The organism is Chryseobacterium sp. WX (assembly GCF_029542485.1).
In the GTDB taxonomy this organism is placed as follows: Bacteria; Bacteroidota; Bacteroidia; order Flavobacteriales; family Weeksellaceae; genus Chryseobacterium; species Chryseobacterium cucumeris.
In genome coordinates, this window is the sequence record NZ_CP120710.1 from 1,038,088 (window position 1) to 1,095,758 (window position 57,671).

Genomic DNA, 57,671 nt, shown 5'->3' on the forward strand with positions numbered 1-57,671 from the left:
CGGCTACGAAGAAGCCATTTAGTAAAACAAGAAATAAGGCCAGCAAAAGCCTGACTATGTCCGAGTCCATTTAGAGGTTGTATAAATTTTATTAGCTACAAAGATATGTAAAATAAAAATAACCTGCCTGAATCTGGGATTGATTATTTCGATGAAGGAATTTTCTTAAGAAAATATGGCTTGATATAATATAGCTATTTTTAAATAAAAAAAATAATTGGAACAGCTACTCATTTTCTGATAAAAATGGGATTTTTGAATAGTCAATGACTGTTTCAGCCCTTTATAAACACAAAAGCACCGAAATGATCGGTGCTTTTAATTGTATGATAAAATAATTCTTTATGAATTTTTCAAAGCTTCTGCTCCGGAAACAATTTCCAGGATTTCGTTGGTAATTGCAGCCTGTCTTGCTTTGTTGTAGAAGATCACTAGATCATTCTTTAAAGCCTGAGCGTTGTCTGTTGCTTTGTGCATTGCCGTCATTCTCGCTCCGTGCTCAGATGCTACTGAATCTAAGATGGCTTTGAAAACCTGAGTTTTGATAGACTTTGGAATCAAATTGTCCAGGATTTCAGCTCTGTTAGGTTCAAAGATATAATCTGTTTCAACCTGTGGCTCAGTGTTTTCCGGCATTGAGATTGGAAGAAGCTGTTCTGTAGTTACTTCCTGAGTAGCTGCATTCACGAATTTGTTATAGATAACATAAACTTCGTCAAATTTACCTTCTTTGAAGCTTGTCATTACTCCTTCAGTGATATGAGCAACAGCATCAAAGTTCAGATTATCATATACAGTACTTCCGTTAGTATATACCGTACGGCTTTTTCTTACAGCATCATATACTTTTTTACCTACAGGAAGAACTTCAACCTCGTACTGGGCGTTGTTCTGAAACTGAAGGTTAAGCTCTTTTACGATAGAAGAGTTAAAAGCTCCCGCAAGACCTCTGTTTGAAGTAACAGCGATGAATAATACTCTTTTAACCTCTCTTTTCTGAGCATATACAGAAATCTGATCAGGATCAGAGCTAGAATTTACATTCTGGATAAGCTCCTGTAATTTTTCAGAATAAGGTCTTAACATTACGATTGCGTCCTGTGCTTTTTTAAGTTTCGCTGCGGAAACCATCTTCATAGCACGTGTAATCTGCATCGTAGATGAAATTGACGTAATTCTGCCTCGTATTTCTTTTAAGTTTGCCATTAATTTGGGTTCAAAGTTTAAGGTCTAAAGTTTAAGGTTTAAAACACTATATTTCAAACCTTAAACATTGAATTTTTTAGTTGTATTTAGAAGCTAAATCGTTAGCCGCCTGCTTAAGAACACCTGTAATATCGTTATCGATTTTTCCAGCCTTAAGCGCAGCCATCGTATCTGGGTGCTTAGACTTAAGGAACTCGATATATTCGTGTTGGAATTCTTTAATCTTGTTCAATGGAACGTTTCTCATTAAGTTTTCTGTTCCGGCGTATACGATCGCTACCTGACTTTCTACAGGAAGTGGTGCGTTTACCGGTTGCTTAAGGATTTCTACGTTTCTTTCTCCTTTAGAGATTACTGCTAAAGTAGAAGCATCAAGGTCAGAACCGAATTTAGCAAACGCTTCTAGTTCTTTATATTGAGCCTGGTCAAGCTTCAATGTACCAGATACTTTCTTCATTGATTTAATCTGAGCATTACCTCCTACCCTTGATACAGAGATACCTACGTTGATTGCAGGACGAACCCCTGAGTTGAATAGATCAGACTCCAAGAAGATCTGTCCGTCAGTAATAGAGATTACGTTTGTAGGGATATATGCAGAAACGTCACCAGCCTGAGTTTCGATAATTGGAAGGGCTGTTAATGAACCACCACCTTTTACAATTGGCTTAAGAGATTCTGGCAAATCGTTCATTTGCTTAGCAATTTCGTCATCAGCGATTACTTTTGCAGCTCTTTCCAATAGTCTTGAGTGAAGGTAGAAAACGTCTCCAGGGTAAGCTTCACGGCCCGGTGGTCTTCTCAATAGTAGAGAAAGCTCACGGTAAGCAACAGCTTGTTTAGATAAATCATCATAAACGATAAGTGCCGGTCTACCAGTGTCTCTGAAGAACTCACCGATAGAAGCTCCTGCCATTGCAGAGTATACCTGCATTGGAACCGGATCTGATGCGTTAGCTGCAACGATTACCGTATAAGCTAAAGCTCCTTTATCAGAAAGTGTTTTAACGATTTGTGCTACAGTAGAAGCTTTCTGACCGATAGCAACATATATACAATATACTGGTTTACCAGCATCAAAGAATTCTTTTTGGTTGATGATCGTATCGATAGCAACAGTAGTTTTACCTGTTTGTCTGTCACCAATGATAAGCTCTCTCTGACCTCTTCCTACAGGGATCATCGCATCAATTGCCACGATACCAGACTGTAAAGGCTCAGTTACCGGCTGTCTGAAGATAACTCCAGGAGCCTTTCTTTCCAATGGCATTTCGTATAAATCCCCAGTAATAGGACCTTTACCATCGATTGGGTTACCAAGAGTATCTACTACTCTTCCTAACATACCTTCTCCTACTTTGATAGAAGAGATTCTGTTTGTTCTTCTTACTGTATCACCTTCTTTTACTAATTTACTTTCACCAAGTAGAGCAACTCCCACGTTGTCTTCTTCAAGGTTAAGTACAATACCTTCTACATCACTAGAAAATTTCACCAACTCTCCGTATTGTACGTTTTCTAACCCGTATACACGAGCAATACCATCACCGATGGTTAAAACTGTACCTACTTCCTCAACGTTGGATTGAGTATCGAAGTTGGCCAATTGCTGTTTTAAGATCGCAGATACTTCTGCCGGATTTATTTCTGCCATTGTATGGTTGTTTTTCTTAATTTAATTGGAAATCTTTTTTAACTTGGTTCAATTTTGTCTTCACAGATGCATCTATCTGCTGGTCACCTACTCTCAGAACATATCCTCCAAGAATTTCAGGCTTCACATTTACTTTCAGATCAAAGTTTGAATCAGCATTTACAAGATTGGTAGATCTTAAAATCTGGTCAAGGTTTTCTTTTGAAAGCGGAGTTGCTGTTGTAAGTGTCACTCTCTGTATACCACTAAGGTCTTCAACTTTGTTGATGAATTCCTGAGCGATATTTTTCAATTGGTTTTCACGTCCGTGCTTAATAACCAACCTGATCAGGTTCTGAGAAGAAACAGATAAACCTTTGAAAATTTCGTTTGCTACTTCTATTTTCTTTTTAGAATCGATATAAGGAGTCATGAAAAATTTATTTAAGTCCGCAGACTCTTTCATGATCTTTACTACATCTTTCATTTCAGAAAATACAGTAGCCGTTTGACCTGATTCGTTGGTGAAGTCAAGTAAACCTTGTGCGTATCTTTTAGCTACTTTAGATGTAAGCATTCTTAGTTAAGGTTTGATTTGTTTAAATAATTTTGAACTAATTCGTTTTGAGCTTCGCTATTGTCCAGCTTTTGCTTCAAGATAGACTCAGCAATGTTTACAGATAAAGTACCGATTTGAGTTTTGATGTCTGCCATTGCAGCATTTTTCTCAGCGTTGATAGTCTGTTTAGCAGCTTCGATCATTTTGTCTCCTTCAGCTTTAGCAACATCTTTAGCTTCCCCTACGATTCTGTCTTTAATCTCTCTGGCTTCTTTAAGGATCGCATCTCTTTCGATTTTAGCTTCACGAATGATTCTTTCGTTATCCTCTTTTAAAGTTTCCATTTCTTTTCTAGCTAATTTAGCTTGATTAAGAGCGTCAACAATAGATGTTTCTCTGTCATTGATAGACTTTAAAATAGGTTTCCAAGCGAATTTACCTAACAAAAATAATAATGCTAGAAAAATAACAGACTGGATAATAAATAATCCTGATGAAAACTGATGAATTAATTCCATTATATAAATGTATAAATAATTATTACTTTTTTTAAAGAACCATTACCTGTAACCAACCGTCACAGATAATGGTCTGATTTTAATTAGTTTACTGCAAATAGAGCAGCAAACGCAACACCTTCTACAAGTGCAGCTGCGATAAGCATAGCTGTTTGGATTTTTCCAGATTGCTCAGGTTGTCTAGCGATAGCTTCAAGAGCAGCAGCTCCGATTTTACCAAGACCGATACCTACACCTAGTACTACGATACCAGCACCTACAATTTTAGGGATTTCCATAATATATAATTTTAAAAAATTTGTTTTACTTTAATTTATAATTTCAATTAGTGAGCTGCATGATGTTCGTGCTCGTGCTCTTCTACTGCCATTCCAATGAACAGCGCAGATAACATAGTAAAGATATAAGCCTGCAGGAATGCTACCAGTACTTCCAGTAAATAAATTACTAATGTTAAGAATGGGAATGCAACACCTGCGATAAAATTCTTGAATACGTAAATCAATCCGATCAAACTCATTACTACGATGTGTCCTGCTGTCATGTTAGCGAAAAGTCGGATCATCAATGCGAATGGCTTAGTGATTGTTCCTAATAATTCGATTGGAAGCATGATCAACTTCATCGGAACCGGTACTCCTGGCATCCAGAAGATATGTTTCCAGTAATCTTTGTTCGCTGAGAATGTCGTAATCAAATACGTAAGAATAGCCAGGAAGAATGTCATTGTAATATTACCTGTAACATTAATTCCGAAAGGCATTAATCCAAGAACGTTAAGGAAAAGAATAAAGAAAAACACTGTTAATAAATACCCCATGAATCTCTTATACTTATGTCCGATATTAGGAATAGCAACTTCGTCTCTTACAAAGATAATTAATGGTTCTAAGAATCTTGCTGCTCCTGTAGGAACTGCTGACTTCTTATAAGATTTAGCCATTCCAACAAATAACACAAACATAAAGATTGACACTAATAAAATAATCAATACACTTTTTGTAATAGAAAGATCTAAAGGTTTCACGTTAGTTGGATGACCGTCTTCACCAAGTGTTAAAGTTCCAGCTGCATCAGTCTTATAGATTTTCTCATGGTGCAACACATAAAAAGAACCATCCACTTCAGTAGGCTCACCATGCATAAACCCTTCTTTGTTACTCATGAAAGAGTGAAAACCGTTATCATAGATAATAACAGGAAGAGGGAAACCGATGTGGTGACCATCTTTATCAACCATCAATGTGAAATCATGTGCATCTAATAAGTGATGATCGATGAACTCCTTGTTTTCTTTGCTTACTTTGTCTTTCTCTGAAAGCTCTTGAGCAGGAGCTGCCCCAGCAGTAGCTTCACCATGCTGTGCAGACACTAAGTTTAATACAAAAATACTGTAGAATAAAACTGCGAATTTCTTAAACATTGATAGGTTTTTTTCGTTGTGCAAAAATATGATATTTTTTCTAGTTTCAATAAATAATTTTACTGTTTTTTATCATGATTAATCAGCTTGATTGCATAGTACGTAAGCAGTGCTGTCAGGACAAAATAAGGCATGATAAAATGGAATTTGTAGCCAGGAATCACTTCAAAGTTCAGTTTTTTTCTGATTAAGTACATCAAACCGAATTTTAAAAGGATCAAACCAATAACAGACAATCCTAAAAATTCCGGTGCTACTCTATTGATTAAGATAATAAGGGTGATCATCATCATAAACATGACACTTAAAAAAAGGTAAAATTTAATGATCACTATCTCATCCAGGTGAAAAACAAATTTCCATAGGGAAAAATGCACCAGGAAGGTCAGAAAGAATAAAACGACAACAAGAATATTGGGATTAATTTTCATTCTATATTTTAATTGATCGCAAAAATAGACTTTTTCTATCGTATTATACTATGATTTGATATTTATCATTTTTTCTTCTTTGTAATAATATTACGTATATATATAATATTACGTGTTCAAACACTTTGGATATCCTAAAAATTCCTTATTTTTGCAAACCTATAATTTACAATAAATATGTTTAATAGTTTACAGGATAAATTAGACAAGGCATTACACAATATTTCCGGAAGAGGAAAAATTACTGAAATCAATGTGGCGGAAACCGTAAAGGAGATCCGTAGAGCATTGGTAGATGCCGACGTTAACTATAAAGTTGCGAAAGATCTTACAAAGAGAGTTCAGGATAAAGCATTAGGAGAAAACGTTCTTACTTCCCTTACTCCGGGACAGCTGATGACGAAAATTGTTCATGATGAACTGGTAGACCTAATGGGAGGTTCTCAGGAAGGAATCAATCTTTCAGGAAAACCTACTGTAATCCTTATTGCCGGTCTTCAGGGATCTGGTAAGACGACTTTCTCAGGAAAGCTTGCTAATTATTTACAGACAAAAAGAAATAAAAAACCATTATTGGTAGCATGTGACGTATATCGTCCTGCAGCAATTGACCAGCTGAAAGTATTGGGTGGACAGATCAAAGTTCCTGTTTATACCGAAGAAGGCGCTACCAATCCATCTACTATTGCTGAAAACGCTATCAATTTCGCAAAATCAAAAGGTCATGATGTTGTGATCGTGGATACAGCAGGTCGTTTAGCTATTGATGAGCAGATGATGAACGAGATCAAATCCGTACATTATTTCATCAAACCTCAGGAGACTCTTTTCGTAGTAGACTCCATGACAGGTCAGGATGCTGTGAATACAGCAAAGGCATTCAACGATGCTTTGAACTTTGACGGAGTTGTTTTAACGAAACTAGATGGTGATACTCGTGGTGGAGCGGCTTTAACGATCCGTTCTGTTGTTGAAAAACCAATCAAGTTTATCTCTACAGGAGAAAAAATGGAAGCTTTGGATCTTTTCTATCCGGAAAGAATGGCAGACAGAATCCTGGGAATGGGAGACGTTGTTTCCTTAGTAGAAAGAGCTCAGGAGCAGTTTGACGAAGAAGAAGCTAAAAAACTTCATAAAAAAATTGCTAAAAACGAGTTCGGTTTTGACGATTTCCTTAAGCAGATCAATCAAATCAAGAAAATGGGTAACATGAAGGATTTGATGGGAATGATTCCTGGAGTTGGAAAAGCGATTAAAGACGTAGAAATCAGTGATGATGCATTCAAGCATATTGAAGCCATCATCTACTCTATGACTCCTGAAGAAAGAAGAAGACCTTCTATCATCAATACACAGAGAAAAGGAAGAATTGCTAAAGGTTCCGGAAGAAAAATCGAAGATGTGAACCAATTGATGAAACAGTTCGATCAGATGGGTAAAATGATGAAGATGATGCAGGGACCTCAAGGAAAGCAAATGATGCAGATGATGAGCAAAATGCCGAATATGCCTGGAATGGGTGGAATGTTTGGAAAATAAGAAAATCAAAAATCATTCATAAAAAAACTCTCAGAATTTCTGAGAGTTTTTTGTTTTTATATTGGGATCTGTTTATTTAAACTTGTATCCTACGCCTAACTGGAAGAAATTCATTTTTAAAGTTTCACCATCCACTGGATTTTTGATCATATTGGTAAGACCGAAACTATAACGTGCATCCACAAATAATCCTTTATAAATTGCGTAATCTGCTCCTAAGAACAAACCAAAGTCTGTAGACTTCAACGTATCATTCAAATATCTTTCTACATAACGCTCTCCTTCTCTGATTCCTGAAGGATCTACCATACCTGCATTTGGGCCGCTCATTTCAAATTTCACCTTGTTACTGGTCTTAAAACTCACGTATGGACCTGCATAAATTCCTAATTCAGGGGTTGCATAATATCTTGCAGACACAGGAATTACAATTCTGTTAAGGTTCATTTTTTCAGTTACGGTAATACCCGGCATTGAAACCTCTGCTTTTCCTCCAAGGTTAGCATATTCTACCTCTCCCTGAATGGCAAATTTGTTGTTGAATTTATGCTCAACCAAACCTCCGATATAAAAGCCTGACTTGGATTTCAAACCTCCTTCTATTCCTCCCATTTCAAAATCATTTTCATTGGAATTCAGTTTTGATAAGGCATAACCAGCCTTTACCCCGAATGTCGTCTGCGCATTTAAGCCTGTAAATAAAGCAATCGCTGATGCTAATAAGATTTTTTTCATGATTATTATTAATTAGTTTTATAGTAAAGAAGCCCTAAGACATCTATCTCAGGGCTAATATATCTATTTTATTTATTATTTTGCAAATACATATTTAACTCCAAAAGTCACGGAAGTCAAACTGATTCCAAATTTGTAATCATCAGTTCTTTTTGCCCCGTCAATATCTCTTTTGTGAGTATTGTACCCGAATTCTCCTATTGTAGCTTCAATTGACCAGTTCTTAGTCAGGAAATAGTCCAGACCTGGTTTAATATTGACTCCAATATTGGTATAGTTATTTTCGCTGTTCAAGGCAGCTGTAAGTAAAGGGTCTGCATCGTTAATATTACTTTTTGCATTCATTTTTTCCTTACCAAACTCCAATGGAACCTGTAACTGTCCGAAGATGTATAATTTATCAGACAAAGTCCAGTATTTTCTCACGAATGGAGCTACCACAAAAGCATTATCTGTATATTTAACTTCAAATGCATTACTTATGGCAGGATTTCCCAATTTGTATTTTGTAACAGCACTTTTATAGCCTATACCAAGTCCCACGGCTAGATTATTAGTAACGAAATAGCCTGCTGTAGGAAGGATTCTTATCACATCATCCTTTCTATTCGTTTCAAATTCGTTTTTCTCATTGTGATAATATCCTACCTGACCTGAAAGATAAGAAGTTCCTTTTGCAATCTGTGCATTAGATAAACCGAAAAGCGCCACAGCACCCATCAATACGATTTTTTTCATGATTATTATATTAGTTTTGTATAGCAAAAAAGCCCTAAGAGTTTCTCAGGGCTTTCTTGCTATATGCTTTGTTTATTATTTTGCAAATACATATTTAACTCCGAAAGTTACAGAAGATAAATTCAATCCGAAGTTGTAGTTGTTTGTAGCATCACCATCTTTTGGCTTGTAGTTGCTATAACCGAACTCACCGATAGTAGCTTCGATAGACCAGTTTTTGTTTAAGAAATAATCTAAACCTGGTTTAACAGTTACACCGATTTGAGTGTATTTATCTTCATTAGAAGTAGAGTTAGAAATTGTAGTGTTTCCAGCTGTAGTTACAGAGCTTTTCTCAGTTTCAGTTTTTCCAAACTGCATTGGAACTGCTAATTGTCCGAAGATATACAACTTGTCAGACAAAGTCCAGTATTTTCTTACGAATGGAGCAACAACGAAAGCTGGTTGCTTAATTACATTTTCGCTTACAGTTGTAGCGTTTCCCATAGTTGTAGTCGTAGTAGCTGTAGTTTTTTCAGTTTGGTATCCTACACCTAATCCGATTGCTAAGTTAGTGTTAACGAAATATCCAACTGTAGGTAATACGTTGAAGTTTTCAGTTTTAAGGTTACCGTTGTTAGTTTCTACTTGAGAATAACCAACAGATCCTGATAAATATGTAGTTCCTTTAGCAATCTGAGCGTTTGACAAACCGAAAAGTGCAACAGCACCCGCTAATAATATTTTTTTCATTTTAAAAAATTTTAATACTTTCTGAGGGCAAATTTACAGTGGTCACCACTAATATTAAAATTTGTTAATGTGATTAATATCATTGTTAAAATTTAGGGTTTTGTAAAAATAAATCATAGTTAAGAGATGTTATTGAGTTTTTCACAATATTATGAATAAAAAAATTATTTTTTTTCAACAACACTCAAATATATTTACTTTTTTAAATTTTCTGATTTTTTCTAAAACCTCAGGAATCCTGGAAAAATGATAAAATTAATTAACCTAAATTACTAATTTTAAAGTTATTAACTCTTAAAATTTAAACAATTGTTTATTATTTAAGACTATTTTCACATATTTCTAATCGTTATACATCCACTCTATTAAAAATTTCTGATCAGAAATCCGTATAGTCTATATATAAGTAATCAAAAAACTCCGGCCAAAGGCCGGAGTTTTCATATGCAATTGCTTTTTCTTATTTCAAGAAGAAATTATAACCAATGTTAACAGCTCCTACATTCCAGCTATAGCTTCCCCATCCCGGTAGGTCACGCTTATTGCTGATAGATTGGTAACCGATGTACAACTCCCCTTTAGACATTTGATATCCAAATTTAGGCTGTGCATAGAAACCGCCATCTACTCCATCCTTTGTAGAAATACCATATCCAAGATCTAACCCTACAAAGATTGGAGCTCCTTTAAATCTATATTTCCCGGAAACAGCTACAGGAACAAATCCGAAATCATCAAAGTGATCTTTTCCGAAGAAATGAGAATATCCTGTGGTTACCCCAAGGTCAAGACCTTTAGCAATATTCCACATATAAGCTGCATCTACTCCTAATGTAAACGAAGATACATCACTTGCATCTGATACGGGAACACCAATATGTCCACCGATTTTAAAACCTTCCTGCGCCTGAGCAGCACCTCCTAAAAGTGCAAAAGCACCTAGTAATAATAGTTTTTTCATTTTTTTAGTAGCTTTGAATTACTGTGCAAAAGTACTAATTATTTTTATCATCAGAATAAACTGCCCTATAACAGGAAAAGCAGAACAAAATTTGTCCTGCTTTATATTATTAATTGGTTCTAAAATTTCAGAATTAGTTTCCTCCGAATTTGAAACCTACACCCACCTGAGCAAAGCTGTTTTTTACAGATCCTCCGCTGTTGTCATTGGATAGGTTGGATACTCCTAAACTGTATCTTGCATCAAAGAAAAGTCCGTTTTCCAGCATATATTCAACACCTAAGAACGGAGCAAGGTTCAATGATTTGATATCTTTTTTAATATCTACATCACCGCCTTCACCTTCCATTTCTACATCAAGGAAATCTGAACCGATGACAGTCTTTTGTTTAGCGGTAAGAATGATCCCTACGTTAACACCTGCAGCTACAGAGAAACCTTCTGTAATAAAGTATTTTGCAGAAACAGGAACTAAAAGAGTCCCGAAAGTTACTTTAGTAGACTCCCCAAAATACATTCCTCCAGCGTTTACTCCGTCAATCTTTTCTTTAGCTCCAAGCGGTGAATACAAAACCTCTCCCTGAACAGCAAAGTTATCATTGAATTTGTACTCAGCCATTCCACCGATATAGAAGGTATATTTAGGAGACATTTTTCTTCCGTCAAGATCATCTTGCTTATCGTCTAGTTTAATAGTAGACATTGCGAAACCGGCTTTTGGACCAAATCGAAATTCCTGTGCGTTGGCACAAATTCCCATAGCAGCGACCGCTGCAACAAGTAAAAGTTTTTTCATGTTTAGTTAGTTTTACATTTAAGGTGTGCAAAACTAACTATTTTTTTCAAATTAACAAATTTTAACCAACTTATTTAAGGTTAATAAAAGGTTAATGGAAACTTTTACTCATTTTTATTAGTCGTTTCTTAGTCTTTTCTCTTCGTCGTTATAAGCAAGGATAATCTTTCTTACTACAGGGTGTCTTACCACATCTTCTTCTGTAAGATGTACAAATCCGATTTCTTTTACCCCATTTAAAATTCTCATGGCCTCTTTCAATCCGGATTGTTGATTTTTCGGAAGGTCAATCTGGCTTGGATCTCCTGTGATAATGAACTTGGCATTCATTCCCATTCTGGTAAGGAACATTTTCATCTGAGCATGGGTGGTGTTCTGTGCTTCATCAAGAATCACAAAAGCATCATCCAGTGTACGCCCTCTCATGAAGGCCAATGGTGCCACTTCAATTACTTTCTTCTCCATGAAACCTTCCAGTTTCTCATGCGGAATCATATCACGAAGCGCATCATACAAAGGTTGTAAATATGGATCCAGCTTTTCTTTAAGATCACCTGGAAGAAATCCCAGACTCTCCCCTGCTTCTACAGCCGGTCTTGTCAGGATAATTCTTTTTACTTCTTTATCTCTCAAAGCTCTTGCTGCCAACGCAACGCTGGTATATGTTTTTCCTGTACCTGCAGGTCCAATGGCGAAAACCATGTCCTTTTTCTCCGTTTCCTTTACAAGCTTTTTAAGATTGGTCGTCTTAGCTTTAATAACTTTTCCGTTGACTCCTTTTACAATGATATCCTGATCGAATACCAGTTGCTTCTCATTTTCGTCTTTAATATTCAATATATTTTCAACATCTTTCAGCCCTATTGAATTGTTTTTGGAGATAAAACTGACAATATCATCCAGTTTTTGTTTCAGTATGTCTAAAGCTTCCTGATTTCCCATGGCAAAGATAAAATGATCTCTTCCTGTAATTTTAATGGTTGGAAAGCTTGATTTTATTAAGTTGAAATATTGGTTATTAACTCCATAGAAGATTTTCGCATCGATATCTTCCAAATCATATGTTAATTCAAACATGCAGTATTTTTATTTTTAGATTTTAAAATTAAAGCTTTTTTTCAAATTTATATCAAATTCTTTTCAACAATCTTTCGGGCTTTCTTTTTATTTTAAATAACTTTGCAATACTACACTATTCTATAAATTGCTCATGTCAATTATTACCCTTACTTCGGATTTCGGAAATTTAGATTACAGAGTTGCTGCTGTGAAAGGCAAAATTCTGTCTCTAAACCCTGAGGTTAATATTATTGATATCACCCACGAAATCCAGGCATTCAATCTTATACAGACTTCATATATTGTAAGAAATGCTTATAAATATTTTCCCAAAGGAAGCATTCACATTCTTTCTGTAGACAGTTTTTACAGCAAATCAAGAAAGAATATCCTCTATAAAGCGGACGGATCTTACTTCCTGGCGGCAGACAACGGCCTTTTGAGCCTTATATTTTTTGATATTAAACCGGAAGCCATCTACGAACTTACGCTGAACAATCGTTTTGATGACGTTATCAACTTTACTTCTACAGACATTTTTGTTCCTGCAGCAGTGCATCTTGCCAATGGCGGACTTCCTGAAGTCATAGGAAGGAAAATAAGCACCGCAAAACAACTTATGTTTCCACGAGCGGTTTATAATGAATCGGAAGGGATGATTATTGGTGAAGTGACTTATATTGATAATTTCGGAAATATAATATCAAATATCAATAAAGATTTTTTTGAGAACATCAGTAAAGGTTACAACAGTTTTACCATAAAATTCAGAAATTTAAGCCTTTCAAGAATATTTTCAAGCCATACAGAAGTTGTTTCAGACTGGAAAAGGGAGACCGAATTCCACGGACAGTCTGCGGCTATCTTCAATGATAGTCAGTTATTGGAGCTTACCATCTACAAAGGAAGCAAGAAAAACGGCGCTAAAAGCCTGTTTGGACTGAATGTGGGAGAAAATATTTATATTGAATTCAGCTAAGATTATATATTTCTTAAAAAAACCGATTTTTTTTATATATTTGTCAAAATCTAAAAATCAAAAATGGCAGAATACAAATTATTGCTTCCTTCCATGGGAGAAGGGGTTATGGAAGCGACAATTATCACTTGGTTATTCAATGAAGGTGATAACGTAAAGGAGGATGACTCCGTAGTAGAAATTGCAACAGATAAAGTAGATTCAGACGTACCGACACCAGTTTCGGGGAAAATTGTAAAAATTTTAAAGCAAAAAGATGAAGTTGCAAAAGTAGGTGAAGCCATTGCTATTTTAGAAATTGAAGGAGAAGGCGCAGCTTCAGAAGAAGTAAAAACTGAAACTCCGGCGGCTACTCCGGATGCTGAAACTTTAAAAACGATTGAAGAGCCTCTACAAACAGTAGCTGCTTCAAACGTAGAATTCTCAGGAGATCTTTATCTGTCTCCACTTGTAAAATCTATCGCACAACAGGAAAATATTTCTGAAACTGAACTGAAATCTATCAAAGGAAGCGGTTTAGAAGGAAGAATTACCAAAGAAGATATATTAGCATATGTTGCTAACAGAGGAAGCAAGCCAGCTCAGCAGGCTGCTCCGGTACAGATAGCTTCAGCTCCACAACCGGCAGTATCAGCTCCGGCAGCTACTATTCCGGTAAGTGCAGGTGATGAGATCATTCCAATGGACAGAATGAGAAAGATCATTGCTGAAAACATGGTGAAAGCAAAACAAATTGCTCCACACGTTACTTCTTTCATTGAAACAGACGTTACCAACGTTGTAAAATGGAGAAATAAAAACAAAGCTGTATTCGAAAAACGTGAAGGTGAAAAATTGACTTTCATGCCTATTTTCGTAAAAGCTGTAGTGAAGGCAATCCAGGATTTCCCAATGATCAATGTTTCTGTAAATGGTGAAAACATCATCAAAAAGAAAAACATCAACATCGGTATGGCTACTGCCCTTCCGGATGGAAACCTTATCGTTCCAGTTATCAAAAATGCAGATCAGTTATCACTTTCAGGACTTGCAAAAGCAATCAATGACTTAGCTTACAGAGCAAGAAACAAGAAATTGAGACCAGAGGATACTCAAGGGGCAACTTATACAATTTCTAACGTAGGAAGCTTCGGAAACCTTATGGGTACACCGATCATTCCTCAGCCTCAGGTAGCTATTTTAGCCATCGGAGCAATCGTTAAGAAGCCTGCAGTTCTTGAAACAGCTGACGGAGATGTAATTGCGATCAGAAACTTAATGTTCATGTCTCACTCTTATGACCACAGAGTGGTAGACGGTTCCCTAGGAGGAATGATGCTTAAGCATGTTCACGACTACCTTGAAAACTGGGATCTGAACACAGAAATATAAGTAATAAAATAATCAGTAATAAGTAATTTTACTTATTGTTGATCACATAAAATGAAAACCTTCGGTTAAATTCGAAGGTTTTTTGTTTTTTTACTACTTAAGCTTAACAACGTCCTAAACACTAAATATCTCATTGAATAAATACCAAATATTCAACAAAATTAATAATTACCTATCAAATCATCAATTGTTTAAATATTTATATACTGTACTAACTTTTTTGGAAATTAGATTGATTAGCATTATTTTTAAACAAAATATTATTGAGAAAAATGGATCCGGATTACAGGAAATATGATGTCACAAGGTTTTTTGATTTCACAGAACAGGATGAAAAACTCATTACTGAAATCTATGATCTGCTTTCTCTATCGTACGATACTACTGTCATTGATGTCAAAGAGTCCCCATATGAAAAGTTCAGCTCTTTTGATATGTATCCGTTATTTATTCCACGTATCTGTTACCTGGTGAAGGATATGAATAACAGCAATAACTCTTTCTATCTTTTTATCGTCAGTAAAGTGGGAATAAATTCCAAAGGCGGACGTTTAGATCGTAAATATGACACTATCCAGCTTTGGGGATTAAAAAAACTTGAAGAAGATTTTGGGTATATTTCCATTAATAAAAAGAAGCTAATGGATAAGATTGCAGGAATCTTCAACAGTTTCTCTATTAATTTTAAAGATCCTGACTTTAAAGATTTTTATGTCGTGGGAAGTGATTCGTTTAAAACCATGAGCTTTTTAACCCAAAAAAGAAAAGAAACAATAAAAAGCTTCTCTGATGAAGGCTTTAAGCTTGAAGTCAGAAACAGCATTTTAAGTTTTGGTATACCTGATATTCTTACGGTTGAAAATGCTGAAATCACCTCAAAGTTTTTAAACGAAATATAATTTCCAAAATTTACCGTAATTTCATCCCTCAAAACCTGCAGATGCTGAAAATTTTTACCCTCATAAAAAGATCCCTCAAAAATTCTTTCGACAATATCCGGAATGAACAGCTTAAGCATAATCTGCTTCAGGCCATTCCCTTTTGGATAGGATCTGTCATAACAGGCTTTTTTGCTGTGATGTACGCACAGGTATTTGCATGGGGCGAACATCTGATGAATTTCATTTTCGACTGGCACGCATGGATGATCTTTATTATTGCACCTGTTGGATTTGTACTTTCCTGGTGGCTGGTGAAAGAATTTGCTCCCAATGCCAAAGGAAGTGGTATTCCGCAAGTGATGGCAGCTGTAGAACTGGCTAACCCGAAAGAACATAGGAAAATCCGGAATCTTTTAAGTATTAAGATTATTTTTTTCAAAATACTTTCTTCTGTTGTTCTGGTCATCGGAGGAGGCGCTGTAGGACGTGAAGGCCCTACCATTCAGATTGCCGGCTCTGTTTTCAGAAAAGTGAATGAATATCTTCCCGAATGGTGGCCAAAGATTTCCAAAAAAAATATGATTATGACGGGAGCGGCAGCAGGACTTGCTGCAGCGTTCAATACTCCGTTGGGAGGAATTGTTTTCGCTGTGGAAGAGCTGTCAAAAACCCATATCAATTACTTCAAAACAGCCTTGTTTACGGCGGTAATCATTGCAGGTCTTACAGCACAAACATTGGCAGGATCTTATTTATATCTGGGATATCCGAAGACCAATGATGTTTCCTTAATGGTTATGCTTCCGATCATACTAGTTGCTGCTACTGCTGGCATTATGGCCAGCCAGCTATCTGTTACCATGCTTAAAATCAATAGCTGGAAGAAGAAAAAACTGAAAACAGATAAAGCCAACGTGGTATTTCTTATCATTTGTGCCTTAATTATCGCTTCCATCGCCTATTTTATCAACAGAGAAGTACTGGGCTCCGGAAAAGAAATTATGGAGCGTGTCCTTTTTACCAAAGATAAGCACGAAGACTGGTATGTTCCTATCCTCAGAATGCTGGGGCCTGCCCTTTCCTTTACTTCCGGAGGTGCCGGCGGAATTTTTGCTCCGGCTCTTACTGCGGGAGCAAGTATAGGTTCTGTTATTTCAGGAATTATTCATTTAACACCCAACGAAACCAATGTGGTGATTCTGGCAGGAATGGTTGCCTTTCTTACCGGCATAACAAGGGCTCCGTTTACTTCAGCCATTATTGTACTGGAAATGACAGACAGACATTCCCTGATATTCCATCTGATGCTTGCCGGAATGATCTCTTCTATTGCTTCCATCCTGGTAAGCAGACATTCTTTGTATGATGTTTTGAAGGTGAATTTTCTGACGGAGATAAGAAACCAGGATGAACAGAATGCAGGAATTCATAGCAAAGGGGAATAATTAATCTCAGGAATCATCAACTATTTCACAGATCTCTTGCATATAAGAAATATATTTTCTACTTTTGCACCTCGAAATAATTAACAAATTTTTTAACATTATGAACAATTACGAAACTGTTTTCATTTTAACTCCCGTTCTATCTGAGGCACAGGTAGAGGAAGCAGTGAACAAGTATGTAGATCTAATCAAAGAAAAGAACTGCGAAATCGTTGCTAAAGAAAACTGGGGATTAAAAAAATTAGCTTACCCAATTCAATTGAAAAAGAATGGGTTCTATACTTTAATCGAATTTAAAGGAGAAGGTACTGTAGTTGCTGATTTAGAATTAGCATTTAAGCGTGACGAAAGAGTAATCCGTTACCTTACTACAAAACTTGACAAGCACGCTGTAGAGTACGCTGTAACAAGAAGAGCTAAAGTAAAAGCAGCTAAAGCTTAATTATTAACCCTATTTTTTAAAAAAGACAAGACATGGCAATAGATGAAATGGCTAAACAAGCCTCAGCAGGAGGAGAATCAGAAGTAAAATTCCTTACTCCACTTGATATCAATACAAAATCTGAAAAGAAATATTGTAGATTCAAAAAATACGGAATTAAGCACGTTGATTACAAAGATGCTGATTTCTTATTACAATTTGTAAACGAGCAAGGTAAAATTTTACCAAGAAGATACACCGGAACTTCTTTAAAATACCAAAGAAAAGTTTCTGCTGCTATCAAAAGAGCAAGACACCTTGCTTTACTACCATACGTAGCTGACTTATTGAAATAAGACAAAAATAAATAAGAGAAGAGGTTTTTCCTCTTCTTTTGTTGCTGAATACATCATTAATTCTAACTTGATTTTAGATACAACCTAAAATCTTAAAAAGGACAACAACAATGGAAATTATCCTAAAAAAAGACGTAGAAAACTTAGGACTTGAGTTTGATACAGTAAACGTAAAGCCAGGTTATGCTAGAAACTTCTTAATTCCTCAAGGAATTGCTCTTTTAGCTACGCCTAAAAACAAAGCTGCTTTAGAAGCTACATTAGAAGCTAGAAAAGAAGAAGAAGCTAAATTAATCGCTGCTGCTAACGCTGTAGTTGAGCAATTGAAGAAAACTTCTATCACGATCCCTGCAAAAGTAGGTGCTGGTGACAAATTATTCGGATCTATCAACAATGCTGATCTATCTGCTGCTTTAGAAAAAGCTGGTGTTTCTGTAGAGAAAAAATACATCAAAATTCCTGGTAACACGATCAAGAGAACTGGTAAATTCGCAGCTCTTATCAGACTTCACAGAAATGTTGAGTACAACTACGAGTTTGATATCGTATCTGATGCTCCAGTGGAAGCAGCTCCTAAAAAAGAAGAAGCTAAAACTGAAGAAGCTTAATAAGCAACTGAGAATTTCTCACAATACAAGACCACTTCAATTTATTGAGGTGGTTTTTCTTTTGTATAGGGTGACTTTGAAGTAAGATTGATATTAACTACCCCGTCTTTTTGCCTTGCAAAAATCCACCCCTTCAGGGAAGGGGAATATAGGAAATCTTAACAGCTATTACTCGTTAAATTATATTTTTAACAACCTGTAAGAAGAACAGGTAGGAAAATCTATTCCACACTATAAACCGTTACCTCACACCCCGTAACCCGAATCTCAAACTCTCAACCCCTCCAACTCACTACTTATCCCCTCTCAATTTATGCTGATATTCCGTAGGGGCCATTCCAATTACCTTTTTGAAGATATTACTGAAAGACGAGAGGCTGTTGTACCCTACCATCATGGCAATCTCATACATATTGTATTTTCCTTCCAGCATCAGCTCAAGGGAACGGGTAATTCTCAACGCTCTCAGAAAGCGAACGTAATTCATGCCCAGAATCTCTTTAAATTTCCTGGAAAGGGTTCTTGTACTCATCCCAAATTCTTTTGCCGTAGATTCAATCGTAAGAGGCTTCTCAAGGTTAGCATGAATATATCTTGCAATCTTCAGCAATGTTTCATCTTTTGGGAAAGGATGCTGTATCGGAAATGCCAGATGTTTATGTTTCTTTTCCTGTAAAACTCCTTTAAGAGCTTTGAGAAAATAATATTTTGAGGTATCATTTTTTGTGATTTTCCCATCCCAGTCTTTAGTATAGAAAATCATTTCCCTAAGGAGATTATTGACGGAATAAATATTGATTTCATCAAAAAAGCCACTTTCATTCTCTTCTTTTTTAAAATAAAAGTTATACAAATCAACCTTTGGGCTGGTTGAAAAAATATAATGTGGTGTACCGGCAGGAATCCACATAAAGCATCTGGCAGGAAGATACCAGTGTTTCTGATCCGTAAAAACATGCACAATACCGCCTTCTGCATAGACTAATTGTGCTGAACTGTGATAATGAATCTCTGTGGTAACATTTCCGGTAAGAACATGATAGATGTAAAATTCGGCATCATCTTCTTCTACCGCTTTAAAATGGCTGTTGTTCATTCCATAAAGGTAAGAAGAATTTCCAAATTGGCGTAAATGAGCAAATCTTTTTCTGTTTTCACAAATAGGGTCTGTGGCTTCTCACCGTAACTTTGCTGCATCAAAATCATTTTAGCAAAAATCCTTTAATTAATTTATGAATATCATATTGAACGCATGCCGGTATATGTGCATTGCGTTGTGCTTATTATTGAGCAGTTTTTTACATTCACAGATGATCGATTACCAGCATCTCGGCTTACAGCAAGCTATAGAGATTGGTTTGAAAAATAATAAAAACATACAGATCAGTCATCTGAAACAGGAAATGTCCGTTACCAAAGAGAAAGACCTCAAGATGGAGAAACTCCCGGACATTGAATTTCATACAAGCTATAATCAGGTAACCAACCTTTTCCAGCATCAGAATGGTGTATTTAATAAAGCCACCAAGTACGATGTGATTAATGGAATGTATGATTTTACATTATCAGCATCGATCCCGGTTTATATGGGAGGAAAAATTAAAAATACAGAAAAGAAAGCGGCTATTGACACTGAAATTTCTGCTTTAAAAACCCATCTCGATGAGAGACAGCTTAAAATGACCATTATTACTGCTTTTCTACAGATCCATCATTTAAAAGAGCAACAGAGTCTGATTAATGATAAAATGAAGGAAGATTCTGTAAACATCAAGCAGGTAAAAGCTTTGAAAGCTAATGGTGTTGTAACGGTCAATGAAGTCTTAAGAACATCACTTCAGTTGTCCAATCACAAAATGAGCTGGACGGAACTGGATAATGATATTCAGATCGCAGAACACAAACTGAAAACAATTCTTTCGCTTCCTGAAAATCAGGAAATACATGTCAACACAGAAGATCTTATTTCAGACAATGCTGCCATTCCTTATGTTGATGAGCTTACAGAAACTGCTTTAAACAAAAATGAGTCTGTTGAAATTACCCATAAGAATCTTTCCCTGAAAGAATTGGATCAAAAGATTACCAAAGCTAATTATTTACCTAAAATTACAGCTGGCGGTGAATATTTTTTAAAATATCCGAATATGATGTTCTTTCCTCCCGAACCCTATGCATATCGTCTGGGAATGGTAGGGGTAAATCTTACTTATCCTATCGAAAATCTGTACAAAAATAAATACAGAATGCAGGAAGCACGGGAAAATATTGACCTTGCCAAACTTCAGATTGAAGAAAATGAGGAAAATGTAAGACACAATGTTTATGAGGCTTATAAAAAGTTTGAAGAGACAGACCAGAAGGTAAAAATTGCTGAAGAAGCAATTAATCAGGCTAAAGAAAACTATCGTATTGTAAGAACAAAGTATGCCAATAAGCTTAGCCTTATTACTGAACTGATAGATGCAGACAATACGTATCTGGAAGCTGAATCTAATCTTATTTCCGTAAAAATTAACCGACAACTTAAATATTACCAACTCCAATATACAATTGGGAACTTATAAAAACTATGGCACAGAAACAATTGACACAAAAAGAAAAAAGAATCAACAAGTCCATTACTTTACTGGCCTGGATCCTGATCATCAGTGGAATCACAGGAATGGTAAGCTTTTATCTTTTTTCGAGAAAAAATGTGACGACGAATGATGCGCAGATCGAGCAATATATTACGCCTGTATCCAGTAAGGTTTCAGGGTTTATCAAAACGATAAAGTTTAACGAAAACCAGTTTGTACATAAAGGTGATACATTAATCGTCATTGACAACAGAGAGTTTGTGAATCAGGTACATATGGCTGAAGCGAATCTTCATGCCAATACAGCAACAATCAGCACCATTGAAAGCGGTGTCAGCACCAAAGAAAGTGATACAAAGATTATTGATGCTAAAATTGCTTCAGCAAAAATTGACATTTGGAGAACAGAACAGGATTACAAAAGATATAAAAATCTGTTAACAGAAGATGCGGCCACAGAACAGGAATTTGAAAATGTAAAGGCTTCTTATGAACAGTCAAAAGCCAATCTTTTGGCATTGGAACAGCAGAAAAATGCAGTAAAAGCCGGAGCGAACGAACAACAAACCAAAGTAGCTCCTGTAAAAAGCCAGATCCAGCAGAGTTCTGCCAGTCTTAACAATGCGAAGCTTTATCTTTCTTATACGATAATTACGGCTCCTTATGACGGATGGGTAGGAAACAAGACCATTCAGGAAGGACAGTTGATTAAAGAAGGACAGGCTTTGGTACAAATCGTGAGCAAAGAGAAATGGATCATTGCCAATTACAAAGAAACACAGCTTGGGCAGATTGATCAGAGCAAGGAAGTAATTATTACTGCGGATGCTTATCCCAATGTTGAGTTTAAAGGGAAAATTCTTTCCGTTTCTCCCGCATCAGGATCTCAATTTTCCTTAGTTAAACCAGATAATGCAACGGGAAACTTTGTGAAAATAGAACAGAGATTTCCCGTAAAAATTATTCTGGATAATAACAAAAACAATGAAAAGCTGCTTTCCGGAATGAATGTTCTGGTGAGCGCGAAGAAGATTTAAGTTTGAAAGTGGGAGTGTTTGAGAGTATTAGAGTATAAAATATTCGGTTTAATTTAACTTTCAAATTCTCCCATTTCAAATTTTCAAATTAAATTATTTTTTTAGCGAAAAGGCAAACCGCAAAATAGCAAATCTGCCAATTTTTTCTTCAAGCATATTTGCCGTTTTACCTTTTACTTTTACACCCTTTTGCCCTTTGTCTTTTCGCATTTTTCATTCAGATTAAACAGCAGAAAAACGATTTTTTGCTTTTTATCACCATAAAAATTATGCAACATAATACAGTTTATCATAAATGGGTACCACAATGGCTGAAACTGCCTCTTCTTATACTGGCATTGTTTCCCCACCTGATGTTGTTGTCGCTTTTACATTCTAACAGCGCCTTCACATCTTCTTTTATGGATGTAGATTCAGATGACATCCAGTATTTAATGATTTTGATGTATGGGACATTTGTGGTTACCCTTTTAGTATTACAGAGATTTATGGCTTATTTCAGCGTGAAATACTATGTTTTGCTGATGGCCTCTATTTCGGTGATTATTCTTTATATTTTATCAGTTACCAATGATTATCATGTGATATTGGTGATCCGGTTTTTGGAAGGAATTTTCGGTTTGCTGGAAGGTGCCATTTTCCTGCCTTTAATTATCGCAGAATTAAAAACAAAGCACGCCAAAGTCTTAGCATATCTTTTTATGTATACGATTATGCTGACCGGAGGAACTATTACGACTTCCCTGTTAAAATCAAGTATTGAAGATTACGATTTCCAACATATGGTTCTGATGATGGTGTACTTCCATGTGTTTGTACTGATCATCGGTATTGCTCTGTTCAACAGAAACAGATTTTTTCCTAAAAAACCTTTGTATCAATTGGATATTACAAGCTGGTTTCTTCTTTGGGTATGCCTGCAGGCTGGCGGCTATGCCATTATTTATGGTAAAAGACTGATGTGGTTCGAGTCTGATACCATTATCATGTGTCTGTTTATATTTCTTCTTTCCGGAGGCTTATTTATGTTGAAACAAAGAAATTCCAAGAGACCTTTGTTCCATTTCGAAGTTTTCAGTTCTAAAAATGTCATTGCAGGAATGATCCTGTTTTTCATCTTTTATCTGATCCGTTCCGGACTGAATAATGTCTACAGCATCATGGCTACCGTATGGAAATGGCCCTGGGATTATATTGTGAACATCCAGTACTGGAATGTAGCAGGGACTCTTTTGGGAATACTATTATCAGGAATCTGTCTGGTTCGCGGAGTATCATCAAGAATTGTTTTCTTCACCGGATTTCTTTTACTGGCCATAGATTGTGCCTGGTTTACCTATACTTTTTATCCTGACACTACCCTTTCTACCATCTGTCCGCCTTTATTTCTGCAGGGTGTTGCTCAGGGATTCTTATTTACACCTCTTGTTTTCTTTCTGATTTCAGGAACTCCGGAAGAATATGTATCCAATGCTACTGCGCTGGGAACAACCACCCGTTTCTGGACAACCGCTATCGGATATGCTCTGATGCAAAACCTGATGCTATTTTTAACACTAAAACATTCCGATGCACTCAGCGCTAACCTAACAGATACGAATCCTGTCTTCTATAATCAGTGGAGTCAAATCTTTGGATCCAATATTTCCAAACTACCGGTTAACGATTCTTTATCCATGACAGCCGGTGCTTTTAAAGCTAAAATAACAGCTCAGTCTATTCTACTTTCCAATATGGAAATTTTCACGGGCCTGTTCTGGCTGGCTCTTATTACTGCAATTGGGCTACTATTGTATCATCCTGTAAAAATAGCAGTACGAAATATTATGTAGAATTACTCTCCCCAAAAAGACCATACTGTTCCGTTGAAAACAGCCAGTTGCTTTTTCTGAGTATCATAAACCATCATACCGGCAGCAGGTGAGATAATATTAAGGTGAGGAGAAGTTACTTTTGGTAAAATCATGGCTTTATTACTATCTTCAAGCACCAGAATTCCGGAAACGGATGACGGTGTTCCTACAGAAACCTTTGCTTCAGGCTGATCTGTCAAACTATCCTGAAGACTGGTGTCAGCAGTACCAGTTGTGTCTACTGAAAGATCTTTCCAAAGGTTATTCTGATACACTTTCACCTTCATATCCGAAGTATCAAAAACCAGAGTACCATTCACAGGATTCTGAATGTCCGAGGTATTAGTTGCCCAAGGAAGAACAATACCACGGTTTTCATTTCCAAACTCAATAGATGATGAAGCTGATTCTAATGTCGTTTTTCCTAAAGCAACCTGAGCATTAAAGATTCCGGATGCTGTTATTATAATGATTGAGACTATTTTTTTCATAACGAATTAGGTTTTTATTAATCCGGACAGGTTTGGGTATTGAAACATTTCCAGCCTGTGGCAGTTCCGTCAATATTAACCTGCAGACAATTTTGTGTCGTATTATAAATGATCATTCCTTCTTTAAGGTCTGCCTGTGGGATAGCTGCTACCTGAACATCGGTAAGTCTGTTAAGAACAAAGCCTTTATTCTTTGATTCCAGTACAGCCCAAGCTCCTTTTCTTACACCAGGCCAGTTGTTTCCTCCTTTATCAGCCCTGCTTAATGAAGTAATTCCAAAATTCGGAGTAAGAACAGTTCCTGCTGTAGCAGCAGGTTTATAGCAAGGTACAGTCCCCTGAATCGTAACGGTTACAGTTGCTGTATCACAATTTGACGGGGAAGCGGTCTGACAGATCTGATAAACTAAAGTATAATTACCTGGAGGAGTTCCCGGAGCTGCCAGAATATGTCCATCCGTAGTATTCAATGAAATATTGGAATTTGAGGTGGATACCTGAGATAAGATAACATTGGAAAGGGTTGCCTGTGCTCCGCCATACGTTTCAAAGTCGTTATCCAGAACAATTCCTGCAGAAGATTCTCCTGCAACGATAGTATAGGTGTCATCTACCGCCATTGGCGGCAAATCTCCATTAATGGCAGGACAAAATCCGGGATTAATGATCAAAGGTGCACTACAGCTGTTGGTAGAAGCACAATCATAGGTAACATTCGTCAGAAAACCTGGATTACTGTTCATGAAAACCGTGCCTGGGTCAGAAACACCTGTTGTTCTTCTGAAATCAAGATTGGGCCCCACAGCCACATTTCCCACCTGAATAGGATTTTGCAACACGATATATCCTTTTTTTGTAGATGAAGAAGGTCCCTGAATAGCAGCATTTCCACCTTGATACTGGTTCAGCGCCAGTTCACCTTCATTATAAATAACAGCATCAGAAGGGGCATTATTCATATTTCCCGTAGAGGTAAAAAGTCCAAAATTGTAAATTTCGCTGCTGCTTCCGGACAAATTAATATCTCCCCCAACTGTAAAAATTCCAGTATTGATAATTTTACCGCCATTAATATTAAATCCGTTCTGAGAGATAATGGTTCCACAATTGACATACACACTCTGTTCGTTATTCCCGTAATTACCGCCAATAAATATCAATCCGCCCCCTTCGTTCCTGAATAAAGTGGTAGCAGAGCTGCTCATATTCAGGTTTCCATTAATATTCAGATTTCCAAAATTATCAATCTTATTGTTGGAATTATTTCCTAATTGCAAAACTCCCAGTTCTATAAGCCCCTCATTGACAATTTCATTGATCTGTCCGTCAATGGTGAGATTTCCATTCCCTCCGCCTACTGTTATATTCCCGGTATCAAAAACATGAACATTGAGATTGGCAACGCTCGTTATGGTCTGATTAAAATTGAGTGTTCCATGTACTTCAAGTCTTGCAGGAGCATTGGCCGCTCCGCTTATACTATTCTGAAACTGTAAGGTAACACCAGAAGCAATACAAATCTTAGCATTTATCCCGAACGTCGGATTATTGAATGTCATGTCGGAAGTAAAGCAGACTGTTGTATTATCAGGAAAATGATAATTGGGATCGGTAGGATTTTGAACATCGCAACCTGTACATTGTGCGTAACTGAAATAATAAAAGAATAAAGGGAATAAATAGAGTAATTTTCTCATCCTTAAATTTTATATAAATAAAATTACAAAATTTTTATCACCAAATAATGAGTTTTATAATATTTATCATTATATTAATTAAAAAATAATATAAAATGATTTTATTTAAATCAATATTTAAGTATTATTAATAAATTTCTAACCCATACGATCCTGAAAATAAGAACGTTTAATATTATAAAAGTCACCGATGGAAATTGAGAGTATTCTATTGAAGCAAAGAGATTTTTTTGCAACACAGCAAACCAAAAGCTTAGCTTTCCGGAAAATGTATCTTGAAAAGCTTAAAAACCTTATTATTTCCAATGAAAATAGGCTGTATGAAGCGATTAATAAAGATTTTGGAAAATCAAAATTTGATACTTTCACTACAGAATTATCTTTTATTCTGAATGATATTAATTATTATATCAAAAATTTAAAATCCCTTTCAAAGCCTAAAAAAGTCAGAACCAATCTTGTCAACCAGCTGGGAAGCAGTAAAATTTACGCTGACCCGCTTGGCTGTATACTCGTCATCGGAGCCTGGAATTATCCTTATCAATTATCCCTTTCTCCAATTATTGCGGCAATAGCTGCCGGAAATTGCTGTATTCTGAAGCCTAGTGAAATAGCAGAGAATACAATGAAAGCAATGGCAGCAATCATCAATGAAAACTTTCCGCCTGAATATCTGTATGTGTATGAAGGAGGTATTGAGGAGACAACCGCTCTTTTAAAACTAAGGTTTGATAAAATATTCTTTACAGGAAGTACAAAAGTCGGAAAAATTGTATACAAAGCAGCAGCAGAGCATCTTACCCCTGTAACACTGGAACTCGGTGGGAAATCTCCAGCTATTGTTACAAAAAATGCCAATCTCGAAATGGCAGCCAAAAGAATCGTATGGGGAAAATTTCTCAATGCAGGACAAACTTGTGTAGCTCCCGATTACCTACTGGTGGAAGAAACCATTCAGGAGCAGTTTCTGGAAATGCTCAGAAAATATATTAAAGAATTCAAATATGATCATGGCTCTGAACAATATACAAGAATTATTAACCTAAGGAATTTTCAACGCCTGGTACGTCTAATTGATAAAGAAAAAATCTATTCAGGAGGAAATTTTGATGAAGAAAAACTCTATATCGAGCCTACAATTCTGAATCATATAGACTGGAATGACGAAATCATGCAGGAAGAAATTTTTGGACCTCTCTTGCCTGTCATCAGTTTTCAAAATTACAATGCAGCTCTTAATTCTGTTCTAGAACTTGAAAAACCGCTGGCCGCTTATCTTTTCACCAATGATTCTGAAGAAAAAGAAAACTTCACCCGTAAATTGTCGTTTGGAGGAGGCTGTATCAATGATACTGTGATGCATTTAAGTAATGATCATCTTCCTTTTGGAGGAGTAGGCAATTCAGGAATTGGGAATTATCATGGAAAATATGGTTTCGAAACCTTTTCACACCCAAAAGCAGTTCTTGAAAAAGCAACCTGGGGAGAACCGAATATCAAATATCCGCCTTATTCAGAGAAAAAATTAAGCTGGATAAAGAAATTAATGTAATGCTGAAGGTTATATTTGTAAAGATTTAACGAATTGTATTATAAAATATTCATAAATCAATGCATAAAAATAAAAACTGCCTCATTTCTGAAGCAGTTTTATATTTTTATCCTTTCTTTGGGGCCCAGGTAGTAAAGAATTCTTTTACTTTTTCTTTACTGTACCCTTTTCCTTCTTCCAGAACATCACTTTGCTGAACTTTAATCATTTTCCCATCCTTATCCAAAACGATAAAAACCGGATAACCAAATTTTTCACCCGGATTTCCATACTGGGCAAAAACCTTTTCATTCTTATTATCCGGAGAATAATTCAGGTGGTAATACAGATAATTCTTGTCTACAATTTCCTTCAGTTCAGGAGTCGTCTGTACATAATTGTTAAAACGAAGACACCAGATACACCAGTTTCCACCTGCCTGGATCATTATATTTTTGCCTTCCTTCTTAGCCTGGGCAACTAATTTATTAATATCTGCCTGAGCATCTGCTTTTGGATCGTAAGGTTTAGGAAGCTTAGCCTTTTCTTCAGCTGCCTTTTTCTGAGCTTCTAATTTAGCCTCCTCAGCAGGCACTATAAGAGCTGTTTTTTGTTTTCCTTTTTCGGGCGAATTTTTTGCATTTTGTGAAAAAGCGAAAGTACTTAATCCCAGGAAAGCGAATATTATCAATTTTTTCATAATATAAAAGTAAAAAAATAATATATATCCTTCTGCAAAAATAGAACCATAATTTTATTATCACTAAATTTGCGTGTTTTATGAATTTTCTAATCAAAATATTATATCTGATCTCCAAGCTTCCGCTGAAAATATTATATGTTTTTTCGGATGTCATCTTCTTCCTTAATTATTATATTGTAGGATACAGAAAAGAGGTTATTACTCAAAACCTTAAAAACTCTTTTCCCAACAAATCTGAAGAAGAGATCAAAGAGATCCGAAAAAAATTCTACCTCAATTTTTCAGATTATCTGGTAGAAACCATCAAATCTTTCAGCATTTCGGAAACAGAATCCCGAGTGAGAATGCAGCATATCAATCAGCATTTATTTCACGAAGCTAAAGAAGAAGGTAAAAATATTATTCTTTTGGCAGGCCACGTTTTCAATTGGGAATGGATCAATGCACTGGCAAGAATTATTCCTCAGGCACACTGCCATCCCGTTTACAGAAAAGTAAACAGTGATTTCTGGGAAAATCAGATGAAGAAAGTCCGGAACAAATTTGGAAACGAAGCATTGGAAGCCAATGAGGTTATTCTGAATATTTTCAGATCTAAAAATAATGGAGATTCAGCGTATATGTTTGTCGCTGACCAAACACCTCACCATGCTCATGTCACTTACGGATTAGAATTTCTAAATCAGCGTACTCCTGCTTTCATAGGCTATGACAGGCTGGCCACAAGAATGGATCTTGTATTCATTTATTGTGAAATGAAAAAGGTAAAACGCGGCTATTATCAGGTTAATTATCACAGAATATATCCGGATGGTGAAAAGTTTACAGAAAATGAGGTCGTGAGAAAATTTCATAAATTACTGGAAAACACTTTACATAAACATCCTGACAACTACCTTTGGTCACATAGAAAATGGAAATATCAGGACTCTATCAAAAATTTTGATTCCGAAAAAAAATAGGTTGACATGCAGAAAAAACTGGCAGTTGCCATCTTAAACTGGAACGGCAGAAACTGGCTTGAGAAATTTCTTCCGGGTGTAGTACAATTTTCTCAGAATGCGGATATTTATGTGATAGACAATCTTTCTACAGATGATTCTGTTGAGTTTCTACAAAAGAATTTCCCCACAGTACATATTATTAAAAATGATAAGAACTATGGGTTTGCAGGCGGCTATAATGAAGGATTAAAATCCATCAGACATGAATACTACTGTCTTCTCAATTCTGACGTAGAAGTTACTGAGAACTGGACAGAACCTGTGTTGGAATTGTTAGAAAACAACCCAGCTATATCTGCAGTACAGCCCAAAATTTTATCTTATCATAACAGAAGTTATTTCGAATTTGCCGGAGCTGCCGGCGGCTTGATAGATAATCTTGGATATCCTTATTGCAGGGGAAGGGTATTTGATGATCTGGAAGAAGATAAAGGCCAATATAATGATGAAACAGAGATCTTCTGGGCATCAGGATGCTGTTTTTTCATCCGCTCAAAAGATTTTTGGGAGCAGAATGGTTTTGATGCCAGATTTTTTGCTCACCAGGAGGAAATTGATCTTTGCTGGAGGCTTATTAATTCAGGGAAAAAGATTTATTATACCGGAAACTCCAAAGTTTATCATGTAGGCGGTGGAACACTCAACAAGCAAAGTGCACAGAAGACTTATTTAAACATGAGAAATAATCTTTCCATGATGCTTAAAAACCTTCCCTTTCCACAGGTAATTTTGATAATTTTGATCAGACTATGCTTAGATGGCATCGCCGGAGTGTATTTTGGAATTAAGTATGGCATTTCCCATCTGTGGGCTGTATTGAGAGCTCACTTTGCGTTTTATAGTCACATTCCGGGAACTTGGAAACTTCGTCAAAGCCGTCAGAAAAAGGATTTTTATCAATCAAAATGGCTGATTTTTAAGCATTTTTTAGGTGGCAGATGAGAGGTTATAGGTTATAGGGATTAGGGATTAGGGATTAGGGATTAGGGATTGATTAAAAATTACGACTTTCTTACCTATTGTGAACTAAGGATTTATTAGAGTAAAAATTTATAACTTTAATCAATCTTAAGTTCAAAACCTTAAACCAGAGAACCAACAACAAAAAACAACCCGCAATCCCACAACTAATTATAATTTTAAGACAATGGATTTCTGTGCAATAGATTTTGAAACGGCAACACACGAGAAAAGTTCAGCGTGTGAGATGGGGATTTGTATCGTACAGGATTCTAAAATTGTAGAAACAAAGACCTGGCTGATCAAACCTCCGAGTTTTCCTTACTTTAGTAAATTCAACATTGCGGTGCATGGAATTCAGCCGGAAGATGTAAAAGATGCACCTACCTTTGATGAAATATGGTATGAAGCTCAGGATATGATGTACGGAAGTCTTATGATTGCTCATAATGCAGGGTTTGACGCCTCTGTTTTAAGGGGATGCCTGCAGCATTACGGAATGTTTACTCCCAACTTGAACTATCTTTGCAGTATTCAGCTTGCCAAGAAATCATGGAATTATCTTCCGAAATATGGGCTGAAGCCATTAGCAGAATATCATCAAATTGATTTTACCCATCACAGAGCAGGAGCTGATGCGGAGGTATGTGCCAAAATATCTTTACTGGCATTTGAAAAACTCTTCCTCACCAGTAATGATGAAGTAAATGAGTATATGAAAGCAAAAATTAAAAAGCTTTAGTTATCTTACAAACAATAGAACCCGGGTTCTTTGTAAAAACCTGTACTTTCTGACAGGACATCTGTTATTAATTACTCAACACTTCAGACAACAGGTTGAATTTTGGAATATCAATTTCAAAAGTTTCCTGTGTCTCCATGTTTTTAACCAGGTATTTTCCGCTCATATTACCTACTCCGGAACGAAGCATCACATTGGAAAAATAAGCAAAATTTTCATTGGTTCCTATCTCGGGAGTCAATCCGATCACTCCGTCGCCTATAATTTCTGTGTACCCGAATCCCACATCAAAAATCAACCATTTTCTTTTCAATACTTTGATAGGAAAGCTTCCGTCATTTTCTATCGAAATATTATATTTAAAAACGTAACGGTTTTCGGATGGATAACTGTTTTTACTATCATATTCAGGTATTACTGAAACTTTGATATTGGAAGTCATTTTTGAAAACATCATTGTAGTATTTTCTTAATAAATACAAAAATCTCGCCTTTTTTAAGGCGAGATCATATATTATGTTATAATTTTATTAAAAACTATAATCCAAGGCCTTTTCTTTCGTCACCTCCCATTAAAATTTCAACAGGGTTGTCGATACCTTCTTTTACCGCTACAAGGAATCCTACAGATTCTTTACCGTCGATAATTCTGTGATCATAAGACATTGCAACGTACATCATTGGTCTGATTACTACCTGTCCGTCAACAGCAACCGGTCTCTGGATGATGTTGTGCATTCCTAAAATTGCAGATTGAGGAGGGTTGATGATTGGTGTAGACATCATAGATCCGAAAGTACCACCGTTTGTAATGGTGAAAGTACCACCCGTCATTTCGTCAACTGTAATTTTACCGTCTCTTACTTTAGTAGCAAGATCTTTGATGTTTGCTTCAACAGCGCTGAAAGACATGTTTTCTGCATTTCTTAATACAGGAACCATCAATCCTTTAGGACCTGAAACCGCAATTGAAATATCGCAGAAATCATAGTTTACTTTGAAATCACCATCGATAGATGCGTTTACATCAGGATACATTTGTAATGCTCTTGTAACAGCCTTTGTGAAGAAAGACATGAAACCAAGTCCAACTCCGTGTTTCTGAGCAAATTCTTCTTTATACAGTTTTCTCAATCTGAAGATTTCAGACATGTCAACTTCGTTGAAGGTAGTTAACATCGCTGTTTCATTCTTCACAGAAACTAATCTCTGAGCGATTTTTCTTCTTAAAACTGAAAGTTTAGTCGTTGTAGTAGATCTTGAACCTGTTGCAGTAAGAGGGCTTCCTCCTAATGCAGGTACTGCTGCTAATTCAGCATCAGTTTTAGTAATTCTTCCGTCTCTTCCTGTTCCTGAAACCTGTGCAGCATCCATTCCTTTTTCGTCAAGGATTTTCTTAGCAGCCGGAGATGGAGCTCCTGTTGCATAAGTTTGTGGCGCAGCTACCGGAGTAGCAGGTTTTGGAGCTTCCTGTTTAGCAGGTTCAGCAGCTTTCGGAGCCTCTTCCTGTTTTGGAGCCTCAGCAGCAGGTGCAGCACCTTCCGGCTTTTTAGCATCCATATCAATTAAACAAACTACCTGACCTACTTGTACCACATCACCTTCTTCTGCTTTTAAAGTGATAACACCACTTTGTTCTGCAGGCAATTCAAGAGTTGCTTTATCTGAATCCACTTCGGCGATAGGTTGATCTTTTTCTACATAATCACCATCTTTTACAAGCCAAGTTGCAATTTCAACTTCTGTAATTGATTCGCCCGGTGAAGGAACTTTCATTTCTAAAACTGACATATCGAGTATTTTTTATTTTTTAATTGATTATTATTTAAATTAAGCTGTTACTGGTCTTTTTGCAGGAGCATCATCTCTGTCGAAAACTCTGTTGATCACTGCATTCTGGTTTTTCTCAAACATTTTGTGGCTACCCGGAGCCGGAGCACCGCTTGGTACCGGAGCAACTACCTGAATTCCTGTATCTCTGAAGTTTCTCAGGATATAAGACCATGCCCCCATGTTTTCAGGTTCTTCCTGAGCCCACACCAATTGTTTTCTGTTTTCATATTTGTTGAAGATGGCTTCAATAGCATCTGTCTGAAGTGGATATAACTGCTCGAATCTTACCAAAGCAATGTTTTCACAGTTCAGTTCTTCTTTCTTCGCTAATAATTCGAAGTACAGTTTACCTGAACAAAGAACTAATTTCTCTACTTTTTTAGGATCTGCAGCAGGATCGTCTAATACCGGTTGGAATGCTCCGTTTGCAAAATCTTCAAGCGGAGAAACCACTTTAGGATGTCTCAACAGAGATTTAGGGCTCATTACGATCAATGGTTTTCTGAACGCCCATTTCAACTGTCTTCTCAATAAGTGGAAGTAGTTTGCAGGTGAAGTAATATTGGCTACTACCATGTTTTCATTAGCACAAAGGGTAAGGAATCTCTCCAATCTTGCTGAAGAGTGCTCTGCTCCTTGTCCTTCTGAACCATGAGGCAATAACATTACCAATCCATCCTGAATTTTCCATTTTTCTTCTGCAGCTGCCAAATACTGGTCAACAATAATCTGAGCACCGTTCACGAAATCTCCGAACTGAGCTTCCCAGATGGTTAATGTATTTGGAGAAGCCATTGCATATCCGTAGTCGAAACCAAGTACACCATATTCTGAAAGGTGAGAGTTGAATACATCAAATCTGTTTTCAGAAACGTGTCTTAACGGGATGTATTCTTCTTCTGTATCTTCTGTTTTTACTACAGCATGTCTGTGAGAGAATGTACCTCTTTCCACATCTTCTCCGGAGATTCTTACATTGTGACCTTCTACAAGAAGTGTTGCATAAGCTAACCACTCTCCTAACGCCCAGTCTAATGAGTTAGCCTCAATAGCTTTGATACGGTTTTCAAAAAGTCTTGTAATTTTATTGATGAACTTTTTATCTGCCGGAAGTGTAGACATTTTAAGCGCCAGTTCTTTCAGCTTCGCTAAATCATATTTTGTATCTACCGGTAACTGAACTGCTCCTCTCTTACCAATTGGATAGTTTACCCAATCTTCAGCCATGAACACATCCATTACGTTTTTCTCAATCTCTTTAGAAGCGTCAAAATCTTTATCCAGAAGAGCTTTGAATTCCGTTTCCATTTTAGCAATTACATCATTTGAAGTAACGCTGTCTTTTAATAATTTATCTTTATAAATTTCTCTTGGATTCGGGTGTTTTGAAATGGTTTTATAAAGGTTAGGCTGAGTAAATCTTGGCTCATCCCCTTCGTTGTGACCATATTTTCTATATCCTAAAAGGTCGATATAAACATCTTTTCCAAATTTTGCTCTGAAGTCAGCAGCAAAGTGGATGGCATGAACAACCGCTTCAGCATCGTCAGCATTTACGTGCATTACAGGAGATTCTGTAACTTTTGCGATGTCTGTACAATATGTTGAAGATCTTGCATCCATATAGTTCGTTGTAAATGAAACCTGGTTATTCACAACGATATGAACTGTTCCTCCAGTTCTGTATCCTTCCAAAGTCATCATCTGAGCCACTTCGTAAGCAATACCCTGTCCGGCAATAGCTCCATCACCGTGGATGATGATTGGCAATACTTTAGAATAGTCTTTGTATTTGTCATCTACTTTTGCACGGCAGATACCTTCTACCAAAGCAGCTACTGTTTCAAGGTGAGACGGGTTTGGCGTAAGGTTGATACAAACTTCTTCTCCTGAAGCAGTTTTGATTTTTTTAGAAGAACCTAAGTGATATTTAACGTCACCGGAGAATACATCTTCTTCAAATTCTTTTCCTTCAAATTCTGAGAAGATCTGCTTGTAAGATTTTCCGAAAATGTTGGTAAGAACATTTAGTCTACCTCTGTGAGCCATCCCTAATACTACTTCATCTACTCCTAACTGAGAAGATCTTGAGATCAGCTGATCTAAAGCAGGGATTAATGTTTCACCTCCTTCTAATGAGAATCTTTTTTGTCCTACAAATTTTGTGTGAAGGTAGTTTTCAAAAGCTACCGCCTGATTTAATTTTAATAAGATTTCTGTTTTTTCATTGGCAGAAAGACTTGGGTGGTTTTCATTTACCTGAAGCCATCTTTTGATGAAATCTTTTTCTTCAACGTTGTTGATGTGCATGTATTCTACCCCAATAGAATCACAATAGATGTTTTCAAGGTGCTTGATAAGGTCTGCCAGCGTAGCAGGCTCTTTCATTCCGGTTTCAACCGCACAGTTGAATTTTGTATTTAAATCTTCTTTAGAAAGTCCGAAGTTTTCGATGTCTAAAGTAGGGGTATAGTGTCTTCTTTCTCTAACCGGGTTAGTCTTTGTAAAAAGGTGTCCTCTCGTTCTGTAAGCCTCAATAAGGTTTACTACTTTAAATTCTTTCTTGATATGCTCAGGAACTTCTCCGTTGGATACTGCCTGAGAAATCTGTTGTTGAACTGCCGGGGCAGCATTGGCTGAAGCCTGAATAAATTGAGTGTTATCGTCATCTCCGTAGTTCTCCAAAGCAAAATCGAAGCCTTGAAAGAAAGCTTTCCATGATGGTTCTAGAGAGTCCGGGAATTTTAAGTACTGTTGGTATAAATCCTCAATTAACTGAGAATGAGCTGCGTTTAGGAATGAAAATCTGTCCATTATTACAGTTTATCTATTTATTAAAATTTATTTGTAGAATTAATCTTCAAATTTAATAAAAAAAACCGAGTTAGAACAGTCTGAAACCGTTAAAAAAACTTAAGAAAAAATAAAATAAAAAAAAATCACTTATACACTGATAATGAGAGCTTAACGTTTACCTCCTGACCTTCCATCGGACGTTCAATAAAGGTCTGACGGATATCTCCGAAGCGCATCTCGTCTTTTTTGGCTTTCTGAATGAGCTGCTGGATTGCCCGAATTCGTCCCTCATAATTCCCTTTGTAGTACATTACGTAATTTTGAGACGGATTTACGGACCTAAAATTGAAATTATTATCAGACACTCCTATTTTCTTAGAAAGTGGAATTCCGAGGAAATAAGAAACCTCCTTGTCTTTGTAATTATCCGCATCAGTAATGAGAACCGGATATCCGAATTCATCATCTCTTTTACCAAGATCCATCGTTACGAAATTATAGACTTTGTTATAATTCATCACGATATTTTTGTACAGCGCATCTTTTTTGTTTGAGGTACTTACATTGATCCCCAACAACAATTTGTCCTCTTCATTTTCTACCATGAGACTATCATATTTGATGGCTGCCATCTGGTTATCTTTTTCCACTTTATTACCTAAAGAGTTTTTAAGATTCACCATACTTTTATTGATATTTTCAGCAAAACGGTCTTCAGTCCAGAAGTTTTCCACTCTTTTCCAGACCGGCAGTTTCGGAGTGTGTACGTACCATATGATTTTTGTTTTTTCTGCGGAAACAGGTTTGAATTTAACATCAACCAATGTCGGATTTTCATTTTCATCCTCAAAAAGCTGATATTTCAACGTTTTATTAAGGTTCTCATACCTGATGAACATTTCTCCGTCGGTATCATTTTTAGGATCTACATAGCTGATGGCACTTCCCTGCCCTTCGTAAGGCGTATAATAATCAATGTCTATAGAGGGTGAACTGGTAAAAAAGTTATTCCATCTTGTAAAATTCTGAAGGTTGTTAAACTGAGCAAAAACCTTATCCACAGGATAGTCGATCTCTTTTTCAATCGTAAAGTTTTTACTTTCATCTACAAAATAATACATGGAAGCAGCATACGCTCCTCCCAAAAGAATAATGATTACCGCTAAGATTTTAAAAATACGCATCGCACAAAAATAATACAAATAAAAAGAGTGAACAATATGCTGATCACTCTAGTTGTATGTTTAACAATAATTAACCCTGTTAAAGGCTGGAAGCTTGGTGAGGGAAACTGCAGGATACTATTTGGCGGATGATCACTAGTAATTTTCTGATTTAAAACATTTCATCTTACCTTATAAACCTGAATTTACATGATAAGATTTGTAGCGTTACTCCGCCCTTCAATAACCTCCATCTTCCAGCATCCAACTTCCTTTCTCTTACCCGATATGTGTTCCCGGAGCAATCACAGCTCCTTTCTTCACTACGACAATCCCATCCTGTACGGAATACGTCCCATAATCACCATCCGGAATATGTTTTCCACCGATGATTTTCACATTGTCTCCAATATAACAGTTTTTATCAAGGATTGCTTTTTCTATATAGCAGTATTTTCCAATTCCCATATTAGGACGGCCACCTCTGTCGTTCAGAACAATTTCCGTTGTGTTTTGGTAGAAATCCGCTCCCATAACGTAGGAGTTTACGATGGTACTTCCTTTGTCAATTCTGGTTCTGTTTCCGATCACGGAATTTTCAATTTTATCTGCCATGATGATACATCCGTCCCCAAAAACGGCTTTACTTACATAGGAACCATTGATTTTTGACGGTGGAAGCATTCTTGCTCTGGTATAGATCGGTGATGAAGAGAAAAGGTTAAACTGTGGCAGATCCAGGCAAAGGTCCAGATTCGCTTCGTAGAAAGACTCTATGGTTCCGATATCCGTCCAATAGCCTTCGTACTGATAGCTTAATGTTTTGTATTTTCCGATAGAACTCGGAATGATATCTTTTCCGAAATCATCACCAGCTCCTTCATCAAACATCTTTTTAAGGATATTCTTAGTGAAAATATAGATTCCCATGGAAGCCAGAAACTCTTTTCCGGTATGTTTATTTTCTTCTGAAACTTCAGATTTCAGGCCTGACAGCGTGTCAAAATCCGGTTTTTCATAAAAAGAAGTGATATTTCCTTCATCATCAGATTTTAAGATCCCGAAACCTGTAGCATCTTTTGCATTAACCGGAATGGTAGCAATGGTAAGATCACCTCCGTTTTCAATATGAAAGTCGAGCATTTCCCTGAAATCCATCTGATACAACTGATCTCCTGAAAGAATCAGAATATAATCATAATCATATTTTTCAAGATGCTTCATCGACTGGCGGACAGCATCTGCTGTTCCCTGATACCAGCTGTCATTTTCCACATTCTGCTCGGCTGCAAGAATATCAACGAAGCCTTTGCTGAAGATGTCAAAGTGATAAGAATTTTTAATATGTGAATTGAGAGAAGCAGAATTAAACTGCGTTAACACCAGAATTTTATTCAATCCTGAGTTCAGACAGTTTGAGATAGGAATATCTACCAGTCTGTATTTTCCTGCAATAGGAACAGCCGGTTTGGATCTCGTATACGTTAACGGGAATAATCTTGTTCCTCTGCCTCCTCCTAAAACAATAGAGATTACATTTCGATTCATAAATATCTTGCGTTTTATTTTATTAAGTTTACTGTTCTGTTCTTAGTGTTTACTGCTACTTTAAAGCATTCTTTGTTTTCATATTGGAGTTCGTTTTTATAAACAGTCACCCGAAACTCATCTTTATCATTCAATACTAAAACCTCTTTGTCCAGGTTATAGATTTCAATATTATATTTTTTAAGTTCATTTCTGAAGAACGGATTTGTAATAAGTACATCCATCACATCAGCACTCTTCATTACAAAGCCGTCGACATCTTTACGATACTTTTCTCTCCAGCCTTTCCCATATTTTCTTTCTATGGCATTATAAGTCCTTTTATTAATAGCATCTATTCTCTTCATCTCGTCAGGCTCTACCAGACAACCACCTACAGAGTAATGCTTTATTTTCCATTTTTCGGAAATAGCAGCCATTGCTTCATACCTTTCCGTTGCCGAAAGACCGTAGCCATAGATCCAATAATAACCTCCATGATAGCTTCCTCTGTCTTCTTTACATGAAAACAGCATAAACATTATCACAGAAAGAAATCCGAAAATCTTCACTCTATCAGCTATTATATAAAGCTATGTATTTTTCTGCAGATTTCTCCCATGCAAAATCAAAATTCATATTGGCATGGATAAGATCTTCCATAACCCCTTTTTGATTATAAATCGCCAATGCCCTGTTCATGGCATGTACAACATCATCTACACCCGGATAAGTAAAGTTCAGTCCTGCTCCACCGGTTGAAATATCTTCCACCGTATCTCTGAGCCCACCTGTATATCTTACCACAGGAACGGTCCCATATCTCATGGAATACATCTGGTTCAGGCCGCATGGCTCTACTCTTGAAGGCATCAGAAGAAAATCTGCCGAGGCATATATCTTATGGGAAAGATGCTCTTTATATCCGAGATCCAATGCAAAATTGGTGTACGTATAATCGTATTCTTTCAGTTTATTTTCTATATAGGTGTTCCCTGATCCGAGAATCATAATATTTAAAGCGCCATAACTCTGCTTAATGCTTCTCCATACAACATCCGGCAGCAGATCTGCTCCTTTCTCTGTTGCGAATCTTCCGATAAATGCGAATAAAGGAAGTTCAGGTTTTAATCCATATTCTTTACAGAGATTTTCTTTATTTTTTTTCTTTTGAGCGACTGCATTGGTACTGTTAAAATTAAAATCAAGCATCGGATCGGTTTCAGGATTCCAGACTTCTGTGTCAATACCATTGATAATTCCGTATGCCTTTCCAAATTCCTGACGAACGAGGCTTTCCAGTCCGCGGAAGCTGATAAAGAGTTCTTCAAGATATCCTTCCGAAACAGTGGTAAAAGCATCAGCACATTTAATCATGCTGGCCAGAGGATTCATCAGTCCGTTCCAATCCATCAGTCCCCATTTGTACCCATCAAAAGAAGGCATATACTGTGCCATACTCCAGCTCATCATGCCCTGATATTCGCCATTATGAATAGTTCCTATTGTTTTTACTCCTTTTAAGAATTCAAATTCATAGCAGTTTTCTACCATAAAAGGAACGAGACCGGTATGATAATCATGGCAATGCAGTACATCAGGACGGATTTTCATCGCAGAAAGCCAATGCAGAACGCCATGTTGGAAAGCCAGAAACTGGAAGCTTTCATCCTGGTACCCATAAGGGTTGTCCCTGTCTAATAATCCCGGAATTCTTACCATATACAGCTCAAATCCCAGAACATTGGTTTTCTCTTTCAATACCTGAACCTGCAGCATATTGGCTGCCTGATGAATAAATCCGTCAAAAACCAGATCAAATTCATGATCATATACAAAGGATTTGTTGTACCACGGCATTACCACCCTGGCTTCTACTCCTGCTATTTTATTCTGATATTTTGGTAACGCTCCCACCACATCTGCCAGACCGCCTACTTTTGCGACAGGATAACATTCTGTACTTAAATGATAAATAACCATTCTTTATCTCTTATGTTTAATTCTGTGTAATTTATATTTTTTATCTCTTTTCTGACGTAAAACTATTCCAGCCAATGGCGGCAGCTTCACGGTCATTGTTTTGGTGTATCCTCTCCACTCTTCATACTTCTCTTCCAGGATTTCAGGCTCCACTCCGCTTCCACTGTACTTTTCATCATCCGAATTTAAAATAACTTCCCAGTGGGTACCTGCAGGAATCCCGATTTTATAATCCAATACGTTGGGTGCCAGGTTTAAAGCCACCATCAGTACATCATCTTTCTTTTTTCCTTTTCTGAGGTAGACATACACCGAGTTTTCCAGATCATCTGCTTCCACCCATTCAAAACCATTTCTATCAAACTGATTTTCATAAAAGGCAGTTTCTGACCGGTACAAGTGGTTCAGTTCCTTCACCATTTCCTGCATTCCTTTATGAACAGGATATTTCAGCAAATGCCAGTCGAGGCTTCTTGTAAAATTCCATTCACTGGTCTGCCCGAATTCATCGCCCATAAAAAGCAGCTTGGCTCCGGGATGGGTATACATATATACATACAGGGTACGGAGATTGGCAAATTTCTGCCATTCATCCCCTTTCATTTTATAAATAAGACTTGCTTTTCCGTGTACGACTTCATCGTGTGACAAAGGCATCATATAATTTTCATTATACATATACATGGAAGCGAAGGTCAGTTTATGATGATGAAATTTACGGTTAATAAAATCTTCTTTGAAATAATCCAGTGTATCATGCATCCAACCCATCATCCATTTCATTCCGAATCCTACACCGCCGTCATGAACAGGTTTTGTAAGCATGGGAAAATCTGAACTTTCTTCTGCGATGGTGATGATATTATCTCCAAATTCTTTGTAGACAGCTGTATTAAATTCCTGTAGAAAGGCCTTCGCTTCCAGGTTCACATTGGTTCCATATATATTAGGTTCCCACTCTCCTTCGTTTCTTGAATAATCCAGATGAAGCATTGAAGTCACGGCATCCACGCGCAATCCGTCAGCATGATAACGATCCAGCCAGAACATGGCATTTGAAATCAGGAAGGATTTCACTTCATTTCTTCCGTAATTAAAAATATGCGATTTCCAGTCCGGATGAAAGCCTTTTCTCGGATCTTCATGCTCATACAGATAAGAACCGTCGAATCGGTGAAGCCCATTAGCATCTCCCGGAAAATGGGACGGAACCCAATCCAGAATAACGCCTATGTCATTGTTATGAAGTTCATCAATAAGAAACATCAGATCCTGTGGTGAGCCAAAGCGCGAGGTTGCTGCATAAAACCCTGTGATCTGATATCCCCAGCTCGGCTCGTAAGGATACTCCATCACGGGCATGAATTCTACATGGGTAAATCCCATTTCTTTGATGTAAGGAACGAGCTTTTTCGCAATATCTCTATAGTTTAAAAAACGCTGGGACTGATCTTCTTCCCTTACCCAGGAACCCAGATGTAATTCATATACCGATAGCGGAGCTTCCAGCCTGTTTTTTTTCCAGCGGTTATCCATCCACTCCTGATCATTCCATTCGTACCAGGTGGTGGAAACCAGGGAAGCCGCCTGAATATTCTGTTCCCAGCTCAACGCATAGGGATCACTTTTTTCCAGAATTTCGCCTCCTTGTGTTTCAATAGCATATTTATATAATGTTCCCCAGGTTAACCCTTCAATAAATCCTTCCCAAATCCCGGATTCATCCCATCGTGGAAACAAAATATGATCTTTATGATTCCAGTTGTTAAAATTTCCGATCACGGAAACTTTCTTTGCGTTAGGAGCCCATACGGAAAAATATACGCCTTTTACGCCCTCTTTTTCTGCAGAATGTGCTCCAAATTTACCATACAGCTTATAATGCCTACCTTCTTTAAAAAGATACACATCATGATCGGTGAAAAGCGTGTAGGTCTTAACAGAATTCATCAAGATCAGTTTATATTTATATTTTCCCTGAAACTACGAAAAATACTGACAATAGCGATGAATTATTCATCAAATAATTATCAAGATCATTTCATGTTTTGTCTATCTATCAAATATATCATTTTTTAACTCACATTTTTTATGATTTCAAAACAATCTTTTTTATAAATTTAACATCAATATTTTATTAAACACAACGATGAGGTTTGAACTTTATACAGCAGAAAAAGACGACAGACCGGTATTTATTACCGGAAATTTCAATAGCTGGAATCCCAAAGATTATAATTTCCAGCTTAAACAAATTGATCCTTCCGGTTATTTTATAGAAATCGAAGATCAGCTTCTTCCTGATGATATTGAATACAAATTCACAAAAGGAGGCTGGGAAAACGTAGAACTGGATCAATATGGAAATATCACTCCCAACCGGAAAGCGAAAAAATCTGCTGGTAAAACGTCCGACTCTGTAGACAAATGGAGACTGAACTGGGGACCGTTCAAAGAAGAATATTATCCTATAGCAGAAGTTATTTCCGAAAATTTTTACATTCCGCAACTTGACCGTTACCGCAAGGTTTGGGCACTGCTTCCTTATGATTATCATACAACGGATAAACAATATCCAGTTTTATACCTTCAGGACGCACAAAATCTTTTCAATGAAGGAAGCGGTTTCGGGAATTGGGAAATCGACAAAAAATTATCCATCCTTGCTGAATACGGGCGCGGCGATCTTATCATCATTGCGATAGAACATGGCAGTGAGGAAAGAATCAAAGAATATATTTTTGATAATGATCATGTAGCCAACGGTTCTGAAGGAAAAAAGTACATCCGTTTTATTGCAGATACTTTAAAGCCTTTTGTGGACGAAAATTACAGAACCAAAAAAGACCGTGACAACACCGGAATCGGAGGCAGTTCATTAGGAGCATTGATCAGTATTTATAGTGGATTTCTTTATCCTGAAGTGTACTCCAAACTACTGATATTCTCACCTTCTCTATGGGTAGAACCCAATAACAACTTTCCGATGATGAATTTCCGGGTTCCGTTTAAAACGAAGATCTATCTCTACGGCGGCGGCCAGGAAGGTTCTAAAATGGTCAAAAGAATTCATATTTTTGAAGAATATCTGAAAAGATGGGAAGAGAAAAAGCTTTTTGATTTTGAATTCAAAACCAATATCAATCCTGAAGGCACCCACAATGAGTTTTACTGGTCTCAGGAGTTCCCAAGGGCTATAGAATGGCTATTCTATGACAACACAGAAAATCCTGTAGAAGTAAAACCACAACAAAAAAGCATCAGAAACTAAATGCATAAAAACTGCTGCAGAAAATGTAAGCCTGACAGGGACAAAATGAAGGTAGCACTCTTTATGAATTTAGAAATTATAACATCTATTTATGAAACTAATCAATAAAAAAAACAAAAATTACACTCAGGTTTTCCAACTGTTTACGGAGGAAGAATGGACGAAAACCAGTAAAAATTTCAACAAAAACATTTCCAATTTTTTCACCGGAAAGAAATATGAAGTTTTTGTCAATGCTCATGAAGAAGGAATTACGTATTTCATTGGATTAGGAAAATCCGCCTTACAAAATTTCGAGATCCAGCAGGTGGCGGCTAAATTTTCACAGACACAGAAAGAAAAACTGCTGGCCGTACCTACATTAGCCCTTGCTGACTTCCTGAATGAAAAGCAGTTTGAGGAGTTTGTAAAAGGACTTTTAACAGGAACTTACAACTACCCTTTTGACAAAAAACATGCTTTCTGGAATACGAAATTTGAATTGCACTTTGAAAATTTAAGCCAGAAAAAATTAGATCATATCAGCCAGAAAGCAGAAGCATTGGTTAACGGGCAAACTGCCTGCCAGGACTGGCTTAACAAACCAGCCAATCTTAAAAAACCGGATATCTTAAGTGCATACCTTAAAAATCTGGCTAAAAAATATGACTTAAAATACACTGCTTTTAACAGAAAGAAATGTGAAGAACTTGGATTAGGCGCTTATCTTTCTGTGAATCAAGGAAGTGCTTACGATGCCGCTTTCACTATTTTAGAATATAAAACGACAGCAAAAAACGCCAAGACTTTCGGTCTGGTAGGAAAATGTATTCTCTTTGACACAGGAGGAATATCAATAAAAAGCTCTGCCAATCTGCATTATATGAAGTCCGATATGGGCGGAGCAACGGCTGTTTTGGGAACGTTAATCTATGCCGCAGAAATGCAGCTTCCTGTAAACATCGTCGCTGTTCTCCCTATTACTGATAATGCGGTCTCTGAAAAGGCCCTGCTTCCAAGTGATGTGATTACAGCCTACAACGGAAAAACAATTGAAGTACTTGATACTGATGCAGAAGGCAGATTAATTCTTGCAGATGGTTTGTCTTATCTTTCTAAAAACTACAAAACTGATTTCCTTATTGACCTGGCTACCTTAACGGGAAGCTCAGTGAGAATGTTCGGAGATACCTGTGCTGCTATGTTCTCCAATAACGAGGAACTGAAAAACAACTTAATCAAAACCGGTGACCAGACCAATCAGAGGGTTTGGAATCTTCCTTTATGGGATGTTTGGAAAGATGATATCCAGTCTGATGTAGCGGATATAAAAAACATCTCTCTAAAGCCTGTGGGAGACTGTATTATTGCTGCAAAATTTTTAGAGCAATTCATTGAGAACCATCCTAAATGGGCGCACTTAGACATTGCAGGAGTAGCCTTTGGAAGTGTGGGCTATGCAAAAGAAAAAGCAGCAACAGGTTTTGGTGTTCAGCTCCTGGTGAATTTAATTGAAAATTATCACTAAAAATTAGTTTTTTACAAAAAAACTCTGTATAATTGATTAGTGGATTTTCAAAAACGCACAATATTTTATTTTTTGATATTAATAAAATAATATATAAATGCTTTTATTTTTGAAAATTCACTAAATCTTAAAAAACATTATATGGAGAAGAAAACTATTGTGTGTATTTCGTGCTATTACAAAGGCTACGATTTTATGGACGAAATGAAGAAGCTCGGCAATAAAATCATCCTTGTAACCTCCGAAAACCTCAAAGAAAAAAACTGGCCCTGGCACGCGATTGATGAAACATTCTATATGCCCGAGCTCAAGCCTTCCGTATGGAATCTGGAACATTTAATTCAGGGATTTTCCCACCTGATGAAGACCAGAAAAGTAGATGCTGTGGTGGCTTTGGATGATTATGATGTTGAAAAAGCCGCATTAATCAGAGAGACCTTCCGTATTCCCGGTATGGGACAGACAACCCACCGGTATTTCAGAGATAAACTTGCCATGAGGCAAAAAGCAAAGGATTCCGGGATCAGCGTTCCTGAATTCACCGCTGTGTTCAATGATAACGAAGTGGATGAATTTACAGGCCGCGTTCCTGCTCCATGGGTACTGAAACCAAGGTCTGAAGCATCAGCATCGGGCATTAAGAAAATAACCTCCAAAGAACAGCTTCTTGAAGCCTTGGAAACACTGGGAGAAGAACGTCATCTTTTTTTACTGGAAAGCTTTAAGCCGGGAGACGTTTACCATGTAGACAGCCTTACTTTTAATAAAAAAATTGTTTTTACTTCTGCCTCAAAATATCTTGCTCCTCCGATGCAGGTTTCTCACGAAGGCGGTGTTTTCAGATCCAAAACATTAGGAAGATATTCCGAAGAGTTTAAAGCACTGGAAGATATAAATGCCAGAGTTCTTTCCAACTTCGGACTTGTCAACGGAGCCACCCATACAGAATTCATCCGGGGAAAAGAAGACGGAAAATGGTACTTCCTTGAAACTTCATCGAGGGTTGGCGGGGCTCATATTCCGGACCTGGTTGAAGCATCAAGTGGTATCAATATCTGGAGAGAATGGGCGAAAATTGAAGATGCTCTTCTGAGAGGACATGATTACAGCGTTTCTCCCCCTACAGGATATTATTCAGGCTTAATTGTGGCACTGATTAAAGATAAAGAACCGAATTACAGCAGTTTTGAATGCGAAGAAGTTGTCAAATTTCTTCCGATAGACTATCATGTCGGAATTGTCTATAAATCCGGAGACGCCTCTGTTGTACAGGACAGGCTGGATTTTGCTGCTGAAATGATTCATGCGGATATGCTGAACATTCTGCCTCCGAAAGGTAATAAATTGAGTTCTTAACAATGAAACTTGACATTGACATTCAAAATGTTATTGAATTCATAATATACAGCCTACCCGAAGATTCCCTCCTAAAATATAATTTAGAAAAGATAAAACCAAATAAGAAAAATGCCTCACATAGAACATACAGAGTATTATTCAAATATATTGGGAACAAGTCTCAAGGTAGAAGTGACCGGGCATTACGGCCATCCTATCATCATGTTTCCAACTTCCCAGGGACAATATACCCAGAATCATGATTTTCATCTTAACGGAAGTATCAACTGGTTTATAGAACAGGGAAAAGTAAAGCTTTACAATGTACAGACCATCGACAGCTGGAGTTTTTATGATGAAAAAATCTCGCCTCAGCAAAGAATAAGGAATTATGAACGGTATGTACAGTTCCTGGTCCAGGAATTCGTTCCTTATATCCAAAAACTTCACAAAACCCACCGCGTTGCCGTTGCAGGAGCAAGTTTCGGGGGCTATCATGCCGCTAATTTTGCTTTCAGATTTCCGGATTTGGTTTCTCATCTGTTTTGTCTTTCCGGCGCCTTCAGTATAAGGAATTTTATGGATGGCTACTCTGATGATCTGGTATACTTCAACTGTCCGAGAGAGTTTGTAAGAAATGATGAAGCCTGGAAATATAAACACATGCATATTGTACTGAGCACTTCCGATCAGGATATCTGCAGGGATAAAAATGTTGAAATGGCTGAAATCCTCAGGATAAAAGGCATAGATTTCTGGTACGATGAAAGAAAATGGATAGGCCACGACTGGCCGCTATGGAGAATGGTCTTCCCTACCTTCATAGGAGCATTTTTCTCTTAAAAACAATAAAAAAGACAAATAGAAAAAATATACCCACCTTAAAAACAAAAATTATGACAAAAAAAGTAGGAATTCTTTTCGGTATGGAAGACACGTTTCCCTGGGCATTTATAGAAAAAGTAAATGAAATGGGAGGTGGCGATATCATCGCTGAACCCGTTACTATTGATAAACTGGAACAGGGTGCAGATTATGGTTATGCAGTGATCATCGACAGAATTTCACAGGACGTTCCCTTTTACAGAGCTTATTTAAAAAATGCTGCCCTTAACGGCACTTATGTCATCAACAATCCGTTCTGGTGGAGTGCTGATGAGAAGTTTTTCAACAATGCCCTGATGTCAAAACTGGGAATTCCGCTTCCTAAAACGGTTTTGCTTCCATCACACGAAAGACCGGACAATACTTCAGAAACTTCATTCAGAAACCTGAAATTTCCTCATGACTGGGAATATATCTTCAATTATGTAGGGTTTCCTGCCTATATGAAGCCTCATGATGGCGGCGGCTGGAAAAATGTATACAGAGTAGAAAATCCGGATGATCTTTGGAACAAACTGGGAGAAACCGAGCAGCTGGTGATGATGGTACAGGAAGAAATTATCTTTGACGATTATTACAGAGTGTACTGTCTGGGCCAAAAATATGTCCACATCATGCCGTATGAGCCGAGAAATGCACCTCACTTGAGATACGCCACCACGCATCAGACCCAAGGTGAAGAACTTGAAAAATTACTGAAGACTATTCATGATTATACGATTAAAATGAATCAAGCTTTAGGATACGATTTCAACACCGTGGAATTTGCGGTAAGAGACGGTATTCCTTATGCCATCGATTTCTGCAACCCGGCTCCTGATGCAGACCGCAATTCTGTAGGAGAAGAAAACTTTGCATGGATCATAGAACATGCTGCCAAACTGGCTATTGAAAAAGCTAAAGAATATGTTCCGGGGAAACCTAACATTGCCTGGGGAACCTTCGTGAAGGATTCCATAAAATAACATTGAAAAAGAATTAAAAAACACAAAATAAATGCATCATCAGTTTACTATTGGAATTGAAGAAGAATATCAGATCATCGATGTGGAAAGCAGAGATCTGGTTTCTCACGTTTCAAAAATCATTGAAGGCGGCAAAGCGGTTTTAAGTGAAAACTTAAAGCACGAAATGCACGAATCCATGATTGAAATGGAAACAGGAATCTGCCAGAATATTCAGGAAGCCAGAACTGAATTAACGAATTTAAGGCGTCACCTCATCAATATCGCCCATGAACAGGGACTTCGTGTTTCCGGAGGTGGTACTCACCCATTCTCTCACTGGTCTGAAAACAATATCACTCAGGGAGAAAGATACATTAAAATCGTGGATGATATGGGAGATGTGGCCCGTGAAAATCTTATTTTCGGACTGCATGTTCATATTGGAATTCCTAATCGTGAAGAAGGTGTCAGAATTCAGAATGTGATGAGATATTTCCTTCCTCACGTCTATGCCCTTTCTACCAACTCCCCTTTCTGGATCGGAAGATATACAGGTTTTAAATCGTACAGACAGGAAATTTTCGTCAAATTCCCGAGAACCGGTATACCAAGTTATTTCAACTCGCTGGCAGAATTTGACAGCTATGTTGATCTTCTGGTAAAAACAGGAACCATCGACAATGCCAAGAAAATCTGGTGGGATTTACGGGTACATCCTTTTTATCCAACCATCGAATTCAGAATCTGTGACATGCCGTTAAGAATTGATGAAACCGTATGTCTTGCGGCCATTATGCAGAGTCTTGTTGCCAAAATCTATAAACTGCACCAGCAAAATCTCAGCTTCAGAAGCTATAGAAGATTACTGCTGAACGAAAATAAATGGCGTGCCTCGAAAAGTGGTATTGAAGCCCATCTCATCGATTTTGGGAAAGAAGAATCCGTTCCTTATCCTCATTTATTGAAAGAGCTTTTAGAGTTTATTGATGATGTGGTAGATGATTTGGGATGCCGTAACGAAGTGGAATACGCCTGGAAAATCCTTGAAAACGGAACCGGTGCAGACCGGCAGCTTCAGATCTTTAAGGAAACAGGTGATCTGACGAAAGTAGTTGATTATATGATCTCTGAAACGGAGTATGGCATCACCCATGGTGAACCTGCTTCATAATATTTTGGTAACTTTGCAAAAAATATGATGTAATGAAAGATATTCGAATTGCTCTGCTGGACATGAACAACAATCATGTGAATCAAGGTTTTAGAAATATTAAAGAAATTTCCGAAACTTTTCAGCAGAACTCTGAAGAAAATGTGGTGATCAAAACGTTTGATGTAAGATATAAAGATGAAATACCTGAAATAGAAGACTTTGATATTTTCATTTCTTCCGGTGGCCCCGGAAACCCACATCGTGAAGGCCTTGCATGGGAAAACCGTTTTGCAAATTTTTTAGATGCTGTTTTCGAGCATAATCAATACCATGAAGATAAAAAGTACCTTTTCCTGATCTGCCATTCATTCCAGCTGGCAAGTATTCACTGGAATCTGGGAAATATCTGCAAAAGAAAGTCTTATTCCTTCGGGGTAATGCCTGTTCATAAAACAGAGGAAGGTAAAGAAGAATTCTTATTCAAAAATCTTCAGGATCCTTTTTATGCGGTAGATTCGAGGGCCTACCAGTTTATAGAACCGGATCACGACCGTTTCCAAGAATTGGGAATGACCATCATGGCGATTGAAAAATTCCGTCCTCATATCAACCTGGAAAGAGCGGTAATGGCCGTTCGTTTTTCGGAGGAGATATTCGGAACACAGTTTCACCCGGAAGCCAATCCTGAATCTCTGATCGAAAACCTGAAGGATGAAAAGAACAAGGAAGCCATGATTGAAAATTTCGGGCTGGAAAAATATCTTGAAACGATAGACAGAATAGACGATGAAGATAAAATCATTCTTACCAGACATCAGATTCTTCCGAGATTCCTTCAGTTTGCAAAAAAAAACATTTTGAAAGAAGCTGAATCTTTGGTTTAATCAATACAAACCACAAAAGTCACAAAAGGGATTTGGGTATTACAATCATAAAAGCTGTTGAGAAGAACACATAAGCTTTCTTGAAAATCAAAGATTTCCCGATTAAATAGGTATTTTATAAAAGTGTATTGTAAACTTTTATATTCTAAAACTTTTGTGCCTTTTGTGGTGAAATCAAATTGGACATAAACGTCCGTTTTTTTTACCATCACAAAAGAAAAAAAATATGATCCCAGAATACAGAAAACAGTTCAATCAGGAGTTTTCAGATGAAAAATACCATCAACTCAAAAATATACTGACTGAAAAAGGTGGAACAGCACCTGGTTTCAGAGTTTCAGAAAGCCCGATTTTTCTGACTAAAGAGTTTGAGAAAAAACTGATCGATGCCAGTGAAAGTATCATCAGCCAAATTAAAGCAATGCCGGCAGAACTCCTTCAAAAAGCCATTCCTGAAAACTGCAGGGTTCCCAATGATACCCATCAACCTCATTTTTTCACCATAGATTTTGGAGTATGCAAAAGTGAAAACGGAACAATAGAACCTCAGCTGATAGAGCTTCAGGCATTTCCTTCTTTGTATGCTTTTCAAAAAGTATATGAAGAGACCTATTGTGAGGTTTATCCTTTTCTTTCGGAGATCAGAAATCCTATGTCCCATGATACCTTTAAAAACTATTTAAAAGAACTGATTGTAGGAGATGAAAACCCTGAAAATGTAATCCTACTCGAAATTTTTCCGGAAAGACAAAAAACGGCTATTGATTTTGCTTTGACCGAGAAACTGCTAGGCATCAAAACAGTATGCCTGACGAAAGTAAAAAAACAGGGCCGAAAACTGTATTATGAAAATAATGGTAAGCCTACCGAAATCAAAAGGATCTACAACCGGGTTATATTTGATGAACTGGACAATATTCCGGATCTGCATACAGAATTTGATTTCCGCGAGGAAGTGGATGTAAAATGGATTACCCACCCAAACTGGTTCTTTAAAATTTCAAAGTTCCTTTTGCCTTTACTGAAGCATGAGTTTGTTCCAAAGAGTTATTTTCTGCATGAATTCCCGGAGCATGAAAATCTTGAAAATTTTGTACTAAAACCATTGTTTTCATTCGCAGGAAGCGGAGTTAATTTGAATCCTACGAAAGAAATTACCGACTCTATTCAGGATAAGGAAAACTATATTTTGCAGAGAAAAGTGTTCTATGAACCAATTTTTGAAGATATCAACGGAGATTTTGCAAAAGCGGAGATCCGTTTGTTGTATATTTGGCGGGAAAACGACGAACGCCCTATCCTATTGGAAAATCTGGGAAGAATGACTAAAGCCGCCATGGTGAATGTAGACTTCAATAAAAAAGATGCCATCTGGATTGGTAGTTCGAATGCTTTTTTCGGATAAAAAACTTATAAAACTAATACTACATGGAAGAAAGATCAACACCTTTCGCAGAATTTGACAACAACGTTTTAACACGAAGAAGAGACTTATTACCTACCTGGATTAAAATTTTCCTATGGATCTTTTTAATCGGAGGCGCAGTAGCTGCGGGTTTATTGATAGCAGGGGCTCTGATCACTCAAACCTCTTTATCATTATACGGGATGAATGCCAATCATCCGTACTCAATGACAGGGCTTTTGATCTGCTTATTGTTTCTGTTCAAAGGTATTGTTGCCTATGGACTTTGGTTTGAACAAAAATGGGCACCACAGGCAGCCATAGCAGATGCCATTATCGGGATTGCTGTTTGCCTTGTGATGATGGCTATTATTCCGTTTATGTACCCATCAATCAGCTTTACCCTCAGATTAGAACTTATTCCTTTGTATTTTTATTTTAAAAAAATGCAGAGCATAAAGAAAACCTGGGAAAGCTTATAGAAACAAACCTCCGAAGTATCGGAGGTTTTATTTTTTACTCCTGAAGACCTCTCAAAACATAAAAAAATCCCCCAAGAAGGAGGATAAAAAATTGACATGTACGCTATGTTTTTTTCACAAACATTGTAAATATACGGATAGACTGCAAGCATACCCTACGGGAAACCGTAATGATTGATTTTGAATCGTTTGTATATTAGGCTTTCTTTAAAGCTATTTAAAAACAATCTTGCAGTACTTCAGCTTATGATAACTCAGCATATTCTTTCTTAGCATCAAAACTTGGACAAGCTTTATGAACATTGGGAAAATCTCTATGTCCCTGAATTTTAGCTTTAGGAAATATTGATTTTAATTCTCTTAACAGCTTTACCATAGATTTTTTTTGCTCTTCCGTTCTTGTATCTTTTGGATGGTTGCTTTTATCAATGCCGCCAATGTATGATATATTGATAATTTGAGAATTCCACCCTGCAACTCCATTGGATACCTGATCAATGGGCAAAGTGTTTACTATTTTTCCATCAGCTTTTATCATATAGTGATATCCTGGATTTTTCCATTTCAGGTTTTCCTTCCAATACCTTTTAATGCTCTCTATTGTAACATCTGGTTGTGTGGCTGTACAATGTATAACGATGTAATTGATTGTTCTCATGGATTTCATTTTATTATTTTGAGCAAAATTAAACTTGTAACTCCCAAAATAGTGAAGGAAAAACACCCTATTTAAAATTGACAGGCAAGACAGCTGAAAACCAGGGAAAGCTGATAAAAATTATTTAGAAAACAATATATCTCAGGACGAAGTCCATTAAGTTTGGGCGCGAATGTTTAAATTTTGAAATATAAGAACAAAAAATCCCTCTTAGTGAGGGATCGTTTTTTATAAATCGGGACATGCCATTTCATTATCATGCGGAATGCAAACTTTTTCATTCCATGGCACCGGGCAATCATGCCAGCCTGGAGGACATCCTCCTTTTCCGTTAATACTTCTTAATTTCTCCTTAGCGATTTTCTTTAAATTTTTCATGGTTTTGATTTTAGTTTAGAAATTAAATATATAAAATATTCTCCATTTGGAGATTTAACATAAAAAAATAATCTTTACGGATTTCCGTAACAAAGAAGGTTTAAAAATAACTGTTGAATACACCAAATAAAAAATCCTCCCAAACAGGAGGACATTAAAAAAACTTGACTTGTACTTTTAGTTTATACAAACGCTGTAAATATACGGAGAGACTGTAGGTATACTCTACGGGAAACCGTAAGGATTAACTTTTAATTGTTTGTACAGTAGTCATCGCAGACATAGCCTCTATTTTTAATCAAACAAACTTCGATCTGCTACAGCAGAATAGATAAAAAAATTGCAATACGTTTTTTATTCCGTATTGCAATTGTAATAAGTTCTATAATGATGTCTTTACACGTTTTTATCGTCTTCCAGCAATTCCCTGGCCTGGTATTCCTGAACCAGATCAATGGCATTGGAAATAACATCACTTAAAGCCGTGATAAATGTTCCTTCTTCTGCCATACCTATTGCATGCTTTAAAGCTTCAATCTCTTTAGGAATAATCTCATAACTAACGTCTCTGCCCGCAGCATTAATCCCATCAATAATCAATCCGTTGATTTCCTCTTCCGTTCTTCCACGAAGATGTTTCTCATTTCGGATGATGATATAATCAAACATTCTTCCGGCAATTTTTCCGCATTCTCTGATATCATTGTCTCTTCGGTCTCCGACACCGGATATAATACCGATCTTTTTGGTAGATTCTACATTTCTCAGATAATCTTCAATGGCTTCGTATCCTGAAGGATTGTGGGCAAAGTCGATCAGCACCTTAAAGTTTTTAAACTTAAAGACATTCAGTCTTCCCGGTGTAAGCTGGGCACTTGGAATAAAGGTTCTCAAAGAATTGGAAATATCTTCAATCCCGAATCCGTAAAGGTAACTCGCCAAACTGGCTGCCAATACGTTTTCAATCATAAACCTGGCCTTTCCTTCCATCGTAATCGGGAAGTCTTTGGCTTTTCCTATTCTGATTTTCCAGTCACCTTTTTTGATGGTTACAAAACCTTCCTCATATACACAGGTTATCTTTCCTTCTTTAGCAAATTTTACAATATGAGGATTGTTTTCATCCATACTGAAAATAGCCACATTAGAATCGAGATCACTCACAATCTTCATGGAATATTCATTATCGGCATTCAAAACACTCCAGCCGCTCTTTTTCACGCTATCCAGTACTACACGCTTTACTTTGGTAAGATCCTTCAGACTGTGAATATCATTCATTCCCAAATGATCTTCTTCAATATTGGTCAGAACCCCGATATCGCATTGAGAAAAACCAAGTCCGGAACGTAAAATTCCTCCTCTGGCTGTCTCCAGAACGGCAAATTCTACGGTAGGGTCTTTCAGAATAAATTCTGCAGAAAGCGGTCCTGTAGTATCTCCTTTTGACAGCATCGTATTTTGAATATAAATTCCGTCCGAAGTCGTAAATCCTACTCTGTACCCATTGCTTTTTACAATGTGAGAAATAAGCCTTGTGGTGGTGGTTTTTCCATTGGTTCCTGTTACCGCAATGATGGGAATGGTAAAAGGTTTTCCCTGAGGATAGAGCATATCAACCACCGGAGCAGCCACATTTCTTGGTAATCCTTCACTTGGGGCAAGATGCATTCTGAACCCTGGTGCAGCATTAACTTCAATAATTGCTCCGCCACTTTCCTTTAAAGGCTGAGTAAGGTTCTCTGCCATCACATCAATACCGCAAACATCCAATCCGATAATTTTAGAAATTCTTTCAGCCATTGTGATATTTTCCGGATGCACCATATCTGTTACATCAATGGAAGTTCCTCCGGTTGAAAGATTGGCCGTTGATTTAAGATAAACCACTTCTCCTCTTTGAGGAATTGTTTCCAAAGTATATTGAAGTTTATCAAGTAATTCTAAAGTGTCTTTATCAACTTCAATTTCGGTAAGAACATTTTCATGGCCATAGCCTCTTCTCGGGTCTTTGTTTTCTTTTTCAATAAGCTGCTGAAGATTCAGTTCTCCGTCTCCCACAACATGGGCTGGAACTCTTCTGGCTGCAGCTACCATTTTATTATTGATCACCAGTACACGGAAATCATATCCTGTGATATATTTCTCAACAATTACTTTTCTGGAATATTTCTGAGCATGTTCAAGACCTATCTTGGCGGCATCCCAGTCGTTGACATTGATAGAAGATCCTTTTCCATGGTTTCCATCCAGAGGTTTAATAACAATGGGATATCCGATTTTTCTGATCACCGCGTTTAAATCTTCTTCATCTACTACCAAATCTCCAATCGGTACGGGAATAGCAGCATCGTGAAGCATTCTTTTGGTTAATTCTTTATTACAGGCAATATCTACCGCAATAGAACTTGTTTTTCCGGTAATTGTAGCCTGAAATCTTTGTTGGTTCACTCCATAACCAAGCTGAACCAATGAGTTTGTTCCCAGTCTTATCCATGGAATTCTTCTGGACGCAGCTTCTTCTACAATACTTCCGGTAGAAGGTCCAAGACGTACACGCTCCCTGATTTCTTTTAATCTATGAATACATGCATTCAAATCATAATCTTTGCCTTCAATCAGTGCTTCTGCAATTTTTACAGATTCTTCTGCAGCATAAATTCCTGCATTTTCTTCGATATAGTTAAATACTACATTATATACTCCGGGAGTTTTTGTTTCACGGGTTCTTCCAAACCCTACATCCATTCCTGCCAGGGTCTGTATTTCCAAAGCGATATGCTCAATGACATGTCCCATCCAGGTTCCTGTTTCCACTCTATGGAAAAAACCTCCTTCCACTCCTTCCGAGCATCGGTGCGTCATCAATGATGGGATTAATTTTTCAATCCTTTCCCGAAATCCTTCGATTTTATTGGTAGGATAATTCTCCATTTCTTCTAAGTCCAACCTCATCTGTATCAGCTTCTTTCTTCTGATGCTCCAGATGTTAGGACCTCTTAGTGCCTGAATCTTTTCGATTTTCATAGTCTATTGGCATTTTAACAGTTAACAATAACTCCTTTCAAAACCAAAGATAATGCAAAACCCTAAACGAAACTATACCACATTTAAAGATTCGTTAAAAAAAAATTAATTTTAATTAACATTCTTAAAACATTAAAAATCAACTAAAGATGGCATGAATTTCGCCAAAGAATGTTAATTATTTTTTAATTTTGTACCATGACTAAACCTGTTGGAAAATTAATAGTTATCGGAGGCGCTGTAAACAAAGGAAGTTTTGCTGAAACCGATTATGATCAGAATATCGAAAAGAATCTTAATTTTTTTGAGCGTGGGATCTTAAGAAAGATCATCAACGAATCGAAGCTAAAGGAGAATTCTGTCATTGAAATTGTTACTACCGCTTCTCAAATCCCTCAGATCGTAGGTTCCGAGTACAAAAAAGCATTCGAATTTCTTGGAGCTAAAAATGTAAATGTTCTGGACATCCACAACCGTGAGGAAGCCAATTCTGATGCAATGGTCGCAAGGGCCAACGCTGCCGATGTCATGATGTTCACCGGAGGAGATCAGTTGAGACTGACTTCTATTCTTGGTGGAACAAGATTTCATGATACCGTTTTATTAAAATACCAGGAGCAGGATTTTATTTATTCCGGAACTTCTGCAGGTGCTGCAGCAGCTTCTGAAAATATGATCTATCAGGGAAGCAGTTCTGAAGCTTTATTGAAAGGAGAAATCAAAACTACTCAGGGATTAGGGCTAATCGATAATGTCATTATTGACACTCATTTTGTACAGCGGGGAAGAATCGGGCGCCTTTTCCAGGCGGTAGTGAACAATCCGAGAACGCTGGGAATCGGATTGGGAGAAGATACAGGACTTTTCATTCATAATGATGTAATGACTGCTGTAGGTTCAGGTCTTGTGATCTTAGTTGACGGAAGGTTTATCAAAGATACCAACCTTACCAATATCAACCTTGGGGAGCCTATTTCTATCGATAATTTAACGGTACATGTCATGTCTATGAATGATCATTATGATCTTACGACAAAAACACTGACAATTGAGAATTCGCAGTTTAATCCTATTCCACAGGATAAATAGAACAACAAATACAGCTATACAAACGGGACCTCGGTTCCGTTTTTTATTTAAAATTCATATTTTAATTTGGGCTAAAGCTAAGGATTTAAAACGTTTATTGTAAGGCGGGCTAAAGCCCACCCCCATTTGATGTTGATATCCAGATGCATAATAGTTACTTAACAACAACATCTTTTATCTTTTATCTTTTATCTTTTATCTTTTATCTTTTATCTTTTATCTTTTATCTTTTATTAATTAACTTCGTAAAAGAAATCATTTATCAACCATCATCTTTAATTTTATGAAAGTAATTATCCACGGCGGTTTTTTCTCTGAAAGCGATCAAAGCCATGAAGTAAAAACAGCAAAACA

Annotated in this window: 55 protein-coding genes (2 of these 55 only partly in view); 26 read left to right on the forward strand and 29 right to left on the reverse strand. The window is 37.0% G+C overall.

What is annotated here, in order from left to right:
• The 8 genes from PZ898_RS04670 to PZ898_RS04705 form a co-directional block, all read right to left on the reverse strand.
• A protein-coding gene (locus PZ898_RS04670) for a hemolysin family protein (RefSeq protein WP_062675002.1) crosses the window boundary here: on the reverse strand, positions 1-70 show its beginning. It extends 1,289 nt beyond the left edge of the window; only the first 70 of its 1,359 coding nucleotides appear in the window; its start codon is at positions 68-70; its stop codon lies beyond the left edge, outside the window.
• Positions 71-342: 272 nt separating this feature from the next.
• A complete protein-coding gene (gene atpG, locus PZ898_RS04675) occupies positions 343-1,206 on the reverse strand; it encodes an ATP synthase F1 subunit gamma (protein WP_062675004.1) in 864 nt (287 codons plus the stop codon).
• Between the two features lie 76 nt (positions 1,207-1,282).
• Complete coding sequence (gene atpA / locus PZ898_RS04680; protein WP_062675006.1) at positions 1,283-2,860, reverse strand: F0F1 ATP synthase subunit alpha; 1,578 nt, start codon at positions 2,858-2,860, stop codon at positions 1,283-1,285.
• A 16-nt stretch (positions 2,861-2,876) separates the two neighbouring features.
• Complete coding sequence (atpH, locus tag PZ898_RS04685; RefSeq protein WP_123279855.1) at positions 2,877-3,416, reverse strand: ATP synthase F1 subunit delta; 540 nt, start codon at positions 3,414-3,416, stop codon at positions 2,877-2,879.
• Between the two features lie 2 nt (positions 3,417-3,418).
• The gene (locus PZ898_RS04690; protein ID WP_002979110.1) at positions 3,419-3,916 is read right to left on the reverse strand and encodes a F0F1 ATP synthase subunit B; all 498 of its coding nucleotides are present in this window, start codon (positions 3,914-3,916) and stop codon (positions 3,419-3,421) included.
• Positions 3,917-3,999: 83 nt separating this feature from the next.
• Positions 4,000-4,194 carry an ATP synthase F0 subunit C gene (gene atpE / locus PZ898_RS04695; RefSeq protein WP_002979108.1) on the reverse strand — a complete coding sequence of 65 codons (195 nt, stop codon included), beginning with the start codon at positions 4,192-4,194 and terminating at the stop codon, positions 4,000-4,002.
• 47 nt (positions 4,195-4,241) lie between these two features.
• Positions 4,242-5,339 (reverse strand): F0F1 ATP synthase subunit A, encoded by a 1,098-nt coding sequence (gene atpB, locus PZ898_RS04700; protein WP_123279856.1) that lies wholly within the window; start codon positions 5,337-5,339, stop codon positions 4,242-4,244.
• 59 nt (positions 5,340-5,398) lie between these two features.
• Positions 5,399-5,770, reverse strand: coding sequence for a hypothetical protein (locus tag PZ898_RS04705; protein ID WP_041461471.1), 372 nt, complete (start codon positions 5,768-5,770; stop codon positions 5,399-5,401).
• 177 nt (positions 5,771-5,947) lie between these two features.
• Between PZ898_RS04705 and ffh the strand changes: the two genes are divergently transcribed.
• Positions 5,948-7,309, forward strand: a complete 1,362-nt coding sequence (gene ffh / locus PZ898_RS04710) for a signal recognition particle protein (protein ID WP_277694913.1) — start codon at positions 5,948-5,950, stop codon at positions 7,307-7,309.
• 72 nt (positions 7,310-7,381) lie between these two features.
• Here ffh and PZ898_RS04715 read toward each other — a convergent pair whose 3' ends face one another.
• From PZ898_RS04715 to PZ898_RS04740, 6 genes are all read right to left on the reverse strand, one after another.
• Positions 7,382-8,044 (reverse strand): porin family protein, encoded by a 663-nt coding sequence (locus tag PZ898_RS04715; protein ID WP_062675015.1) that lies wholly within the window; start codon positions 8,042-8,044, stop codon positions 7,382-7,384.
• A 75-nt stretch (positions 8,045-8,119) separates the two neighbouring features.
• Positions 8,120-8,782, reverse strand: a complete 663-nt coding sequence (locus PZ898_RS04720; protein ID WP_277694914.1) for an outer membrane beta-barrel protein — start codon at positions 8,780-8,782, stop codon at positions 8,120-8,122.
• 75 nt (positions 8,783-8,857) lie between these two features.
• Entirely contained in the window at positions 8,858-9,514 is a 657-nt protein-coding gene (locus PZ898_RS04725) for an outer membrane beta-barrel protein (RefSeq protein ID WP_277694915.1), read from the reverse strand.
• A 460-nt stretch (positions 9,515-9,974) separates the two neighbouring features.
• A complete protein-coding gene (locus PZ898_RS04730; RefSeq protein ID WP_079241869.1) occupies positions 9,975-10,475 on the reverse strand; it encodes a hypothetical protein in 501 nt (166 codons plus the stop codon).
• 133 nt (positions 10,476-10,608) lie between these two features.
• The gene (locus tag PZ898_RS04735) at positions 10,609-11,271 is read right to left on the reverse strand and encodes a porin family protein (protein ID WP_120231366.1); all 663 of its coding nucleotides are present in this window, start codon (positions 11,269-11,271) and stop codon (positions 10,609-10,611) included.
• A gap of 117 nt (positions 11,272-11,388) precedes the next feature.
• On the reverse strand, positions 11,389-12,348 hold the full coding sequence (locus tag PZ898_RS04740; RefSeq protein WP_002979097.1) for a PhoH family protein: 960 nt from the start codon (positions 12,346-12,348) through the stop codon (positions 11,389-11,391).
• A 133-nt stretch (positions 12,349-12,481) separates the two neighbouring features.
• Between PZ898_RS04740 and PZ898_RS04745 the strand changes: the two genes are divergently transcribed.
• From PZ898_RS04745 to rplI, 7 genes are all read left to right on the forward strand, one after another.
• Positions 12,482-13,309, forward strand: coding sequence for an SAM-dependent chlorinase/fluorinase (locus PZ898_RS04745; protein WP_062675025.1), 828 nt, complete (start codon positions 12,482-12,484; stop codon positions 13,307-13,309).
• A 63-nt stretch (positions 13,310-13,372) separates the two neighbouring features.
• Positions 13,373-14,680 (forward strand): dihydrolipoamide acetyltransferase family protein, encoded by a 1,308-nt coding sequence (locus PZ898_RS04750; protein WP_123279858.1) that lies wholly within the window; start codon positions 13,373-13,375, stop codon positions 14,678-14,680.
• Positions 14,681-14,943: 263 nt separating this feature from the next.
• On the forward strand, positions 14,944-15,579 hold the full coding sequence (locus PZ898_RS04755; RefSeq protein ID WP_216444503.1) for a hypothetical protein: 636 nt from the start codon (positions 14,944-14,946) through the stop codon (positions 15,577-15,579).
• A 41-nt stretch (positions 15,580-15,620) separates the two neighbouring features.
• Entirely contained in the window at positions 15,621-17,006 is a 1,386-nt protein-coding gene (locus PZ898_RS04760) for a chloride channel protein (protein WP_062675031.1), read from the forward strand.
• 100 nt (positions 17,007-17,106) lie between these two features.
• On the forward strand, positions 17,107-17,448 hold the full coding sequence (gene rpsF / locus PZ898_RS04765) for a 30S ribosomal protein S6 (protein WP_034695444.1): 342 nt from the start codon (positions 17,107-17,109) through the stop codon (positions 17,446-17,448).
• A 32-nt stretch (positions 17,449-17,480) separates the two neighbouring features.
• Positions 17,481-17,783: a 30S ribosomal protein S18 gene (rpsR, locus tag PZ898_RS04770; protein ID WP_002979091.1), complete on the forward strand. Its 303-nt coding sequence runs from the start codon at positions 17,481-17,483 to the stop codon at positions 17,781-17,783.
• 110 nt (positions 17,784-17,893) lie between these two features.
• On the forward strand, positions 17,894-18,391 hold the full coding sequence (gene rplI / locus PZ898_RS04775; protein ID WP_047429787.1) for a 50S ribosomal protein L9: 498 nt from the start codon (positions 17,894-17,896) through the stop codon (positions 18,389-18,391).
• A gap of 292 nt (positions 18,392-18,683) precedes the next feature.
• On the opposite strand, the gene PZ898_RS04780 is transcribed toward rplI, so the two are convergent.
• Positions 18,684-19,487, reverse strand: a complete 804-nt coding sequence (locus tag PZ898_RS04780; protein ID WP_123279860.1) for an AraC family transcriptional regulator — start codon at positions 19,485-19,487, stop codon at positions 18,684-18,686.
• Between the two features lie 214 nt (positions 19,488-19,701).
• Here PZ898_RS04780 and PZ898_RS04785 point away from each other — a divergent pair, with 214 nt between their 5' ends.
• The 3 genes from PZ898_RS04785 (at position 19,702) to PZ898_RS04795 (ending at position 23,842) form a co-directional block, all read left to right on the forward strand.
• Complete coding sequence (locus tag PZ898_RS04785; protein ID WP_277694916.1) at positions 19,702-20,958, forward strand: TolC family protein; 1,257 nt, start codon at positions 19,702-19,704, stop codon at positions 20,956-20,958.
• Positions 20,959-20,963: 5 nt separating this feature from the next.
• Complete coding sequence (locus PZ898_RS04790) at positions 20,964-22,010, forward strand: HlyD family secretion protein (protein ID WP_277694917.1); 1,047 nt, start codon at positions 20,964-20,966, stop codon at positions 22,008-22,010.
• Between the two features lie 269 nt (positions 22,011-22,279).
• Entirely contained in the window at positions 22,280-23,842 is a 1,563-nt protein-coding gene (locus PZ898_RS04795; RefSeq protein ID WP_277694918.1) for an MFS transporter, read from the forward strand.
• Positions 23,843-23,844: 2 nt separating this feature from the next.
• On the opposite strand, the gene PZ898_RS04800 is transcribed toward PZ898_RS04795, so the two are convergent.
• On the reverse strand, positions 23,845-24,354 hold the full coding sequence (locus PZ898_RS04800; RefSeq protein ID WP_277694919.1) for a hypothetical protein: 510 nt from the start codon (positions 24,352-24,354) through the stop codon (positions 23,845-23,847).
• A 17-nt stretch (positions 24,355-24,371) separates the two neighbouring features.
• Positions 24,372-26,051, reverse strand: coding sequence for a hypothetical protein (locus PZ898_RS04805; RefSeq protein ID WP_277694920.1), 1,680 nt, complete (start codon positions 26,049-26,051; stop codon positions 24,372-24,374).
• A 190-nt stretch (positions 26,052-26,241) separates the two neighbouring features.
• Here PZ898_RS04805 and PZ898_RS04810 point away from each other — a divergent pair, with 190 nt between their 5' ends.
• Positions 26,242-27,603, forward strand: coding sequence for an aldehyde dehydrogenase (locus PZ898_RS04810; RefSeq protein WP_120231376.1), 1,362 nt, complete (start codon positions 26,242-26,244; stop codon positions 27,601-27,603).
• Positions 27,604-27,709: 106 nt separating this feature from the next.
• On the opposite strand, the gene PZ898_RS04815 is transcribed toward PZ898_RS04810, so the two are convergent.
• Positions 27,710-28,282 (reverse strand): thioredoxin family protein, encoded by a 573-nt coding sequence (locus PZ898_RS04815; protein ID WP_277694921.1) that lies wholly within the window; start codon positions 28,280-28,282, stop codon positions 27,710-27,712.
• A gap of 80 nt (positions 28,283-28,362) precedes the next feature.
• On the opposite strand from PZ898_RS04815, the gene PZ898_RS04820 reads away from it, so the two are divergent.
• The 3 genes from PZ898_RS04820 to PZ898_RS04830 all read left to right on the forward strand — a co-directional run bounded on the left by PZ898_RS04820 (position 28,363) and on the right by PZ898_RS04830 (position 30,991).
• Positions 28,363-29,247, forward strand: coding sequence for a lysophospholipid acyltransferase family protein (locus PZ898_RS04820; protein ID WP_277694922.1), 885 nt, complete (start codon positions 28,363-28,365; stop codon positions 29,245-29,247).
• A 6-nt stretch (positions 29,248-29,253) separates the two neighbouring features.
• Positions 29,254-30,231, forward strand: coding sequence for a glycosyltransferase family 2 protein (locus PZ898_RS04825; protein WP_277694923.1), 978 nt, complete (start codon positions 29,254-29,256; stop codon positions 30,229-30,231).
• 205 nt (positions 30,232-30,436) lie between these two features.
• Positions 30,437-30,991 carry a 3'-5' exonuclease gene (locus PZ898_RS04830; RefSeq protein WP_062675053.1) on the forward strand — a complete coding sequence of 185 codons (555 nt, stop codon included), beginning with the start codon at positions 30,437-30,439 and terminating at the stop codon, positions 30,989-30,991.
• Positions 30,992-31,058: 67 nt separating this feature from the next.
• On the opposite strand, the gene apaG is transcribed toward PZ898_RS04830, so the two are convergent.
• From apaG to glgB, 8 genes are all read right to left on the reverse strand, one after another.
• Positions 31,059-31,448, reverse strand: coding sequence for a Co2+/Mg2+ efflux protein ApaG (gene apaG, locus PZ898_RS04835; protein ID WP_277694924.1), 390 nt, complete (start codon positions 31,446-31,448; stop codon positions 31,059-31,061).
• A gap of 80 nt (positions 31,449-31,528) precedes the next feature.
• Positions 31,529-32,782 carry a 2-oxoglutarate dehydrogenase complex dihydrolipoyllysine-residue succinyltransferase gene (gene odhB, locus PZ898_RS04840; RefSeq protein ID WP_241279676.1) on the reverse strand — a complete coding sequence of 418 codons (1,254 nt, stop codon included), beginning with the start codon at positions 32,780-32,782 and terminating at the stop codon, positions 31,529-31,531.
• 39 nt (positions 32,783-32,821) lie between these two features.
• Entirely contained in the window at positions 32,822-35,638 is a 2,817-nt protein-coding gene (locus PZ898_RS04845) for a 2-oxoglutarate dehydrogenase E1 component (RefSeq protein ID WP_062675058.1), read from the reverse strand.
• Between the two features lie 125 nt (positions 35,639-35,763).
• A complete protein-coding gene (locus PZ898_RS04850) occupies positions 35,764-36,804 on the reverse strand; it encodes an SRPBCC domain-containing protein (protein WP_062675060.1) in 1,041 nt (346 codons plus the stop codon).
• Positions 36,805-37,062: 258 nt separating this feature from the next.
• Entirely contained in the window at positions 37,063-38,331 is a 1,269-nt protein-coding gene (locus PZ898_RS04855; RefSeq protein ID WP_062675062.1) for a glucose-1-phosphate adenylyltransferase, read from the reverse strand.
• 14 nt (positions 38,332-38,345) lie between these two features.
• Complete coding sequence (locus PZ898_RS04860; protein ID WP_277694925.1) at positions 38,346-38,882, reverse strand: hypothetical protein; 537 nt, start codon at positions 38,880-38,882, stop codon at positions 38,346-38,348.
• Between the two features lie 4 nt (positions 38,883-38,886).
• On the reverse strand, positions 38,887-40,293 hold the full coding sequence (locus PZ898_RS04865) for a glycogen/starch synthase (RefSeq protein ID WP_062675066.1): 1,407 nt from the start codon (positions 40,291-40,293) through the stop codon (positions 38,887-38,889).
• A gap of 3 nt (positions 40,294-40,296) precedes the next feature.
• Positions 40,297-42,243, reverse strand: coding sequence for a 1,4-alpha-glucan branching protein GlgB (gene glgB / locus PZ898_RS04870; RefSeq protein WP_277694926.1), 1,947 nt, complete (start codon positions 42,241-42,243; stop codon positions 40,297-40,299).
• A 199-nt stretch (positions 42,244-42,442) separates the two neighbouring features.
• Between glgB and PZ898_RS04875 the strand changes: the two genes are divergently transcribed.
• The 9 genes from PZ898_RS04875 to PZ898_RS04915 all read left to right on the forward strand — a co-directional run bounded on the left by PZ898_RS04875 (position 42,443) and on the right by PZ898_RS04915 (position 52,165).
• A complete protein-coding gene (locus PZ898_RS04875) occupies positions 42,443-43,564 on the forward strand; it encodes an alpha/beta hydrolase-fold protein (protein WP_062675069.1) in 1,122 nt (373 codons plus the stop codon).
• A 91-nt stretch (positions 43,565-43,655) separates the two neighbouring features.
• Positions 43,656-45,071 carry a leucyl aminopeptidase family protein gene (locus tag PZ898_RS04880; RefSeq protein ID WP_062675070.1) on the forward strand — a complete coding sequence of 472 codons (1,416 nt, stop codon included), beginning with the start codon at positions 43,656-43,658 and terminating at the stop codon, positions 45,069-45,071.
• A gap of 141 nt (positions 45,072-45,212) precedes the next feature.
• Positions 45,213-46,427, forward strand: coding sequence for an ATP-grasp domain-containing protein (locus tag PZ898_RS04885; protein ID WP_277694927.1), 1,215 nt, complete (start codon positions 45,213-45,215; stop codon positions 46,425-46,427).
• Between the two features lie 111 nt (positions 46,428-46,538).
• Positions 46,539-47,252 (forward strand): alpha/beta hydrolase-fold protein, encoded by a 714-nt coding sequence (locus PZ898_RS04890; RefSeq protein WP_120231385.1) that lies wholly within the window; start codon positions 46,539-46,541, stop codon positions 47,250-47,252.
• Between the two features lie 53 nt (positions 47,253-47,305).
• On the forward strand, positions 47,306-48,259 hold the full coding sequence (locus PZ898_RS04895; RefSeq protein ID WP_062675074.1) for a glutathione synthase: 954 nt from the start codon (positions 47,306-47,308) through the stop codon (positions 48,257-48,259).
• Between the two features lie 31 nt (positions 48,260-48,290).
• A complete protein-coding gene (locus PZ898_RS04900; protein WP_110010304.1) occupies positions 48,291-49,412 on the forward strand; it encodes a carboxylate-amine ligase in 1,122 nt (373 codons plus the stop codon).
• Between the two features lie 32 nt (positions 49,413-49,444).
• Positions 49,445-50,278 (forward strand): GMP synthase, encoded by an 834-nt coding sequence (locus PZ898_RS04905; RefSeq protein ID WP_277694928.1) that lies wholly within the window; start codon positions 49,445-49,447, stop codon positions 50,276-50,278.
• Between the two features lie 226 nt (positions 50,279-50,504).
• A complete protein-coding gene (locus PZ898_RS04910; RefSeq protein ID WP_277694929.1) occupies positions 50,505-51,683 on the forward strand; it encodes a hypothetical protein in 1,179 nt (392 codons plus the stop codon).
• 23 nt (positions 51,684-51,706) lie between these two features.
• Positions 51,707-52,165, forward strand: coding sequence for a hypothetical protein (locus tag PZ898_RS04915; RefSeq protein WP_277694930.1), 459 nt, complete (start codon positions 51,707-51,709; stop codon positions 52,163-52,165).
• A 244-nt stretch (positions 52,166-52,409) separates the two neighbouring features.
• Here PZ898_RS04915 and PZ898_RS04920 read toward each other — a convergent pair whose 3' ends face one another.
• The 3 genes from PZ898_RS04920 to cphA all read right to left on the reverse strand — a co-directional run bounded on the left by PZ898_RS04920 (position 52,410) and on the right by cphA (position 56,228).
• Positions 52,410-52,823 (reverse strand): N-acetylmuramoyl-L-alanine amidase, encoded by a 414-nt coding sequence (locus PZ898_RS04920; RefSeq protein WP_277694931.1) that lies wholly within the window; start codon positions 52,821-52,823, stop codon positions 52,410-52,412.
• 228 nt (positions 52,824-53,051) lie between these two features.
• A complete protein-coding gene (locus PZ898_RS04925) occupies positions 53,052-53,201 on the reverse strand; it encodes a hypothetical protein (RefSeq protein ID WP_277694932.1) in 150 nt (49 codons plus the stop codon).
• 396 nt (positions 53,202-53,597) lie between these two features.
• Entirely contained in the window at positions 53,598-56,228 is a 2,631-nt protein-coding gene (cphA, locus tag PZ898_RS04930) for a cyanophycin synthetase (protein ID WP_277694933.1), read from the reverse strand.
• 198 nt (positions 56,229-56,426) lie between these two features.
• Between cphA and PZ898_RS04935 the strand changes: the two genes are divergently transcribed.
• Positions 56,427-57,317: a cyanophycinase gene (locus PZ898_RS04935; RefSeq protein ID WP_034695508.1), complete on the forward strand. Its 891-nt coding sequence runs from the start codon at positions 56,427-56,429 to the stop codon at positions 57,315-57,317.
• Positions 57,318-57,600: 283 nt separating this feature from the next.
• Positions 57,601-57,671: the start of an isoaspartyl peptidase/L-asparaginase gene (locus tag PZ898_RS04940; protein ID WP_277694934.1), read on the forward strand. It continues 772 nt past the right edge of the window; only the first 71 of its 843 coding nucleotides appear in the window; it begins with the start codon at positions 57,601-57,603; its stop codon lies off the right edge, out of view.

Excerpts from the sequence above, each read along its gene's own strand:
- atpG (WP_062675004.1), bottom strand. The coding sequence starts at position 1,206 with ATGGCAAACTTAAAAGAAATACGAGGCAGAATTACGTCAATTTCATCT.
- atpA (WP_062675006.1), bottom strand. The coding sequence starts at position 2,860 with ATGGCAGAAATAAATCCGGCAGAAGTATCTGCGATCTTAAAACAGCAA.
- atpH (WP_123279855.1), bottom strand. The coding sequence starts at position 3,416 with ATGCTTACATCTAAAGTAGCTAAAAGATACGCACAAGGTTTACTTGAC.
- PZ898_RS04690 (WP_002979110.1), bottom strand. The coding sequence starts at position 3,916 with ATGGAATTAATTCATCAGTTTTCATCAGGATTATTTATTATCCAGTCT.
- atpE (WP_002979108.1), bottom strand. The coding sequence starts at position 4,194 with ATGGAAATCCCTAAAATTGTAGGTGCTGGTATCGTAGTACTAGGTGTA.
- atpB (WP_123279856.1), bottom strand. The coding sequence starts at position 5,339 with ATGTTTAAGAAATTCGCAGTTTTATTCTACAGTATTTTTGTATTAAAC.
- PZ898_RS04705 (WP_041461471.1), bottom strand. The coding sequence starts at position 5,770 with ATGAAAATTAATCCCAATATTCTTGTTGTCGTTTTATTCTTTCTGACC.
- ffh (WP_277694913.1), top strand. The coding sequence starts at position 5,948 with ATGTTTAATAGTTTACAGGATAAATTAGACAAGGCATTACACAATATT.
- PZ898_RS04715 (WP_062675015.1), bottom strand. The coding sequence starts at position 8,044 with ATGAAAAAAATCTTATTAGCATCAGCGATTGCTTTATTTACAGGCTTA.
- PZ898_RS04720 (WP_277694914.1), bottom strand. The coding sequence starts at position 8,782 with ATGAAAAAAATCGTATTGATGGGTGCTGTGGCGCTTTTCGGTTTATCT.
- PZ898_RS04725 (WP_277694915.1), bottom strand. The coding sequence starts at position 9,514 with ATGAAAAAAATATTATTAGCGGGTGCTGTTGCACTTTTCGGTTTGTCA.
- PZ898_RS04730 (WP_079241869.1), bottom strand. The coding sequence starts at position 10,475 with ATGAAAAAACTATTATTACTAGGTGCTTTTGCACTTTTAGGAGGTGCT.
- PZ898_RS04735 (WP_120231366.1), bottom strand. The coding sequence starts at position 11,271 with ATGAAAAAACTTTTACTTGTTGCAGCGGTCGCTGCTATGGGAATTTGT.
- PZ898_RS04740 (WP_002979097.1), bottom strand. The coding sequence starts at position 12,348 with ATGTTTGAATTAACATATGATTTGGAAGATATCGATGCGAAAATCTTC.
- PZ898_RS04745 (WP_062675025.1), top strand. The coding sequence starts at position 12,482 with ATGTCAATTATTACCCTTACTTCGGATTTCGGAAATTTAGATTACAGA.
- PZ898_RS04750 (WP_123279858.1), top strand. The coding sequence starts at position 13,373 with ATGGCAGAATACAAATTATTGCTTCCTTCCATGGGAGAAGGGGTTATG.
- PZ898_RS04760 (WP_062675031.1), top strand. The coding sequence starts at position 15,621 with ATGCTGAAAATTTTTACCCTCATAAAAAGATCCCTCAAAAATTCTTTC.
- rpsF (WP_034695444.1), top strand. The coding sequence starts at position 17,107 with ATGAACAATTACGAAACTGTTTTCATTTTAACTCCCGTTCTATCTGAG.
- rpsR (WP_002979091.1), top strand. The coding sequence starts at position 17,481 with ATGGCAATAGATGAAATGGCTAAACAAGCCTCAGCAGGAGGAGAATCA.
- rplI (WP_047429787.1), top strand. The coding sequence starts at position 17,894 with ATGGAAATTATCCTAAAAAAAGACGTAGAAAACTTAGGACTTGAGTTT.
- PZ898_RS04780 (WP_123279860.1), bottom strand. The coding sequence starts at position 19,487 with ATGAACAACAGCCATTTTAAAGCGGTAGAAGAAGATGATGCCGAATTT.
- PZ898_RS04785 (WP_277694916.1), top strand. The coding sequence starts at position 19,702 with ATGATCGATTACCAGCATCTCGGCTTACAGCAAGCTATAGAGATTGGT.
- PZ898_RS04790 (WP_277694917.1), top strand. The coding sequence starts at position 20,964 with ATGGCACAGAAACAATTGACACAAAAAGAAAAAAGAATCAACAAGTCC.
- PZ898_RS04795 (WP_277694918.1), top strand. The coding sequence starts at position 22,280 with ATGCAACATAATACAGTTTATCATAAATGGGTACCACAATGGCTGAAA.
- PZ898_RS04800 (WP_277694919.1), bottom strand. The coding sequence starts at position 24,354 with ATGAAAAAAATAGTCTCAATCATTATAATAACAGCATCCGGAATCTTT.
- PZ898_RS04805 (WP_277694920.1), bottom strand. The coding sequence starts at position 26,051 with ATGAGAAAATTACTCTATTTATTCCCTTTATTCTTTTATTATTTCAGT.
- PZ898_RS04810 (WP_120231376.1), top strand. The coding sequence starts at position 26,242 with ATGGAAATTGAGAGTATTCTATTGAAGCAAAGAGATTTTTTTGCAACA.
- PZ898_RS04815 (WP_277694921.1), bottom strand. The coding sequence starts at position 28,282 with ATGAAAAAATTGATAATATTCGCTTTCCTGGGATTAAGTACTTTCGCT.
- PZ898_RS04820 (WP_277694922.1), top strand. The coding sequence starts at position 28,363 with ATGAATTTTCTAATCAAAATATTATATCTGATCTCCAAGCTTCCGCTG.
- PZ898_RS04825 (WP_277694923.1), top strand. The coding sequence starts at position 29,254 with ATGCAGAAAAAACTGGCAGTTGCCATCTTAAACTGGAACGGCAGAAAC.
- PZ898_RS04830 (WP_062675053.1), top strand. The coding sequence starts at position 30,437 with ATGGATTTCTGTGCAATAGATTTTGAAACGGCAACACACGAGAAAAGT.
- apaG (WP_277694924.1), bottom strand. The coding sequence starts at position 31,448 with ATGATGTTTTCAAAAATGACTTCCAATATCAAAGTTTCAGTAATACCT.
- odhB (WP_241279676.1), bottom strand. The coding sequence starts at position 32,782 with ATGTCAGTTTTAGAAATGAAAGTTCCTTCACCGGGCGAATCAATTACA.
- PZ898_RS04845 (WP_062675058.1), bottom strand. The coding sequence starts at position 35,638 with ATGGACAGATTTTCATTCCTAAACGCAGCTCATTCTCAGTTAATTGAG.
- PZ898_RS04850 (WP_062675060.1), bottom strand. The coding sequence starts at position 36,804 with ATGCGTATTTTTAAAATCTTAGCGGTAATCATTATTCTTTTGGGAGGA.
- PZ898_RS04855 (WP_062675062.1), bottom strand. The coding sequence starts at position 38,331 with ATGAATCGAAATGTAATCTCTATTGTTTTAGGAGGAGGCAGAGGAACA.
- PZ898_RS04865 (WP_062675066.1), bottom strand. The coding sequence starts at position 40,293 with ATGGTTATTTATCATTTAAGTACAGAATGTTATCCTGTCGCAAAAGTA.
- glgB (WP_277694926.1), bottom strand. The coding sequence starts at position 42,243 with ATGAATTCTGTTAAGACCTACACGCTTTTCACCGATCATGATGTGTAT.
- PZ898_RS04875 (WP_062675069.1), top strand. The coding sequence starts at position 42,443 with ATGAGGTTTGAACTTTATACAGCAGAAAAAGACGACAGACCGGTATTT.
- PZ898_RS04880 (WP_062675070.1), top strand. The coding sequence starts at position 43,656 with ATGAAACTAATCAATAAAAAAAACAAAAATTACACTCAGGTTTTCCAA.
- PZ898_RS04885 (WP_277694927.1), top strand. The coding sequence starts at position 45,213 with ATGGAGAAGAAAACTATTGTGTGTATTTCGTGCTATTACAAAGGCTAC.
- PZ898_RS04890 (WP_120231385.1), top strand. The coding sequence starts at position 46,539 with ATGCCTCACATAGAACATACAGAGTATTATTCAAATATATTGGGAACA.
- PZ898_RS04895 (WP_062675074.1), top strand. The coding sequence starts at position 47,306 with ATGACAAAAAAAGTAGGAATTCTTTTCGGTATGGAAGACACGTTTCCC.
- PZ898_RS04900 (WP_110010304.1), top strand. The coding sequence starts at position 48,291 with ATGCATCATCAGTTTACTATTGGAATTGAAGAAGAATATCAGATCATC.
- PZ898_RS04905 (WP_277694928.1), top strand. The coding sequence starts at position 49,445 with ATGAAAGATATTCGAATTGCTCTGCTGGACATGAACAACAATCATGTG.
- PZ898_RS04910 (WP_277694929.1), top strand. The coding sequence starts at position 50,505 with ATGATCCCAGAATACAGAAAACAGTTCAATCAGGAGTTTTCAGATGAA.
- PZ898_RS04915 (WP_277694930.1), top strand. The coding sequence starts at position 51,707 with ATGGAAGAAAGATCAACACCTTTCGCAGAATTTGACAACAACGTTTTA.
- PZ898_RS04920 (WP_277694931.1), bottom strand. The coding sequence starts at position 52,823 with ATGAGAACAATCAATTACATCGTTATACATTGTACAGCCACACAACCA.
- PZ898_RS04925 (WP_277694932.1), bottom strand. The coding sequence starts at position 53,201 with ATGAAAAATTTAAAGAAAATCGCTAAGGAGAAATTAAGAAGTATTAAC.
- cphA (WP_277694933.1), bottom strand. The coding sequence starts at position 56,228 with ATGAAAATCGAAAAGATTCAGGCACTAAGAGGTCCTAACATCTGGAGC.
- PZ898_RS04935 (WP_034695508.1), top strand. The coding sequence starts at position 56,427 with ATGACTAAACCTGTTGGAAAATTAATAGTTATCGGAGGCGCTGTAAAC.